This window comes from Actinomadura sp. 7K507 (genome assembly GCF_004348425.1).
Taxonomy (GTDB): Bacteria; Actinomycetota; Actinomycetes; order Streptosporangiales; family Streptosporangiaceae; genus Spirillospora.
In genome coordinates, this window is the sequence record NZ_SMKK01000028.1 from 1 (window position 1) to 50,540 (window position 50,540).

The following is a 50,540-nucleotide window of genomic DNA, read 5'->3' on the forward strand; positions in this document are numbered from 1 at the left end:
GGGTCGGGTAGTCCTCGACGGGCAGCGTGAGGAGGCCGAACTCGGCGGGGCCGCAGCGGACCACGACCTCCGAGCCCTTCGTGAAGATATCCACAGGCTGTGGAGGAAGGTTCCGGACGATGTCGGACAGGAGCCGTCCGGGGACGAGGACGCGGCCCGGCTCGGTGACGGTGGCCTCGTCCCGGGCGCGGGCCGACACCTCGTAGTCGAACCCGGCCAGGGTCAGCTCTCCCTGGTCGGTGACCTCGATGAGCATGCCTGCCAGGACGGGGAGCGCGGGGCGTGAGGGCAGCGTCCGCGCCGCCCACGCCACGGCGTCGGCGAGGGTCTGGCGGTCGACTCGGAACTCCACCTTGATCTGCCTTTCCGCGACTGCTTGACCGGCGGGAAGCGGCCATGACAGGCACGTTATCCCCAGGGTCGGACAGTCAGAAGAGGGCGGCTTGGGTGGCGTGGGTCTCGCGTTCGAAGTCGAGGAGGTAGCGCTTGCGGTCGAGGCCGCCGCCGTAGCCGGTGAGGTCGCCTGTGGAGCCGATGACGCGGTGGCAGGGGACGATGATGCCGACGGGGTTCCGTCCGTTGGCGAGGCCGACGGCTCGGGACGCGGACGGCTTGCCCATCTCGACGGCGAGCTGGCCGTAGGTGGCGGTGTCTCCGTACGGAATCTCTTGGAGCAGTGCCCAGACGCGCTTCTGGAAGGGCGTTCCGTGGAGGGTGAGCGGCAGGTCGAACTCTGTCAGTTCGCCGGCGAAGTATGCGGAGAGCTGTTCGGCGACGGTCGCGAAGGGTTCGGTGTCAGGGTCGCCGGGTGCGCCGAAGGTCTCCTCGGCTGGACGGTGTCGCTGCACCTCCATGTAGAGGGCGGACAGGGCGCCGTCCAGGGCCACCAGTGTCAGTGGGCCTACGGGACTGTCCACGACGACGTGCGTCGGGTTCATGAGGGCGATCCTCTCTTGGTCAGGTTGCGGGGAGCAGGTTGATGGGGTGGTCGCCTGTGGCCCACAGGTATTGCACGGCATAGGCGCGCCAGGGACGCCATTGGGCGGCACGGCGAGTGAGGGCGGCAGGCGTCGAGGGGAGGTCGAGCGACTTGGCGGCGGCACGGATTCCCAGGTCGCCTGGGATGAACGCGTCGGGGTCACCGAGGGCGCGCATCGCGATCGTCTCGATGGTCCAGGGACCGAAGCCGGGGAGGGCGGACAAGCGCGCGCGGGCCTCCTCCCAATCGCTCCCTACACCGAGGTCGATCTCACCACTCGCGAGCGCGTCTACGAGCGTCATGAGCGTTGTGCGGCGGGTTTTCGGGAACGCGAGTGCTTCGGGGTCGAGCACCGCCAGGGCGGACGGGGTCGGGAACAGGTGGGTCAGTCCGCCGCCTGGGTCGTCGATGGGGTCGCCGTAGGCGGTGACCAGTCGTCCTGCATGGGTCCGGGCCGCCGCTGTCGACACCTGCTGGCCCAGGACCGCGCGCACGGCGAACTCGGGGGCGTCCACGGTGCGGGGGACGCGGCGTCCGGGTGCCTTGTCGACCAGCGGGGCGAGGGTGGCGTCGGTGCGGAGCAGGTCGTCCACGGCGACGGGGTCCGCGTCGAGGTCGAGCATCCAGCGGCAGCGGCTGATCGCGATGGCGAGGTCGCGCAGGTCGCTGAGGGTGAGCGTGCAGGCGACATGGTCGGGCCGGGGCCGGAGCGTGGCGATGCCGTGCCCGTGGGGGAGGCGCATCGTGCGGCGGAACGCGCCGTCCCGCCACTCCTCCACACCGGGGACGGCGGTTGCGGTGAGGTGGCCGAACAGGTTGTCGGGGCAGAGCGGCACCCGGAAAGGCAGGCGGAGCGAGAGTGCCCCTGACCCGGCGGGCGGGTGGCCCTTGGCGACACGGTCGCGCAGCGCGCTCGGGGTCAGCGCGAACACCTCGCGGACGGTGTCGTTGAAGGCGCGGATGCTGGCGAAGCCTGCCGCGAACGCGACATCGCCAATCGGGAGGGCCGTCGTTTCGATGAGGAGCCTCGCCGTCTGTGCACGCTGGGCTCGCGCTAGGGCGAGTGGGCCGGCGCCCAGTTCGGCGTTGAGCTGGCGTTCGATCTGGCGTGTGCTGTATCCGAGCCGCCCTGCGAGCCCGGGGACGCCCTCACGGTCGACGACACCGTCGGCGATGAGCCGCATCGCGCGGGCGACGACGTCCGCGCGGTGGTTCCATTCCGGTGATCCGGGGGTGGTGTCGGGCCGGCAGCGCTTGCAGGCACGGAAGCCGGCTTGCTGCGCAGCGGCGGCACTCGGATAGAAGCGCATGTTCTCAGGCTTGGGCGGCACTACAGGGCAGCTGGGGCGGCAGTAGATGCCGGTGGTGACGACCCCGGTGAAGAACCATCCGTCGAAGCGGGCGTCCTTCGCCTGGACGGCCCGCACGCACCTTTCCGCGTCTTCGTGCATGCCCTCCAGCATCACCGATGGTCACGCGATCCCACTGGCGAAAATCCGACATCATCCTCGCGCTGCATTTGCCGCTTGCCTGAACGTGTGTTTAGTATGCTGAACATGTGTTCAATGCTCGATGACCGGACGACCCGCGCCGTCATCCGCGACGAGGCGCTGCGGCTGTTCGCGGCGCGGGGCCCGGACGCGGTGACGGTACGGCAGGTCGCCGAGGCCGCCGGTGTCTCGGCGGCCCTGGTCATGCACCATTTCGGTTCGAAGGACGTGCTGCGCGAGAGTGTCGACCAGCACGTCCTGCAGATGTTCGACGGAATGCTCGGCGAACTGGCCGACGAGACCAATGCCGACCCCGGGTCACTGGCCAAGGCGGTGCTCCGGCACCTGCCGCCCGGCTCCCCCGTACCCGCGTATCTGCGGCGGCTCCTGCTCGGCGACGGCGAGCCTGGCCGGCGCCTGTTCCGGCGCTTGTACGACGTTGGCCGGGCCCAACTGGACACTATGGTCACCGCAGGCGAGGCGGATTCCGGCGACGATCCGGCCGTCCGCGCTGCGTTCCTGTTGGTCAACGACCTGTCCGTCTTCCTGCTGCGGGACCGTCTGACCGACGTGCTGGGTTCCGACCCCTTGTCGACCGAAGGCATGACCAGGTGGGCGGACGAGGCGATGACCATTTACGACAAGGGGCTAGGCGGAACGAGGTCAACACCATGACCGGCGGCCGAATCGACTGGGAAAGCACGTCGACGAAGCCGAGCTGGTTCCTCGGCAGTGGCGCCACCGGACCTGAACGCACCCTCGCTTACCTGGCCGGTGTGTTCGGCGCGGCCGTTCTGCTGTGGGCCGCCCGGGATCTGCCATGGCCCTGGTGGAAGTATCTGATCGGCGCAATCGTGGCGTACGACCTCGCCGGAGGGGTCGTCGCCAACGGGCTGAACGCCGTCAAGCGCTTCTACCATGGGCCGCTGCCGCTGCCGCCGACGCGCCTGAACCGGCTCCTGCACAACGAGATCGGGTTCGCCGCGTGCCACGTCCAGCCGATCGTGGTCGGCCTGCTGTTCGGCGGGCCGTGGTGGTGGGGACCCCTGTGGTACGCGTGGGCTCTGACCGGTGTCGTCCTCGTGGCACGCGCACCGCTCTACCTGGCCCGCCCGGTCGGGCTGTTCGCGGTCCTCGGCGGGGTGATGATCGCACCGTCGCTCTCCCATCCCGACGGCTTCGCCTGGCTGCCCGCCGCCCTGCTGATCAAGCTCGTCATCTCCCATGCCGTGCCCGAGGAGCCGTACGGACGATCCGCGCAGCGGCCATGACCTCCCAGGTAATCGATCTCCTGGCGCGGCGCTGGCAGCGTAGGGGCCACCGGGACGAACCCGGCCGATCAAATGGGAGTCACGACATGAGCGACATTCAGCAGCGGGTCGAGCGGTACCTGGCCATCTGGAACGAGACCGCCCCGGCCGCCCGGCGCGCCGCGATCGACGAAATGTGGACGGAGCAGCCCGTGTACGTCGACCCACTCGGCGTGGCCGAGGGACGGGACGCGATCGACGCCTTCGTCGGCGCGGCGCAGCAGCAGTTCCCCGGCATGGTCTTCCGCCCCGCGGGCACCGTGGACGCCCACCACAACATCGCCCGCTTCACCTGGGAGCTCGGCCCCGAGGGCGGCGAGGCGATCGTGGTCGGCTTCGATGTGGCGGTGTTCTCCGACGACGGCCGCTTCGACCGCGTCCACGGCTTCCTCGACAAGGTCCCCGCCTGACCCCACGGAGCGACCGGCGAGGACAGCGGGCAGGCGCGGCCCTTCAGGAACGGCGCAGGAACGTGCCGACGAGGGCCGCGCCCGCGAGGACGATCGCGGCGTTCACCGCCGTCGCGGTGTGGACGCCGCCGAGGACGGACGTGTTCGCGGTGGCCACGGCGCTCATCACGGGGATTCCGAGCGTGATCGCGACCTGCTGCGCCATGGTGGCGACGCCGGTCGCGAGGCCCTGGTCACCGTCCGGCAGCCCGGACGTCACGGTCCCCATGAACGCGACGATCGCGACGAGGTTCCCGAATCCGCCGATCGCGGTCGCGGCGAGCATCAGGGCGAGTCCGTCGCCCGACTCCCCGAGCCCCAGCAGCGCCGCCGTCGCCACCGCCTGCAGGACCAGTCCGGCGACCAGGGTGGCCCGGCCGCCGAACCGGCCCATGATCCGGGGGGCGGCCACGCCGCCGGCGAACGTCCCGGCGCCGAGGACGCCGAGCGCTAGCCCGGTGGTCAGCGGCGAGTACCCCAGCACTTTCTGCAGGTAGAGCGTCATGAGGAACACGAGCGACGTCTCAGTGGCGAACGCCACGAAACCGCCCACGCTGCCCCAGGAGACGGTCCGCCGCGTCAGGATCCTCAGCGGGGCGAGCGGGGCCGGCGACCGCCGCTCCACCAGGACGAACGCGACCAGCAGGACGGCCGCGGCGGCCAGCGCGCCGAGCGCGAGGGGGTCGCTCCAGCCCCGGGACCCGGCGGACGTGATCCCGTACACGAGGACGAGGAGGCCGCCGGTCACGGTCACGGCGCCGGGAATGTCGAGCTTCGCCCCGTCCCGCGAGCGGCTCTCGCCGACGACCACGGGCGTGACCGCGAGGATCAGCACCGCGACCGGCACATTGATCAGGAAGGCCCAGCGCCAGCTCAGCAGGTCCGTGAGCACCCCGCCGAGGATCGCGCCCACGGTGAACCCGGCGGACATCAGCGCGCCGCTGAGGCCGAGCGCCCGCGTCCGCAGCGGCCCTTCCGGGAAGGACGTGGTGATCAGCGACAGGGCGGCCGGTGTGGCGATCGCCGTGGCCAGGCCCTGGAGAACCCGTCCGGTCAGCAGCATCGCCGGTGACGCGGCGAATCCGCCGATCAGGGAGCCGACGGCCAGGAGGGCCATGCCCGCGAGCAGCATCCGGCGCCGTCCGAAAAGGTCGGCTACACGGCCGAACAGCAACGTGAATCCGGCGGCCGGAAGGGCGAACGCGGTCGCGATCCATTGCAGGTCGTCCAGGCCGAAGCCCAGTCCCCTGCCGACGACAGGGAGCGCCACGTTGAGGATGGAGAAGTCGATGGCGAGCATGAACTGCGCGCCGAGCAGAAGGGTCAATACCAGCTTGTGCCGGGAAGACATCCGCTCAGGAGGAGCGGAGACGTCCGTAGCGAGTGCGGTCATGGCAGAGACCCTCGCGCCGTAGAGCGCTGCTACCCAGCCCCCGCCCGTTCGTACCATCCGCAGTAGCAGGCTCCGCGACCGATTCGCCGCCGGATAGCCTCGGCGGCATGGCCCGCAACGTCGGACTCGGCGAATTCCTCAGGTCGCGGCGGGCGCGGCTGCGGCCCGAGGACGTCGGCGTCCCCTCCTACGGGGGCCGCCGCCGCGTGCCGGGGCTGCGGCGGGAGGAGCTGGCGCAGCTCGCCGGCGTCAGCGTCGCCTACTACATCCGGCTCGAACAGGGGACGGCCGACGGCGTGTCCACCGAGGTCCTGGACGCGATCTCGCGGGCGTTGCGGCTGGACGGCGACGAGCACACCCACCTTCACCGGCTCGCGCACCCGCCGCGCCGGACCCCGGCCACCGCGCCGCCACGCCTGCGGGCCCCGCTGCGGCATCTCCTCGACTCGATCACCCACGCGCCCGCGTACGTGGTCGGGCACCACACGAACGTGGTCGCGTGGAACCGTCTCACCGCCGCCGTTTTCGTCGACCTCGCGAACGTCCCGGCGGACGAGCGGACGTGGTCGCACCAGATCCACCTGAACGACGACTACAGGGCGCGCCTCGGGGACAACTGGCCCGCGGTCGCCCGGCGCAACGTCGCCTACCTGCGCTTCCGCGCGGGGGAGGACCCGGACGACCCGCGGCTCCGCGCCCTGGTCGACCGCCTGCGGGAGCGAAGCCCCGAATTCGGGCGGATGTGGTCGGCGCATCACGTGACGGACCTGACGCACGGCGAGGCCCGCATCGACCACCCGGAGGCCGGGCGGCTCGTCCTGCCGTTCGAGACCCTGCACCTGCCCGGCGATCCCGACCTCAGCCGCCTGATGCTCTACGCGGCCGAGCCGGGCTCCCCCTCGGAGAAGGCGCTTCGAAGGCTGGCGGAGACGTCGGCCCTCCGCTCCAGCGCCGACCTGGACGGCGGGACGTCGCCGACCGGTTCCACCGGCTGATCCGGTGGCATCTCCAGGACCCGGGCGTGCGCGGCGGCCACGTTCACGAGATGTGGGCGGTCAGGCTCCGCACGGCGTCGCCGCCGTTCTGGAAGTACGGCTCATCCGGTGCGCAGGCGCACCTCGCGATCCATGGTCAGCAAGACCGTGTTGACCAGGGCGACCGCGGCGAACGTGATCGCGAGCGCCGGTCGCGAAGCCCCACCATGCCAGGGCCGCGAAGGCCCCGATCTCCAGCAGGAAGGCCGTGCCCTCGTTCAGCACACGTAGGGCCGTTGGTAGTCGCACCAGCTGATTGTCCCCTCCGGAGCGCGGCGCCGCTACGGTACATCCTGTGGACCAGCTCACCTGGCAGGAGGACGGCCAGGCGCAGCACGTCCGCTGGCGGTCGGAGACCGGAGCGCCGCCGCCCCGCCGCGTCGTGGTCGCCGACGACGAGACGCGCGCGGACGACGCCTACCGGCTGGCCTGCGAGGGCACGGCTCTGCTGTGGCGTGGCGACTTCCAGAACGCGCGGCAACTCCTCACGGCGATGGCACGCCGGATCGACCGTCCTCCACGGCGACGCAGACGCAAGGCGGCGGAACCGTCCCAGGTACAGGCGTTCCACCTTCACCGCCAGGCACGTGCCCAGCGCGCGCGGACTCTCGCCATGCTCCTCATACCGTTCGATCCGGGCCACGTGATTCCGTTACGCCGCGCACCGGACGTGCAGGCGGCCTGCACCGAGGTGTACGGATCGGACGACCAGCCCTACGTGACGTCCCTACGTGAACTGCTCGGGCTGATCGGCGCCCACGAGTGGCGTGTGAAGGGCGTCCCGATCCGCGCGCTCGGCGGCGACCGGATCCACCCGCACTACGGCGTCTTCTCACCGGTCAGAGGGGAGTACGTCGACATGGTCGGCGCATCGCCACTGCCATCGACGACATCAGCCTTCGACATCGGCACCGGGACAGGTGTCCTCGCGGCTGTACTGGCGCGTCGCGGCATCCAACGCGTCATCGCCACAGACCACGACCCGCGCGCACTTGCATGCGCCCAGGAGAACCTCGACCGACTGGCCGTGTCGAAGCAGGTCGACCTCGTCCAGGCCGACCTCTTCCCAGAGGGCCGGGCCGGGCTCGTCGTCTGCAACCCGCCCTGGGTGCCCGCCAAACCCAGCTCGTCCCTCGAACGCGCCGTCTACGACCCTGGCGCCCAGATGCTCCGCGGCTTCCTCGACGGCCTCACCGGACACCTGGAGCCGGCGGGTGAAGGCTGGCTGATCATGTCCGATCTGGCCGAGCACCTGGGCCTGCGCCCCCGGGGCGGCCTCCTCGCGATGTTCGAGTCGTCCGGACTGACGGTCGCGGGCCGCCTCGACACCCGGCCTGCCCACCCGCGCGCCACCGACCCCGACGACCCCCTCCACGCCGCCCGCGCCGCCGAAACGACCACCCTCTGGCGGCTCAGGCGTGGCTTCGATGGGCGGTCTCCGGGCCGATGACGCGGAGGAGCTCCAGGGCGTCGACGCCGGCGGTCCCGGGCGGCGGGGTGAAGACGGTCAGCCGCTGATCCTCGGCGGGGGTCAGCAGGACCTCCGCGTCGAACTCGATGGCGCCGATCTCCGGATGCAGGACCTTCATGCGGCTGGTGCGGCGCACGGCGACCTCGTGCCGCCGCCAGCGCCGCGCGAACTCCTCGCTGGCGTCGCGCAGGCGTCCGACCAGGGCGGACGCGGCGGCGTCGTTGCCCCGGCGGGCGACGGCGGCGCGCAGGTCGGCGACGTGCAGGCGGCTGTAGCGGTCATAATCGTCCTCCGGGTACGCCTCGCGGACGAGCGGATCGGTGAACCACCGCCACACGATGTTGCGGTCCCCCTCCTCGACCGTGCAGACGCAGCCGAACAGGAACTCGGCCATCGCGTTCATCGCGAGGACGTCTCCCAGGTCGCCGATGATCTGCGCGGGCGTCTCATGGAGCCGGTCCAGCAGATACAGCAGGCCGGGCCGGACGTGCTCGCCCGCGAACGGCCCGGCGGGCGGCCGGTGCCCGGCGAGGACGTACAGATGGTCGCGTTCGTCGCCGGTCAGCCGGAGCGCGCGGGCGAGCGCACCGAGCAGCTGTGTGGACGGCTGCGGGCTCCGCGCCTGCTCGAGACGCATGTAGTAGTCGGCGGACATGCCCGCGAGCTGCGAAACCTCCTCCCGGCGCAGCCCCGGCGTGCGGCGGCGCGGCCCCGCCGCCAGGCCGACCTCCCGGGGACGGAGCCGCTCCCTCGATCGGCGCAGGAAATCGGCGAGCTGGCGGCGGTCCATGTCCATGACGTCAATGATCCGTCATCGCCGGGCACCGAGCCTGGGATCGCTTGTCCTAGCCAGAGCGGTCCGCTCCTCATCGACCGGCCGCGCTGGCAGCGTCGGAGCCATGACGAAACTCACCGTCGGAAACACACACATCACCTACCGGACCACGGGTTCCGGTCCAGCTCTGGTCCTCGTCCACGGCGTGGGGCCCGGATCGGCCATGTGGGACGAGCCCGCCGGCCGCCTCTCCGGCCGCAACACCGTGGTCCTGCCCGACCTCGCGAACTCGACACCGGCCACGTGGCGATGGCGGAACGACCTGACGAGTTCGAGAAGCTCGTGCGGGGCTTCCTCGACAGGCCATAGGCGGCCCGGGGTTACTCGGCGCGCGCGCAGAGCACGATGGAGGGCATGCGTCCCATCGATCAGCAGACCATCCTCATCACCGGCGCGACCGACGGCCTAGGGCGGGCACTGGCGGTGCGGCTGGCCGCCGAGGGCGCGACCATCCTGGTCCACGGCCGCGACGACCAGCGCGGCAGAGCGGTGCTGCGGGAACTCGGCGGCCGCGCGTCCTGGTACCGGGCCGACCTGTCGTCGCTCGCCGAGACCCGCGCGTTCGCCGAGGCGGTCTGCGCCGACCATTCACGCCTGGACGTGCTGGTCAACAACGCCGGCATCGGCGGCCCCGGGTCGCGCCGGAAGAGCGCGGACGACCACGAGCTGACACTCCAGGTGAACTACCTCTCCGGATACCTGCTCACCCGGCTGCTGCTGCCCACCCTCATCTCCTCGGCGCCGTCGCGGATCGTCAACGTCAGCAGCCTCGGCCAGCAACCGATCGACTTCGACGACGTCATGATCAGCGATGGTTACGGCGCGACCCGGGCCTACAGCCAGAGCAAACTCGCCCAGATCCTGTTCACCTTCGACCTCGCCGACGAACTGGCCGGGACCGACGTCACCGCGAACGCACTGCACCCGGCCACCTACATGCCGACCAAGATGGTCCCCTCGCCGATCAGCACCCTGGAGGAAGGCGTCCACGCGACGTACCGTCTCGTCACGGACGCGGCCTTGGGCGATGTCTCCGGCCGCTTCTACAACGGCCTCGAAGAGGCCCGTGCGGACGCCCAGGCATACGACCCCGAGGCCCGCGCCCGCCTCCGCACCGTCTCCGACGAACTCACCGCACCCTGACGCCGTCGGCCGGCGCCATGGCATGAGTGTGGGGCGCGGCCTGGAATCCGGCCACGCCCCACGGAGATGGCCGCTAGTTCTGGCGGGGCGGGCCCAGCGGGGCCTCAGTGCTGTCGGCCAGGGCGCAGTCCGCGACCGGGGCGGCGGAGACACGTCCCCAGATACCGGCGACCTTCGTCCCCTTGGCGTCGCCGATGCTGAACTCCAGGACGGCCGTCTGGCCGGGCTTGACGGCCCGCGGGTCGATCCTGAACGAGCCGGCCGATGTCGAGGGCGCGACCAAGGGCGCCTGCTCCCTGGGCAGGAAGTTCAGGCTGCGCGGCTGCGGGTGGCACCGCTTGCCCATGGGGATGTAGTCGACGACGGCGTTGAGACCGCGGTCCCTCAGATCGGCCTGAAGCTTCTTGGGGTCCTTGGCCTCGTTGATGGTGATCTGGATCGTGCCGTCGCCCTTCTCGGTGATGGCGTACGCCTGTCCGCCCCCGCCGAGGAGCAGCGGGGCGGCCATGGCTGCGGCGGCGGCCACCGGAACGAGCGCGGCGCGGCGCGCCACCCGCCGGCGCCGGCCGGCGCGGGCATCGCGGTTGATCTCACTCATCACGAACTCCTTGAGGTGCCGGGCCCGGTCCTCGGGGAGCCCGGGCTCCACCGGGAACGGCAGCAGCCGTTCCAGTTCCTCGCGTTCGCCCGCGTTCATCGGTTCCCCTCCCTTGTCGACCGGACGGATATGCGGTCACCTCTTTCCTGTCGTTGCGGTGGCGGTAGTTCCCCCTTGGCCACGAGGTCCTCCAGCCTCCGCCGCGCCCTGGACAGGCGTGAACGGACCGTGCCCACGGGCACGCCGAGCGCCTCGGCCGCCTCGGCGTACTCCAGGCCCGACCAGACGACCAGGGCGAAGACCTCCCGCTCGCGGCGGTGCAGCAGCCCGAGGGCGTGCCGTACCGCCGCCAGCCGCGCGGCGTCGTCGATGCGGGCGGCGACCTCGTCGGCGAAGTCGGGCACGGCGCCGCTCCCGGGCGACCGGGCGGGGAGCCGCTCGTGCTTGCGGTCGGCGCGCCGGACGTTGCGCGCCACGTTGGTGGCGATGCCCAGCAGCCAGGGGCGCAGCGATCCGCCGTCGGGATCGATGCGGTGGCGGAGCCGCCACGCCTCCAGGAAGGTGAGGGACAGGACGTCCTCGGCGGCCGAGCGGTCTCCCGTCAGCCGGAAGGCGTGAGCGTGGACGCTGCGCGCGAACTCGGTGAAGAGCCGTTCGAACGCCTCGGCGTCACCGTCACGTACTCGGGCCCGTATTGACATATCCACACACAGGTACTGTCGCGAGGGCCGCCCGGGTTCCCGGAAAGCGGGCGCCGTGAACGTGGCGGCCCAAGGACGCGATGCGTGCTGCTGACTATGGTCGGCGCCCCAGGTAGGCGGCCAGGCGGGTATAGACGTCGGCGTCGTCAGGCACCGGTACGACCGGGCTGAACGGGCCCTGCTCACTGCGGGCCTCTGGCGGGGCGAATTTCGAGAATGCCTCGAGTGCCTGCGCGGCAAGGTCGGGGTCGAGTTCGGCGAGCCGCCGGGTGGCATGCGCGAGGTCCCAGGAATGAACCGTGAACTCGTGGGTGTAGGCCTCGAGAGCAGCCCGGCCGGGCATCGTGGCCCACGGCAGCTCGACCATCCGGTCTAGCTTCTCGTCGTCGGCCCACACCTGCTCGACCTCGCTTCGGGCCCGGGTGAATGCGCTTGCCCAGCCGTCGTCGGCGATGCCGTCGAGCACATCGGGGAGGTCGCGCGCATCGCCTCCGGTGCCGATGCGGGCGAGCTTGTGCAGCACCGCGACCACATGCCCGAGCAGCGCGCGAACGTCGTAATCGGCACAGGGAGTCCGGTTACTGAGTTCCTCGGGGCTTACCGCCGCGACCTGCTGCCCGGCTTGATCAAGTGCCCGGGTGAAGATCGGCCGCGGGTCATGGGCCGGCTCTGTTGTCATGACCAGGAGCCTAGGAGGACCCACCGACAGGGCAGCGACCAGCGGTGAGTGATCGCGGCGCGCCTGCGCGAGCGAGATGGCCAGAACACCCGGCGAGGTGATGTCGAGACGGCCGGGTCGGCTCCGACCTCCTGGTAACGGCGCCCGAGGGCGGCGCCGATGAATCGAAGGAGCACTCAGATGTCCAAGGTTCGTGTCCACAACTTCGCGATCTCGCTGGATGGCTTCGCCACCGGCGCCGATCAGGGCCCGAACGCCCCGTTCGGTCACGCCGGCGAACGCCTGCACGAGTGGATGTTCGCCACCCGGTTCTGGTACGAGATGGGCGGCGCCCAAGGCGGCAGCGCCGGCGCCGACCACGCGTTCGCCGCGATGCACGAGCCCGGCATCGGCGCCGAGATCATGGGAGCCGGCAAGTTCGGCCCGCCCGGCTGGCAGGACGACCCCGACCACAAGGGCCCGTGGGGCGACAACCCGCCGTTCCACACGCCGGTCTTCGTCCTCACCCACCGGCCGCGCCCCTCGATCGAGATGGAGGGCGGCACCACGTTCCACTTCCTGGACGCGTCCCCCGCCGAGGCACTCCAGACGGCCCGCGAGGCGGCCGGCGGCCAGGACGTGCGCCTGGGCGGCGGCCCCACAGTGGTACGCGACTTCCTCACCGAAGGCCTGGTCGACCACATGCACCTGGTCCAGGTCCCGATCCTGCTAGGCCGAGGCGTCCGCCTCTGGGACGGCCTGGAATCACTGGAAGAGGCCTACGACATCGAGACGGTCTCCACCCCCAGCCGCGTCACCCACCTGACCTTCACCGCCAAGACCCGCTGACCACAAAGGCAGCCGACCCGCAGGGGACCAGCCAGGCCCCCTGCGGTCACCGGCCCTCCGCAAGCACGGATAGATCCGGGTCCGCCGGGCGATGATCATCCAGGCGTCGGCGGCCGGAACACCGGCCCCGGCCATCGCCCGCCTGGTCGCCGCTCACGAAGACACCGTCCGCGACGTGATCCACGACTTCAACCAGCGGGGACTGGCCTGCCTGGACCCTGACTGGGCGGGAGGCCGTCCCCGCCGCATCACCGATGATGACATCGCGTTCATCATCCAGACGGCCACCACGCGTCCGGCCAAGCTCGGTCGGCCGTTCACCTGCTGGAGCGTCCGCAAACTCGCCGATCACCTCGCAGGCCACAGCGACCGGAAGATCCGGCTCGGGCGGGAGCGGCTGCGGCAACTCCTGCACGAGCATGGGGTCACCTTCAGCGCACCCGCACCTGGAAGACCTCCAACGATTTCGACTTCGACGCCAAGCTGGACCGTATCGAGGAGGTCACGACCCGGTTCCCGGGCCGGTGTTTCGCCTTCGACCAGTTCGGGCCGCTGTCCATCCGTCCCTGTCACGGTTCGGGCTGGGCTGAGCGAGGCCGCCCCGACCGGTTGCCGGCGACCTACCGCCGCACCCATAGGGTCCGCTACTTCCACGGCTGCTATTCGCTCGGCGATGACACCCTGTGGGGCCTCACCCGCCGCCGCAAGAGCGGCGCCAACACCTTGGCGGTGCTGAAGTCCATCCGCGCCGCCCGCCCGGACGGCGCCCCGATCTACGTGGTCCTGGACAACCTGTCGGCGAACAAGACCCCGCAAATCAGGGACTGGGCGGCCCGCAACAAGGTCGAACTGTGCCTCACTCCCACCTATGCCTCGTGGGCCAACCCGATCGAGGCGCAGTTCGGGCCGCTGCGCACCTTCGTGATGGGCAACTCCAACCATCCCAACCACACCGTGCTGGCGTGGGAGATCCAGGGCTACCTGCGCTGGCGCAACGCCAACGCCCGTCACCCCGACGTGCTGGCCGCCCAGCGCCGCGAACGCGCCAGAGTCCGCAGCGAACGCAGGCAGCGCTGGGGACGTCCCCGCTCCAAGGCCGCATGACCAGACCCGGCAAACGTTCGTGGTCACCGCACTAGGTGATCCGCAGTCCATCGGGTGAAGGTACTAGCCAAATTTGGTTAATGCCCACCCTGCCGGTTACCCTTTCGAGGAAGCTAGCCAAATTTGGTCAGCTACCCCGTCGAGAGGATCTGATGAATCCCGTACGGCTGCTGGTACTGGGAGCCCTGCGCAGGCGTGGGCGAGCGCACGGCTACCGGGTCCGTGCGGACCTGGAGTCGTGGGGCGCGCACGAGTGGTCCACCGCCACGTCCGGCTCGGTGTACCACGCGCTCAAGAGCATGGCCGGTCAGGGCCTGCTCAGTTCGTACGCGACCGTGCCCTCGGAGGCCGGTGGGCCGCCGCGAATCGAGTACGAGCTGACCGGCGAGGGCGAGAGCGAGTACTTCGTCCTGCTGCGCCGGGCCCTGGCCGACCGCGAGCCGTCCCTCGACGTGCTGGGCGCCGCCGTCGGCCTGATCGAGGACCTCCCCCGCGAGGAGGCCCTGCGGATCCTGCGGGAGCGGGCCATGGCGATGGACGAGTGGCGCGCGAGCATCACCGAGCATCTGCCCGCCGGCACCGACCTGGAGACCTGGGGACCGGTGGGCGAGGTGCTGTCCCTGTGGCTGAGCACCGCCGACGCCGGCGCCCGATGGACCCGCCGCCTGATCGGGCGCCTGGAGGAGGGTGCGTTCACCATGGCCGGCGAGAACCCCGCTCCCGCGACGGAAGGTAAGTGACGATGGCAGGCGAGATCACCGTGCCGCTGCTGCCCTGCCGGGACATCGACGAGATCGCCGAGTTCTACACCATGCTCGGCTTCACCCGCACGTACCGCCAGGTCCGCCCCAACCCGTACGCCGCGTTCGAACGGGACGACCTCCAGTTGCACTTCTTCGGCATGCCGGACTTCGTTCCCGAGGACTCCTACGGGACCTGCCTGGTCCGCGTCCCTGACACCCGGGAGCTGTTCGATGCGTTCGCGGCCGGGATGCGCGAGGTCCACGGCAGGCTGCTGGTCTCCGGGATTCCCCGGATGACCAGGCCGCGCAAGCGGCGGAACTCCGGGAACCACTCCGGCTTCACCGTCATCGACCCGGGCGGGAACTGGATCCGGATCATGGCCGCCCGCCCGGCCGCCGGGGACGCGGACTCGGCCGCCCCCGGCAGGCTCGCCACGTCCCTGAGCAGGGCGGTCGTCATGGGCGACTCCCACGGCAAGCACGTCCGGGCAGCCCAGATCCTGGACGACGCGCTCGAACGCGACAAGGACACCGCCCCACCGGCCGAGGTCGTCGAAGCGCTCGCCTACCGTGCCGAACTCGCGCTCCGCGCCGAGGATCGCGCCGCGGCCGGGGACGCGCTCGTCCGGGCCCGCGCGATCATCCTCTCCGGAGCCGAACGCGACCGGGTCACCGACGCCCTGGCATCCCTCACCGACGTGGAGAGGGTGCTCGACTCGGGCGGCTAGCGCGGTGGCAACAACCGCCCGGAGCCGGTGAACGTATGTGGTCACCGCACTGGCTCCCAGACGACGAGCCGCCCTACGTAGTCATCGGTGATCCCCCACTCGGCGAACCGGTCGGCGAGAAATCGCCGCGCCAGCCGCGGAGCCTCCTCCGTGGGATCGAGAACGAGTTCGGGTACCTCGGAGACGAGTGCAGTACGCATCGCCACACCTCGACAAAGCTTGGGAGACGGGCGGCGTCTTCGCTCTCCTGGTCTGGTATGCCAGCATCGGCCACGATCCGCAATGGCTGGCCCAGCTCTCGACCTTCGAACAGCGAGCGCGCATCGTCCGAATCTTCGAGCCACTGATCTCGGGTCTACTTCAGACCGAAGAGTACGCCCGAGCGCTCCTGACCGGCGGAGGCGTGCCCGACCCCGAACCATCCGTCGCTGAGCGGATGGAAAGAAAGGACGTCATCGACCGGGCGTTCGTCATGGTCCTGCTCAGCGAGGCCACATTGCGGTGGCCGGTCGGGAGTCCCCGGATCATGCGGGAGCAGCTCGCCCACCTTCTCGAGGTCGCCGAACGGCCGAACGTCGTCGTACACGTGATCCCGCAGACCCTCCAGACCGGCGCGTATCCGGGGCTGGACGGCGGCGTGAAGCTCGTCACCGGGGATGATTTCGGCGAAGTGGTCTACACCGAGTCACTTGGTGGCGGACGGCTTATATCGTCTCCAGTAGAGGTCGCGGAGTACGGGATCCTGTTCGCGCGGATCAGCGCGAAGGCTCTCCCCGAACACCAGTCAAAGGACCTGATCACGAAGGCTATGGAGGCGTTCAGTGACGACAACGTGGCGCAAGAGCACGCACAGCGGAACGCAAGCCGGAAGTGACTGCGTGGAGATCGGCCGCCTCCCCGAGACGATCGCCTTCCGTGACTCCAAGGACCCGGACGGGCCGAAGCTGGTCATGGGACGCGGCGAGTTCACGGCCCTTGTGGAGGCGCTGAAGCGCTCATCCTTCGAACTACGTTGAAACCGAGGGGCCTGCCATGACATCCATGCCGCCGAATCCGGTGTTGGAGTCGCTTGAGCCGCTCATCGGTGAGTGGAGAGTCGAGGTACCCCAGTTCGGGGGCGGGTCCGCGCCGGTGAGCATCGAGTGGGTTGAAGGGCGGGCCTTCGTGCGCATCCAGTCCGAACCGCCGGATCCCGCACCGAACTCCGTGCAGCTCGTCAGCGGGGACGACCCGTCCGACGTCTACACCGTCCTCTACTACGACTCGCGTGGCGTGTCCCGGGTCTACCAGATGACCTTCGAGGGCGGTGTCTGGAAGATGTGGCGGGACGCGCCGGGCTTCGACCAGCGCTTCACCGGGACGCTCAGCGACGACGACCGCACCATCCGGGCCGCCTGGGAGAAGTCCCTGGACAACGCCGCCTGGGAGCACGACTTCGACCTGACCTACACCAAGGTCGGCTGATCAGGCACCGGCCACCATGCCCGGGACCGGCATTCTGCGGCAGCGGCACCATTAGTCGAGGACGAGGATTCCCTCCGTGCTTCCCCTCAGGTGCACGGCCACGCCACCAGGGATCTCCACCAACTCCAGGGGCCGCACAAGGCACCACTCCCTGTCCGGAACGGTGGCCGGCTGGAACGGGCCCTGCCGTTCGCCGGTGGCGATGTCGAGGGTGGCCATCGCGCAGCTCTCGAATCGGCCCGCGGCGGTCAGTTCGCGGTACGCGACGAGCAGCCGCCCGTCGCCGAGCAGCGCGTCCGGACCGGGAGAATCGTTCAGGTCGCGGACCTCGATGCCGGGGATGTCGAGAGACCAGGACTTCTTACCGTTCCGGACGTCGAAGGCGCGCAGGGCCGTCGAGTAGCGTGCGCCATCGCCCGTCCCGGTGCGGCGGTTCTCAGCGAAGACCGCCGTACCGGCCGCGGCGTGCAACGGCCCGCGCTCGCCCGGGTCGTCCGATCTCAATCGGCTGCCGCTTCCGCCCGGCCGCCACCACACCGGCCGGCCGTCGGTGACCCGGACCCCGACCAGGTTGTGCGACACGGTCGTCTCGCCGGTCTCGCCGACCTCGCTCCGGTAGATCTCGCGAGCGTCGACGACCGCCATTCCATCGGTGACCCCCACCGACACCTGCTCGAACCGCTCCACGTCACCGGGCTCGGCGCCCTCCCGGCTGACCCGCCACGACCAGAGCGGCCGACCGTCGCCGCCGACCCGCACCAGCCGATGACGGGGATCGACATGCTCCTTGTCGCTGTAGCAGGAGACGACCGTCAGCACATCGCCGCCGACCGGAGCGACTTCGGTGGGGCGGCATCCCTCGTCCAGGACGAACCGCCACGCCGTGTCGCCATCGGAGGTGAGCATGCTCAGCGCACCCCGCTCCGCGGAGTCGGTCTCCTCCCGGGACGGCGCCATGTCGACGACCACGCGGCCTTCGCCGACCCCGACGACGCTCGCGGTGTCCGGCACCGCGAAATCCGCGTTCTGCCGCCCGGAGACCGTGTCGAACACCCACACCCGGGTGTCGGCGCGCAACCCGTCGATGAACAACGCCCGCGGCGCGTCCACGAAGACCGTCATCGCGAGAAACCGCCCATCCGGGCTGACCGCCGTGCTGCCGGTGTCCACTCGGTTGCGCCGGTGCCGCGGGCCGAACACGCGGACGTCCCACCGGTGGAACGCCCAGCGCTGGGCCCCGCTCGCCGGATCCAGCATCCGCAGGCCTCGTGCGTCCAGGACCGCCAAGCCGCCGGCCGTGCCGATCACAGAGGTGGGGGCAGAACCGGACGCCCCCTTCCCGCGCTGCGGCCTGGACCACGCCACCGAGCCGGTCAACGCCGGGGCACCGGCATCGGGGGCCGGACGGTCTGTCGTCACCCCGTCGGTGTTCACCGCGGCCACCCACCACGGCACCGCGCCGACCGCCAGGGCCGCGCTGAGCAGCAGCACCACGGCGGCGGCCCCCGCTCCGACGGCCGATCGCAGGCGACCCGGCGGATCAGCCCGCGCGGCGTCTCCACCCAGCGGCGGCAGGCTGCCCACCACCAGCGTCAGGGCGCCGGTACCCGCCAAGGCCAAGGCCAGGATCATCAGCGGCGAACTCAACCCCACGCCACCGGACAGGCCCGGCGTCGGCATGCGCGACACCACCAGGACCAACGCGGCCACGCATCCGGCCGCCATGACCGAACTCGCCAGGGTCCGGATCCGGCGACCGCGCCGTCCAGGCTGCCGGCCCGGCGGAGACGAACGGGTGGCCCAGACGATCCAGACCCACGCCAGGCACGCCGCCATCAGCCCCACGGCCAACCCGGCAAGCCAGCCTTCCGGGTCGTCCAGCCGCCCGGTGCGTTGGTATTCATTGACACCATCACCGGGAAGGTTCGCCACACCGGCCACGACCGCCCCGGAGAGTGACGCCGTCACGCCCGCGGTCGCCAGGGGAGCCCTCGACATCGTCTTCAGGCGTGACATCGCATACCTCTAAGGGGGCGAGTGGGTCACCGCAAGGCCTTAGGCGTACCACGGACACCGGCCGAGCGCCATTGCCCGCCGGACGCGCTGGCATGCCTGCACCAATGGGGGCGACCGGCCGCCATCGCCAGGGGGTCGTTGGTTGGGCCAACGAGCTCTAGGCTGAGCCGTATGACGACGGCTGATGCCCCGACGCCCGCGCGCCTCCTGAACGCCCCGAGTTGGCTGATCAGCCTGGCGTCCGCGCACAGCCACCGCCTGGTCAGCGACGGTTTCGCCGCCGCGGGCGCCCGCGGCTACCACTACCGGCTGCTCGCCGCCCTCGACGAGTACGGCCCGTCCAGCCAGGCCACGCTCGGCCGCCACACCGGCATCGACCGCAGCGATGTCGTCGCCGCCCTGAACGAACTCGCCGCCAAGGGCCTGATCGAACGCACGCCCGACCCGTCCGACCGGCGCCGCAACATCATCACGCTCACCCCGGACGGCTCCCGCCACCTGGAAGAACTCGATGCGGTGTTGGGCGGCATCCAGAACGACCTCCTGGCCCCCCTCAGTCCCTCCGAACGTGACCAGCTCACCGGCCTGCTGACCCGGATCATCGACCACCACGCCGCGAGCCTGCCGTGACCCGTGTCGGCCAGGCCCGCGGTGCCGCCTAGGCGAGGGCGGCGACGCCTTCGTACTCGCCTTGGCCGGCCTCGCCGGTCACCTCGTATTCGAGGAGGAGCAGGCCGTTCGGGGTGGCCTCGTGGTGGCGTAGGCGGAGGCCGGACGGGGCACCCGGCCCAGCCATCAGCCGCCGGCCGGTGCGGAGGACGGTCGGTGCGACCACCAGGCGAAGCGTGTCGATCAGGCCCGCCGACAGCAGTGAGTCGCCGAGGCGGGCGCTGCCGTGGATCTGGATCTCCCGGCCCGGCCGCGCCTTGAGGTCGGCGACCGTGCGGGCGGGGTCGCCCTTGAGGACGGTCGTGGGGTTCCAGGTCCCTTCGGTGAGGGTGTTCGTCACGACGTACTTCGGCAGGGTGTTCATCCGCTCGGCGAACGGGTCGGCCGGGTCGGTGATCTGCGGCCAGTCGCGGGCGAACGCCTCGTAGGTCCGCCGTCCGAACAGCAGGCCGTCGGCGAGGTCGAGCCAGCCGGAGGCGCGCTGGACGAACGTCCCGTCCATGTGGGGGACGAGCCAGCCGCCGCGGGTGAAGCCGCCGCTGGTGTCCTCGTCCGGCGAGCCGGGGCCCTGGCTGACCCCGTCGAGCGTCACGAACTCAGTGAGAGCGATCTTCATCGGACGCCCTCCGCGAACGCGGCCAGCTGGGCGGCGACCGTGCCCCAGCCGTCGGTGAAGCCGAGCTTCTCGTGATGGGCGCGGGCGTCGGGCGTTCCGTGGCGGACGACGATCCGGTAGTCCGTGCCGTCCGGGTGGTCGTCCAGCGTGATCGTGGCGGTCATCGCGACCGGGGCGGGGCTCGCCGGACGCCACGTGCTGTCGACCGCGTTGGTGAACACGAGCCGTTCGAGTTCGTCGACGGCGACGAAGCACGCGTCCGTGTGCGGGACGAACTCGGCGCCGTCGTCGCTCATCCGCGTCACGAACGCGCCGCCGGGCCGCGGGTCCAGGCGGTCGACGCGGCAGCGGGCCGGGGCGGGGATCCACCAGCGCTCAAGCTGGGACGGGTCCGTCCAGGCGTTCCACACCGTCGTGCGCGGGGCGCGGATGATCCGCTCCAGGGCGAGGTCGAGGTCTCGGTCAAAGGTCATTGCCGGTTCTCCTCCGGGTCGGTGACGAACTGTTCGAGGCGGTCGGTGCGCGCCTCCCAGATCCGGCGCTGCTCCGCGAGCCAGCCGTCGACCAGGTCGAGCCGCTCGCGGTTGAGTTCGCAGGTGCGCACCCGGCCGGACTTGACCGTGCGGATGAGCCCGTTCGATTCGAGCGTCCGCACGTGCTTCATGAACGAGGGGAGGGTCATCGGGAACTCGCGGGCGAGGTCGCCGACGCTGGTGGGGCCGTGGCCGAGGCGCCGGACGACGGCGCGCCGGGTCGGGTCGGCGAGGGCGACGAACACCCCGTCGAGCTGCGCCGAATACTGTGCCATGCGGCTAACTATCGCACGCCCCAATAGTTAGTGCAAGGGCTAAGTATCTCGGCCGCCGGCCGATCAGGCGCCGGCGACCATCACCGGGATGGTCAGGGCTATCAGGACGGTCAGGATCCACAGGGCGGGCGCCGAGCCGAGGACCTGCTCGCGGCGGGCGGCGGCGCGTGCGGCCTCCAGGTCGTTCCGCGCCAGCCACCACGGGTTCTCACGGTGCTCCAGCCAGGCATGGACGGCACCCAGCGCGCCGCCGTACGCCAGGTGGCCGATGAGGCTCGCGAAGTCCGCGGCGATCGTCGGCGGCGTCCACCACAGCGGGACGCCCAGCACCGCGGGCATCAGGGTCAAGCCGCCGAACACCCACCAGAAGAACCCGTACGACAGCCCCCAGCCGACCCCGGACACCAGGTCGTAGCCGCGCCCGCGGAACAGCAGCGCGTACGACACGCCGATGCCCTGGGCGATGAGGAGATGCACGATCCACCCGGCCACGCTGCCGCCCGCGCCGACGAGCTTCGCCACGCTGTCCAGCACGTCGACGACGCCCCACACGAAACCGAACAGGACGCCGCCGACGAGCCCGGACAGCGCGCCGTAGCCGACGACCCGCAGCCCGCGTGAGCCGATCGTGCGGGTGCGGAGCCGCACGTCGTCCACGAACAGGCCGCGGGCGACCGAACCGAGCCAGCCGAAGACGACCGCGATCCCGGCGCCGGCCAGCAGGTACGGCGGAAGCCGGGTCGTGGCCTCCGCCACCGCGGGCTGCGACCAGTCGAGCGTGCCGTCGTCCAGCAGCGGCGCGATCGTGAGACCGGCCACGATCCACCACAGGAAGCCGTACGCGGTGCCGCGGACGACCGCCGGCCCGGTGCCCTCCGCGCGGCCGGTGAACACCAGGGGGTAGGCGACCCCCATGCAGACGGCGACGGCGGGCAGCCACCCGAGACGCGCCCCGGCGCCGAAGGCGAGAACGAGGAGCCCCCCGACGACCAAGGCGGCCAGCAGACCGCGCAGCAGCGTCCCCGGCCGCAGGCGGTCCCCGGACTCGGAACGGCCGTCCCGCTGGAGGACGGCGAAGACGACCGCGGTGACCGCGCCGTAGTAGAGGTGGCCGAACAGGCTCGGCATGGCCTCCTGCGCGGCCGCCAGACTCCACGCCATCGGCGTCCCCGACAGCAGCGGCAGCAGCGTCAAGGTCCCCAGGAACCACCAGAACACCCCGTAGGCGAGGCCCCAGAACAGCAGCTCCCTCGACCGGACCCGCTGATGCACCGCCAGCAGCCCGAACCCGCCGCCGATCACGACCGCGATCGCCATGTTCAGGACGAAGCCGAGCCACGGCGACCCGGACCCCGCGAGCACCGCGACGTCCGGGAGCGTGCCGAGCGACAGCATCGCCGCCCCCCAGACCAGGCCCCCGGCCGCGCCGGCGAACGCGCCGGCCGGTGCGCCCCGCCCGGGGAACACCGGCTCGCGGACCGCCTCCGCCGTCATCGCGCGGCCTGCTCGGGCAGCGGCACCGGCGCGTCCGCCGGCGGGCCGGTGACGACGATGTCGCGCGGGAACGCCACGTCCAGGACCCAGTCGAGGAGGACGCGGACACGGCGCTCGACACCGGGCAGCTTGGCGAGGTAGATGCCGCGCCAGAGCAGCCAGGCGCTCAGGCCGGAGAAGGGACGGCCGCGGATCTCCCCGGCGGCCGTGCGATGGCCCAGCGCCACGAAGGTCCCGATCGACTTGAAGCGGAACGGGCTGGGCCGCTGCCCCTTCAGGACGGCGGCGACGTTGTCGGCGACCGCCCTGCCCTCCCGCGTCGCGTGCTGGGCGGTCGGCGGGTACAGGGCGCCGTCCTCGGCGGGGATCTGGGCGCAGTCGCCGACCGCCCAGACACGGTCCATCTCGAACGCGCGGAGCGTCCGGTCGACGACGACCGCGCCGCGACGGCCGCTCTCACCCGGAAGGGTCCGCAGCAGCGGGCTCGGCCGGTTGCCCGCCGTCCACACGAAGGTCGCCGTCTCGACCGCCTCGCCGTCGTCGAGCCGCACGGCCCGGCTGGTCGCGCCGGTCACGCGGACACCGAGGCGGAACTCGATGCCGCGCGACCGCAGCTTGCCGAGCGCGTAGCCGCCGAGACGCTCCGACAGCTCGGGCAGGATGCGCTCATCCGCGTGGACGAGGACGAAACGCGGCTCGTCCGGGGAGATGGCGGGATAGAAGTGGAGCACGTCATGGGTCAGGTCGTACAGCTCGGCGACCGACTCGGTCCCGGCGAACCCTCCGCCCGCCACGACGAACGTCAGCAGCCGCCTCCGCTCCGCCGGATCGGCCTCCTGGTCGGCGCGCTCCAGCAGCGCCAGCACCCGTTCGCGCAACCGCACCGCGTCCCCGAGCGACTTCAGCGTCAGCGCGTGCTCCGCCACGCCCGGCAGGTCGAGGAAATCCGGGACGGACCCGACCGCCAGCACCAGATGCTCGTACCCGATGGGCTCGCCGCCCGTCTCCAGGACCACGCGCCGCCGGGCGACGTCGACCCCGGCGACCCGGCCATGGCGGAACCGCGTGTGCGGCGCGGCGGCGCGGACCGGTGAACCGATGTGCTGCCCCTCCAGGCCACCGGACGCGACCTCCGCGAGCATCGGCGTGAACAGCAAGTAGTTGGAGTCGCTGACCAGCGTCACGTCGACGCGGTGCCCCCGCAGGTTCAGCCGCTCGAACCGGCGCGCGGCGCTGATCCCGCCGAACCCTCCCCCGACGATCACCACGCGCGGCGCGGGCACCTCCGCCTTGGCGGGACGCCCGCGGAACCGCCGCACGGCGAGGTGGAACAGCAGCCCGGACAGGGTCCCCTGGAGCAGCGAGCCGACCAGTTCCGGATACACCGCCGCGGCCGCCTCGACCGACCACGTCGGCCTGGTCCCCCGGAGCATCGGGTTCAGCGTCAGCCACCACACCGTCCAGCCGAGCAGCCCGAGCAGCAGCCCGCCCGCCGCCGACACCGCCGGACCGGACGGCCGCCGCCCGACGAACCCGCCGAGCAGCACACCCATGACCATCGCGTACAGGGCGAACACCGCCCAGCCGTACGCGCCGTGGGACGCCAGCAGGCCCTGCCAGGCCATCAGCGCCCCGACCGCCAGCCCCGGCACCAGCCCACTGCCCATACCGGCGAGCACCCTGACGCCGCTCCCCGGCGCCGCAGGCCCAGGCTCCCGCAGCCGCACGTCACATCACCGTCCCCGCCACCATGGACGGGACCGCCCGCCCCACTCGCCCCAGGGCAGGGTGCCCCGGGTGAAGAACCGGCACGTGCCGCCCGAGGCACTCGCACTCCCGTACGGGCGAGCACGGCCGCCCGGTTCAGCCACCCCGCGACGGATCGGTCACGGCGGGCAGGGTCAGTCGGGCGGTAGGGCCCTGGCGTAGCGCTGCGACAGGTCGCGGACGTGCGCGACCAGTTCGGGCGGCGAGTCGACGTGGAAGTCGAGTCCCAGCATCCCCACCCACACGGCGACGACCTCCAGGCTGTCCGCCCCCGTGACGAGCACGGAATGCGCCTCGTCCACGGTCTCGACGACGCCGACGGTCGGGTTGATCCTCGCCAGCACCTCGTCCGCGGACGCGTCGACGAGGATCCGCGCATGGACCCGCCAGCCGGTCGAGGCCACCTCGCGCAGCACGAACGCCGAGTAGTCGCCGCCCTCCATCGGCCGCGCCTGGAAACGTCCGGCCCCGGGCGTCCGGAGCTCCATCCAGTCGGCGCGGAACGCCGCCCACTCGCCGCCCGGCCGGCGCCGCGCGACGGCGTACCAGCGCTGCTGCCAGCTCACCAGCCGGTACGGATCGGCTTCGACCCGCTCACCGTCGCGGTAGCGGAAGCGCAGGCCCTGCCGGTCCCGGACCGCCGCCGCCAGCTCGCCGAGCAGGACCGCGTCCACCGTGGGGTCGGCCACGTTCGTGCCGGTGTTCGCCGGGCCCGCCTCGGTCGTCTCGCGCAGGGCGCGGACGCGCCGGTGGAGCCGCCCGGGAAGGGAGCGCTCCAGCTTGGCCAGCGCCTCGCCTCCGACGTCGGCCAGCCCCGGCACGGCGGCGCCGACCACGCTCAGCGCGACCGCCACGGCCACCGCCTCGTCGTCGGCGAGCAGCAGCGGCGGCAGTCGGCCCTGGTCGCCGAGCCGGTACCCGCCGTCGCGCCCGCGGACGGCGTCGACCGGGTAACCCAGCTCGCGCAGCCGCTCGACATCCTTGCGCACGGTACGGACGTCGATGCCCAGCCGGTCGGCGAGCTGCGGCCCGGTCCAGGTCGGGCGGCCCTGCAGCAGGCCCAGCAGAGCCAGCAGCCTGGCCGACGTGCCGATCACGACGCCCCCGAAAGATCGCGTGCAATACAGGCCCAAACCTATCCTGTATGAGTTCTAGCGTGAACGTCATGAACCACACCGAAAGCACCGCGGACCTGACCATCACGCCGTTCACCGTCGCCGTCGACCAAGCCGACCTGGACGACCTCCGTCACCGGCTGGGCCGCACCCGGTACGCCGACCAGCTGCCGACGGACGGCTGGCCCCAGGGCACCCCCGTGGACCACCTGCGCGAGACCGTCGCCGCCTGGCGCGACTTCGACTGGCGCGCAGTGGAGGCGAGGCTCAACGCCCTGCCCCAGTTCCGCACCGAGATCGACGGGCAGACGATCCACTTCCTCCACGTACGCTCCCCCCACGCCGGCGCGACGCCGCTCCTGCTCACCCACACCTATCCCGGTTCCGTGCTCGACTTCCTCGACATGATCGAGCCGCTGACCGCCCCCGAGACGTCTGGCGGCTCGGCCCTGGACGCCTTCCATCTGGTGATCCCGAGCCTGCCCGGCATGGGTTTCAGCACCCCGCTGGCCGACGGCGCGTGGACGATGGCGCGCACCGCCAGGGCCTTCGACACCTTGATGCGCGCCCTCGGCTACGACTCGTACGGCGCGCACGGCTCGGACGGCGGCGCGATGGTGTCACGCGAACTCGCCAGGCAAGGCGTCCCCGGCTTCCTCGGCGCCCACGTCCTGCAGCTCTTCTCCTTCCCCTCCGGCGACCCGTCGGAGTTCGAGAAGATGACCCCTGCCGACTACGCCGCCCTTGAGTTCGCGGGCTGGTTCCAGACCGTCAACGGCTACGCCGACCTGAACGCCAAGCGCCCGCTGACGATCGCCGCCGCCCTGAGCGACTCACCTGTCGGGCAACTGGCCTACAACGAGCTCTTCTGGAACTTCGGCAACGGCACCAGCCTGGTGACCCAGGAGCAGGTGCTGGCCCAGGCGAGCCTGATGTGGCTGACCAACACCTCGGCCGGCGCCACCCGCTTCCATCACACCGAGAAGGACGCCGAGAACGGCGTCAACGACGGCCCGATCGGCGTCGCCGTCTTCGCCGACGACTTCCGCTCGATCCGCCCCTTCGCGGAGCGCGACAACACCGACATCGTGTCCTGGACCGAACACCCGCGCGGCGGCCACTTCGCGTCAATGGAGGTACCCGAGGAACTGACAAACGCCATCCGCACCTTCTACCGCGACCGCCGCCCGTAACCGCCTCGCCGCCTGCCTGGCCACCCCACGGTGCGCGCCGCGACCACCCCGTCGCGGCGCGCACCGGCCTGTGCGATGACAGGCAGGCGCTGCTCAGCCACGTGCGGATGCGCAGCCACGTCATCGACCGGAACGCCACCAGGGCGTGGTGCCGCTCAGATCGCGCTGGACGTTGGTGACGCAGTGGATGTCGCCGCCTGCCGTGCCGACGTAATGCGAGTAGTCCCAGTCCTCGATCCAGTGGACGCGCACACCGGCCTGGCGCAGCGCCCGCTCCGTGGCCTGCTGGAACACGTCCTGCCCGCCCTGCCTCGGCCCGTGCTGGGCCGGGGCGAGGTACCCGCCGGTTCCCGTGCTGATGCCGTTGGCGGCGTCCGGCAAGTACGTGACGGTCAGGTTCTCGCGCGGGTAGCCGTCGGGCAGGTCGAGCTTGGTGAACAGCGCGGGAACGCGGATGATGTCCCGTTCGGTGATCCCGGCCTTCTCGCGGAACTGCCGCAGCGCCCGGTCGACGCCCGCCGCCGCGATGCGGGTACCGTTCACCAGCTCCGGCTTGGCCAGGGCCTGCGCGACCGTCAGGTTCGGGAACTGCGTGTTGGACGGGGCGACGCCCTCGACCAGCCGCTGCCCGCCGCCACCGCTGCCGGCGACCTTCTCCAGAAGGCCCATGCCCATCCGCGGATCCGCGATGACCATGGCCCAGCCCTTGCCCCCGCGCCGGGGCACGAAGTGGAGGAACTCGTCGATGTGGCCCACGCCGAGCCAGCTGGTGTCGACGGCGATCGGGTCCTGGTAGCCCTGAGCCTCCAGCATGCGGGTGAACTTCGCGTCGGGCGCGAACTTGCCCTCGCCTCCGTACACGACCCGCCCGGTGCGATACCTCCCGTACGGCGGGATCGTCCCGAAGTTGCCACTGGAACTGGCCGACCCGTAGTACAGGTTGTCGTCGGGACGGTCGACCGCCTTCGGGTCGAACTCCTGAAGGCCCGCGACGCCCGGCCCGCGCATCATGGTGAACACCGGCCGGGACGCGTCCCGCAGCGGGCGGTCGCGGGCGGGGAAGTCGGGGGTCACGGCCGGCGACCTGAGGTTGACGACGATGTGGTGCTCCTTGCCACCCGGCCCCGGCATGGACGCGTACCCGGCCTTGAACATGTCGCCCATCCACTGGTCGCCGCCGGCCGGCGACTCGATGAACGGCTCGCGCAGCCCCTCGGCGTCCAGGCCGCGGCGCAGGTCGCGCCGGTACGCCTCCTGCCCCTTGACGGGCTTGTCCGGCGCGGTCCCCTTCTCCAGCGTCACCGGCGCCTTGGGGTTCGCCACGACCGCGCGCTCCAAAGGAAGCAGATCGTGCTGGAAGAGCACCGGCGCCACACGCAACCGGACACTGTCGGACCGGGTCCGGCCGCCGTCGTCGACCGTCAGCGTGAGATCACTGAACCCCGACCAGGCGGCCGGGTCGCGGACGGCGTCGCGCGCCTCGACGGCGAGCCGCACCCCCCGGCGCAACTCGTCCGCACGGATCTCGCCGCCGTCGCCGAGTGCCGTGAGGCGCCCGCCGCGCCGGACGAAGATCCGCACCTTGTCCCGGGACCGGGCGTCGGGCACCAGCGTCCCCCGGGCCGAACCGGACACGGCCTTCACCGCCGGAATCTCCAGCGGCGCCAGATCGGCGGCATCGGCCGCACCGTTCACCACCGTGTCCGCCGCGTCGTTGCACGCCGCCAGCGCCGCATCGGTGAGCCGCCCGCCGTTCCGGGCGGCCGTGGGGCAACGGGAGGCGTCGTCGTCCAGGTTCGGCAGCATGATCGCCCCGCGGGCCGCGGTCCACGCGCCGCGCCGCGCGTCGTCGGCGGGGGACAGCCGACCGTCGCGATCGGTGTCGGCGCGCAGCAGCGCCTTGGACGGCGTCGTCGCCGACGCACCCGCCCAGGCGCCGTCGGCCGTGAGACCGCACCCGGCGATGCAGGCGACCGCCGCCATGGCCAGCCCGGTTTGTACGATCCGCTTGTGTTCGTTCATGAGGACAAGCTTCGAGACGGGGGGCCCACCCGCACATCGACCGTCCGGCAGATCTTCCCGGCGGGCGCCTCTGCCGTTCGGCCGAGCCGCCCCCGCCTGCTCACCGCCGGAACGTCGATCGCCGCCCTCACGGCGGCCGCCGCCGCGGGCACCCCGGACGCCGGGCCGCTGATCACCGCCCCGGCCTGGCTGATCGGTACCGCCCTGGTCTGGCTGCTCGCCTTCCCCGGCGTCCGGCCGGCGGCGATCACGGGCCTGGCCGCGGCCGGCTCGCTGGTGGCGACCCTCGGCTACCAGGGACCCGCCGACAACGCCACGGGCGGCTGGTGGCTGGCCGAGACGGCCGCCGCGGCGCTGCTCCTCCACCTGGTGGTACGGCGGGCGAAGGCCCGTCCCGCCGCGGTCGCGGGCGCGCTCGGCGCCGCCGCGGTGACCGCGCTCCCGCTGCGGCTGACGCTGCACGCCGTCCCGCCCGCCGGTACGCGGGGCGCGCTGCTCGGCTGCCTGCTCTGCGGGCTCGGCGCGGCGGTCGCCGCCGGCACCGGGCTGTACCTGCGGTCCCTGGACTCTCGGCGGTCCCGGTCGGTCGCCGAGGCGCGCCGTGCGCAGCGCCTCGACCTGGCGCGCGACCTGCACGACTTCGTCGCCCACGAGGTCGGCGGGATGATCGTCCAGGCGCAGGCCGCCCGGATCGGCGGTGACGCCGCGGCGGCCCTCGAACGGATCGAGGCGGCGGGCGTGCGCGCGATGGCCTCACTGGACCGCACCGTCCACATGCTCCACGACGACGGACCCCGGGACGGGCCGCACGGCCTGGCCGAACTGCCCGCGCTGGTCGACCGCTTCAGCGAATCGGAAGCGCCCCGGGTCCGGCTGGCGATGGACGCCGGCACCCCGCCTCCCGAAGTGTCGGCGACGGCGTACCGGCTCGTCGTCGAAGCCCTGACGAACGTCCGCCGGCACGCCGCGGGGGCGTCCGCCGTCGACGTCGCCGTCACCTCGACCGGCCCCGCCCTGCGCGTCACCGTCACCGACGACGGCCGTCCCGGCCGCGCCGGCCCGTTGCGCGAGCGGCGCCGCGGCGGCCTCGGTCTCCCCGGCATCGCCGAACGCGTCGAGGCCCTCGGCGGCGACTTCGGCGCGGGTCCCGCGGGCGACCGGGGATGGCGGGTCACCGCCCTGATCCCGCTACGATCACGGCCATGACCACCCGGATCGTCATCGCCGACGACCAGGATGACGTCCGTGGGGGCTACCGCATCATCCTGGACGCCCAGCCCGACATGCAGGTGGTCGGGGAGGCCGCCGACGGCGTCACGGCCGTCGAACTGGCCCGGCGGCTGCGTCCCGACGTCGTCCTCGCCGACATCCGGATGCCCCGCATGGACGGCCTGGAGGTCACTCGTCTGCTCGCCGGCCCCGACGTGCCCGACCCGCTCCAGGTGGTCGTCGTCACCACCTTCGACCTCGACGAGTACGTGCACACCGCCCTGCGCGACGGCGCCTGCGGCTTCCTGCTGAAGCGCTCCGGCCCCGCGCTGCTGGTGGAGGGCGTCCGCGCGGCCGCGGCGGGGGACGCGCTCATCAGCCCGACGATCACCACCCGGCTGCTGCACCACTTCTGCGCGCCCCGCCCGCGCACCGACGACGGGCGTCTCACCGCCCGCGAGGCCGAGGTCGCGATCCACGTGGCGCGGGGCCGCACCAACGCGGAGATCGCCGCCGCGCTGTCCATCACGCCCGGCACCGCCAAGACCCACGTCGCGAGCATCCAGCACAAGCTGGGCGTCCGAAACCGGGTCGAGATCGCAGCCTGGGCCTGGCAGACCGGCCACGCCCGCCCCTGACGCCGACTCGCGATGACCGGCCGGTCGTCGAGCATGACGCGCAGGTCACCCGGATGGCATAGGTCCCGTGGCGGGCTTGCCGAACCAGCGGGAGAGGTGGCCGTCCAGATCCTGCTGGTCGTCGCCGACCCAGGCGACGTGGCCGTCGGGACGCAGCAGGACGCACGGAACATCCAGTACCGCAGTGGGATCCGCGAGGTGATCGACCCGATCCGACCAGGCACCGACGGTCAGGCGTTCGGTGCGGTCCAGCAGCAGGCCGCGGCCGCGGCCCAGTAGACCGTAGAGGTGGCCCTGCTTCACCTCGATGTCGCGCAGGCGGCGGCCGACCAGGTCGTGGCCTTCGCCGAAGTCGTAGCGGATACCGATCGCGGTGATCTTCTCGATCAGATAGCGGTTCACCTCGTCGAAGTCCATCAGCTCGGTGAGCAGCCTTCGCACGGCCTGCGGGCCCGGTTCGGTGGACGACAGCTCCATCTGGGCGCGGGTGTTGTCCAGCACGTCCTCGGCGACCGGACGACGTTCGGCCTGGTAGGTGTCCAGCAGCGTTTCCGGCGCCCAGCCGCGGATCTGTGCGGCCAGTTTCCAGCCGAGGTTGAACGCGTCCTGAACGCCCAGGTTCAGGCCCTGACCGCCGATCGGCGGATGGATGTGCGCCGCATCGCCGACCAGCAGCACCCGACCGACGCGATAGCGTTCGGCGAGCCGGGTGGCATCGCCGAACCGGGACAGCCAGCGCGGGGAGTGCACGCCGAAATCGGTTCCGGCGATGGCGTGCAACCGCTGTTTGAAATCCTCGAGAGTGGGCGGCTCCGCGCGATCGCCGACTCCCGCGGCGGGGACCACGACGCTATAAGCCCCTTCACCGAAGGGCCGGAGCCAGAATCGCTTCTGGGTCTCGCCGATTTCGGTCACCTTGGCGGCGATCTCCTCCTGGGGTACCCCCACTTCCATCTTGCCCATGAGCGTGTCGTTCCGTGAGGGCTCGCCGGGGAAGCCGACGCCCAGCAGTTTGCGCACCGTACTGCGCGCGCCGTCACAGCCGACGAGATAGCGCGAACGAAAGCGTCCCCCGTCGGACGACTCGACGGTCACACCCTCGTCGTCCTGCTCGAAACCGGCCACCGCACAACCGCGCCGGACCTGCGCGCCCAGCTCGACCACATGTTCTTCGAGCAAGCGAACGATGACCGGCTGCGGGATGCCCAGCAGATAGGCGTGCGCGGAATCCAGTCCCTCGGGCGCGGGTTTGGGGATGGCGGCGAAGAAGCCGCCGGCCGGACGCCGTCTTCCGTGTTCGAGAACGCGCTCCAGCAGTCCGCGCATCGCCATCAGTTCGAGACTGCGAATATGCAGACCGACGATGCGGACGAACGACACGGGCTCGGTTTCCTTCTCCAGAACGAGTACCCGCACATCGTGCAGCCGCAGTTCGGCGGCCAGCATCGCACCGGTCGGCCCGCACCCGGCAATGATCACGTCGAACATGAGGGGCGCGCGATCGGCTCCGGAGGCCGGCGACCGGAGTCCGGAGTCGCCGCCCCCGGTGAGGTCGCGCTCGACCATTTCGCTCGACGACGGCTCGGCATTGAACGGAGAGTGCATGGGTGTTGCCTTTCGGGAGTGCCTTGGCGAGGCGCTCCCGGCGACACCTAGATCAATCGCCCGGCCGTGACGGGAAGGGGGAGCACCCACATCGATACAGCGTTCATGGGTCTCACCCCCTCGGGCAGTGTCACGGACAACCGCAAGCTACAGCCCGAGCATCATCCCGTCCACTTCTTTCCCGGCCACGCGATCACGACCCCGAACAGGCCCGTGCGGTCGCCTGCGTTCACCGAGCCCGCGGAACCCGCAGTGCGCGGGGGCTACTGGGCCATGTCGACGAAGCGGCTGTAGTGGCCTTGGAAGGCGACGGTGACGGTGGCGGTGGGGCCGTTACGGTGCTTAGCAACAATCAGGTCGGCCTCACCGGCGCGCGGCGACTCCTTCTCGTAGGCGTCCTCGCGATGCAGCAGGATCACCATGTCCGCATCTTGCTCGATGCTGCCACTTTCGCGTAGATCGGACACCATGGGCTTTTTGTCTGTTCTCTGCTCGGGACCTCGGTTGAGCTGCGACAGCGCGATGACCGGGACGCCGAGTTCCTTGGCGAGGAGCTTCAGCGAACGGGAGAACTCCGACACCTCGACCTGGCGGCTCTCGACTCGCTTGCCCGACGTCATCAGCTGCAGGTAGTCGATGATGACCAGCCGCAGGTCATGCTGCTGCTTGAGCCGCCGGCACTTCGCCCTGATCTCCATCATCGACATGTTGGGCGAATCGTCGATGAACAGCGGCGCCTCGGCGACCTCGCTCATCCGGCGCGCGAGGCGCGTCCAGTCCTCGTCCTGCATCGTGCCCGACCGCATCGCATGCAGCGCCACCCGCGCCTCGGCCGAGAGCAGCCGCATCGTGATCTCGTTGCGCCCCATCTCCAAGCTGAAGAACGCCGACGTCAGCCCATGCTTGATGGACGCGGCACGCGCGAAGTCGAGCGCGAGCGTCGAGTTGTGCGTCGGGATGCACGACCGCCCCGCCAGATACATGTGGTCGGCATTGTCGACCTGGACGCACCGGACCGGCACGCTCTCCACCGGCCGCACGTCCACGATGTACCGCACCCGCGTCTTCGGGTGGACGTTCTGCCGCTGCTGAGCCGCCTTGCGCGGCAGCCGGAACACCGGTTCGGCCGGCGTGAAGTCGATCCGGTAGAGGATGGAAGTCTCCAGGGAGCGTCCCGCAACCGGTTTGGTCGTCATCGTCGCTCGGTAGCCGAGGCTGAGTATCAGCTCGTGCGCACCCTCTGCAAGGCGCTTGTTCACCAACGCGAGTTGCACCTGCCCGGTCTCCGACACGTACCCGCCGGTGTCGAGCAGCCCGGCCAACAGCGCCCGCCGCTGCTCCTCAGACGCCCGCAGGTACCGAGTCGGGATCTGCTTGTCACCCCATATGCGCAGCTCTTTGAGATGTCGCGCGAGGCCGGGAAGGCCGAACCGGCCCGGAGTGCTGCGCCGCCCCACTGGCTGCCCGGCCGCTTCGATCTGTTCCAGGATCTCCTCGTCGAAGCAGGTGATGGCACCAGACCGGCTGTGCCCGTCACCCAGCCACGCGCCTAGAACGTAGGGGTCAACGGGTAGTTCCGCCGCGGGGAACTGGAAGGGCGCGGCGACTTCGACGGCGTGATTGGGGCGGTTGCCGCCGTCGCAGCGCAGCGTCGCGGCGATCTCCTCGGTCGTCTTGATCGAGCGGTGCTGCGCAGTGGTCGCGAAGTACCTGGGACGGACCGCGCGCTCCAGCAGTCCTCGGTAGAGACTTGCGCGCTCATAGCGAAGGTGTCGCTTGGAGATGCTCGCGTCGACCTCGCCACGTTGTCCCGCCTCCTTGGTCATCGTGCGGAGCGCATGCGTGAACTCCTCACCGACGTCGGCCACCGCCTCACGGTGCGTGAGGAACCGACGGGATCCCTCGTTGGCATCCGCCGTCGCCCACCGGACCCGGTTGGCCGCCTCGTGGGACCATTCATACGCGGTCCTGCGTTGAGTCTGCTGACGGCGGTCGGCTCGGGTTGTCGTGCGCCACTGGTGCTCGGCGTCGGCGACCATCACCTCTCCGTCCGAGAACTCGATCTCGTAGCAGGGACGGCCGTGCATCACCTCGGTCGCGGCAACGACGCGCGTCGGTTTTCCGTCTGCTCCAATCAGATGGTCACCAACGGACACTTCCCTCATAGTTGTCCACCCAGAAGTGGTCGGAAGGGGAGTTTCCAGACAAAACGCCTTGCCCATTGCCGGTCTTGCGGCGACTACCACCATTTGTCCGGGGTGTAGGCCGTTGGTCAGGGCGTCCAGGTCGGCGAAGCCGGTGGGGCAGCCGACCATCTGGCCGCCCCGGCTGCCGATCGCCTCGATCTCGTCCAGGGCGCCCGGCATGATCTCGCTCAGGGGGACGTAGTCCTCGCCGGCGCGCTTCTCGGCGATGGCGAAGACCTCGGCCTGGGCGCGGTCGAGCACCTCGTCGGCGTCGGCCCCGTCCGCGGCGTAGCCCATCTGGACGATGCGGGTGCCGGTCTCGACCAGGCGGCGCAGGACCGAGCGCTCGTGGACGATCCTGGCGTAGTACCCGGCGTTGGCCGCCGTGGGCACCAGGGAGATCAGGGTGTGCAGGTAGGGCGCGCCGCCGATGCGGCCGATCTCGCCGTTCTTGGTCAGCTCGCCGGCGACGGTGACGGCGTCGGCGGGGTCGCCGCGGCCGTAGAGGTCGAGGATGGTGTCGTAGACGATCTGGTGCGCGGGGCGGTAGAAGTCCGGCGTGCGCAGGACCTCGATGACCTCGGCGATGGCGTCCGGGGACAGCAGCATGCCGCCGAGGACGCCCTGTTCGGCGGAGATGTCGTGCGGTGGGGTGCGCTCGAACTCGGGCTCGGGCGGCCCGATCTCGGCAACGCTCATGTCGCACCCCCTTCATCTCCGGTCGCGGCGGCCCCGTCCACCCCGTCGCGGACCGTCCACCCCACGTCTATCTGAAGCGTCCGACATTCTCCCGAGCCCACGCGGTGGCGAGCAAAGCGTCCTGTGGACGAGCCTGTGGAGTGCCTGTGCAGACACGCCGGGATGGTTGTGCACGACCTGTGGACAACTTTGTGGATTCACGGTGGACGATCGCGACAGCGACCCGTTGAACTGCGAAAACGCCGTCCACCGGGTGTGCGGGAAAGAAAGTTGACCGTCCCCCTCGATGTAAGGCGTGAAAATCCTTAGGGGAATTACACGGCTGGTACCCTCGGCGCGGTGACGACGACTCCCCGGCGGCCCGCGCGCACGCACGATCGCGAGATCCTGCGACTGGCCGTCCCGGCGTTCGGCGCCCTCGTCGCCGAGCCCCTGTTCCTGCTGACGGACTCGGTGATCGTCGGCCGGCTGGGCACCGAGCCCCTCGGCGGCCTGGGAGTCGCCGGGCAGGCCCTCAGCACGCTGGTCTACCTGTGCGTCTTCCTCGCCTACGGGACGACCGCCGGGGTGGCCCGGCGGCTCGGCGCCGGGGACATGCGGGGGGCGATCCGGCAGGGGATCGACGGCATGTGGCTCGCGGTCGGCATCGGGCTCGTGCTGATCGCGGCCGGCTGGCCGCTGGCACCCCTGATCGTGGAGGCGTTCGGCGCGTCCCCGGCCGTCACGCCATACGCCGAGACCTACCTCAGGGTGAGCCTGTTCGGGATCCCGTCGATGCTGGTCGTCCTGGCCGGGACGGGTGTACTGCGCGGCCTCCAGGACACCCGCACACCGCTTCTCGTGGCGATCGGCGGGTTCTCGCTGAACGCCGTGCTCAGCGCGCTGTTCGTGCTCGTCCTGGACTGGGGGATCGCCGGCTCGGCATGGGGGACCGTGATCGCCCAGACGGGAAGCGCCGCCGTCTACGTCCTCGTGGTGCTGCGGGCGGCGCGGCGGCACGGGGCCCCGGTGCATCCCGATCTGGACGGGCTGAAGACGTCGGCCACGGCGGGGTTCGGCCTGCTGGTCAGGACGGCGGCGCTGCGCGTCGTGCTGATCGTGGGGACGTCGATCGCGGCCCGCATGGGGGACGAGGAGATCGCCGCCTACCAGGTCGGCTTCCAGGTGTGGACGCTGCTGGCGTTCGCGCTCGACGCCATCGCGATCGCCGGGCAGGCGATCACGGGGCGCTACCTCGGCGCGTCCGACACCGCGGGCACGCGGGCCGTCACGCGCCGGATGGTGTTGTGGGGGATCTGGTGCGGCGTGCTCTTCGGCCTGGTGATACTGCTGGTCCGCCCGTGGCTGCCCGCCCTGTTCACCTCGGACGCCGGCGTCCACGACCTGCTGTTCGCCTCACTGCTCATCGTGGCAGTGCTGCAGCCCGTCGCGGGCGTGGTGTTCGTCCTGGACGGGATCCTGATCGGGGCGGGCGACGGCGCGTACCTCGCCGCGACGACGCTGATCGCGACGGTCGTGTTCCTGCCGGCCGCGATCGTCCTCTACCGTGCGGACGCCGGGCTGGTCGGGCTCTGGGCGGCGATCGGGCTGTGGATGCTGACCCGCCTGCTCACGCTGGGCCTGCGCGCCCGCGGCGACCGCTGGATGGTCACCGGCGCCGTCCGCTGAGAGCCGATTTCCGCGAACCGCACCCGCCACGGCCGTCACACTCGCTACTATTCGAACATGTGTTCCACGCATGGCGAGCGGATGACCCGGCTGACGCAGGCGATCGACGACCTGGCGGCGGAGGGCCTGGCCGGCCTGCCACCCGAGACCCTGGTGGAACGCGTCGCGGGCATCTGGTCCCTGGTCGAGGGCATCGACCCCGAGATAGCCCGCCGCCGCACCCGCTACACCACCCCCGAGACCTGATCCCGGGCGGGGCGGTCAGCCGAAGCCGTCGAAGGGCGGGAAGATCGGCGCCTCCTGGCCGCCGGTGGCGTTGTCCGAGCTTGACGGGCCGTCCATGCGGGCGGCCACTGACCTGCGGAGTTCGGGCAGCCGGGCGTAGAGCCGGTCGCCGGGGCACGCGGTGTTGTTGTAGTCGCGGTGGCCGACGATCGCCTCGGACGGGTCGAGGTCGTACGACCGGCAGAGCCACACGCACGTCTCCACCAGCGAGTCCCACAGCCGGCTCGGGACCTGCTTCTTCGTGTACGTGCCCTCGTTCTCGATCCCGATGGTGTGGTCGTTGTGGTGCAGGACGTGCGCGCCGACGGCGAGGTCGTTCGCCCGGATGGCCTTCAGGCTCTTGTTGCGGCCCTCCATCACGATGCCGCCGCGGCTGATGGTGAGCTGCTGGCCCGCGTCGTCCCAGCCGTTGCTGTCCATGTGCCACTTCTGGATCTTCCGGGACAGGGCGAAGGCGTGGCCGAGGGAACGGTCGCTGGAGTTCGCGGTGGCCGTGTGGTGGATGACGATGCGGTCGGGCGCCTTGCCGCGGACCTTGGCCGGACGCTTCGGTGAGCGCGCGTTCCACTGGGAACGCGTGTACACCTGTGGAGCGTCCGCCCTGAAAGCGGCGTGACCGCCGGACTTGAACTCCGGCCCGGCGGCGGAAAGCTCGTCCGCCATGGCCACATTCTGGACGGACGCCCCCACCGAGAGCAGGCCCGCCCCCACGACCCCGCCGATGAGCGCCCGGCGCGTCACCAGCATGCCGTCCCGGTCCCGGTCGTCCGCGCCGTCCTCCGAATGCGCGATCAACGCCGCCCCTTTCGTTCCGCGTCGGTGTGGTTACGGAACGTATTGGCCGCTGAGTTGATCACCCAAACACAGGGCGATTCGGGGACGTTTCACATGAAACCCAGGGCGCAGGCCCCGGCATTGAACCGCGCAACGCACGATCTTGCAGAAGAGATTGCCGCCACCAGAGCTCGACGCCGCGCAGATTGGGGTCGATTTCGCCTCGGCGAATGCGACCGGTCGCACCCCAGCCCGGGACCGCCACCCCGGGAAGCGCCGGGCATCGCACCCCGGCGTCGACCGCGCCAAGGACATGCTCATCCGCGGCGGCGAGAACATCTGGGCGAAACACGAAACGACCCCCGCGCTCCGTTGGCGGGGCGCGGGGGTCGTTCGGTTGAGTGCGTCAGGCTTCGACTACGTCCACGTCGATGGTGGCGTTGACGTCGCTGTGGAGGCGGACGCTGACCCGGTGGGTGCCGATCGTCTTGATCGGGTTGCCGATCTCGATGCGGCGGCGGTCCAGGTCGGGGCCGTCGGCGGCGCGGACCGCCTCGGCGATGTCGGCCGCGGTGACGGCGCCGAACAGGCGGCCGCCGCTGCCGGTGCGGGTGCGCAGCGTCACCCGCAGCGCCTTCAGCCGGCCGGCGACCTCCTGGGCGTGCTCGACGGTCGCGATCTCGCGAGCCGAACGCGCCTTCTTGATCGACTCGATCTCCTTCTCGGCACCCCGGGTCCACCTGATGGCGAAGCCGCGGGGGACGAGGTAGTTGCGACCGTAGCCGTCGCGGACCTCGATGATGTCACCGGGCTCACCGAGCCCGGAGACCTGCTGGGTCAGGATGAGCTTCATGATCTTCCCCCTGCCTCAGCGCGCGGTGCTGGTGTAGGGCAGCAGCGCCATCTCGCGGGCGTTCTTGATCGCCGTGGCGACGTCCCGCTGGTGCTGGGTGCAGTTGCCGGTCACGCGCCGGGCACGGATCTTGCCGCGGTCGGAGATGAACTTCCGCAGCAGACCGGTGTCCTTGTAGTCGACGTAGGAGATCTTCTCCTGGCAGAAAACGCAAACCTTCTTCTTTGGTTTGCGGGGAGGTGGCTTCGCCATCGTGGTGCTCCTTTGGGAGAGCCCCGCTCGCGCGGGAATGGACGTTTACTTGATCTTGCTGGGGTCGAGGCCGGTGTCAGAACGGCGGGTCGTCGGAGAATCCGCCCCCGCCGCCACCGCCGGTGGCCCAGGGGTCGTCGGCCGGGGCGCCGCCGCCCTGCTGGCCACCGCCGCCGAAACCGCCGCCCTGCTGGCCACCGCCGCCGCCGAAACCGCCGCCCTGGCCGCCGCCGCCACCACCGCCGAAGCCGCCGCCACCGCCGCCACCGCCCTGCCGCTGGGTCTTGTTGACCTTGGCAGTGGCGTTGCGCAGCGACGGACCGACCTCTTCGACCTCGATCTCGAAGACGGTGCGCTTCTCACCCTCGCGGGTCTCGTACGACCGCTGCTGGAGGCGGCCCTGCACGATCACCCGCATGCCGCGCTGCAGGGTTTCGGCCACGTTCTCGGCCGCCTGCCGCCAGACGTTGCAGGTCAGGAACAGCGCCTCGCGGTCCTTCCAGTCGCCCGACTGGCGGTCGAAATACCGCGGGGTCGAGGCGATGCGGAAGGACGCGACCGCCTGGCCGCTCGGGGTGAAGCGCAGATTCGGGTCCTCGACGAGGTTCCCGACGATCGTGATTACGGTGTCGCCTGCCATGGGGCTCGCTCCGGCTGGTGAGAGGGCTGAGCCTGGCTCAGTGGACCTCGGGGCGGATGACCTTCGTGCGGAGGATCGACTCGCTCAGGTTGAGCTGCCGGTCGAGCTCCTTGACCGTGGCAGGCTCAGCCGACAGGTCGACCACCGCGTAGATGCCTTCGGACTTCTTCTGGATCTCGTACGCCAGGCGCCGGCGGCCCCAGACGTCGACCTTCTCCACGCTGCCGCCGCCGTCCTTGACGACGTTCAGGAACGGGTCGAGCGCCGCACCCGCGGTGCGCTCGTCGATGGCGGGGTCGAGAATGGTCATGAGTTCGTAACGACGCATGCTGTGTCCCTACCTCCTCTGGACTGGTGCGGTCACGGTCTCTCCGTGACAGGAGGGCTGTTGCGTCCTCCGCGGCGGCGCGGGAACCCGGATCGCCGGGCGCACCTGCCGCGAGACCGATACAGGCTACCAACAGTTGGCAGCGTGTGAGCCGGTTCCGGGAGTGCGGCGCCTCAGCGCCGGGCGTGCCGGCGGACGTTGCCGGTACAGCGCCGCCGCTCCAGTTCGGCCATGATGTCGGCCATCCGGGCGCGCATGCGGGCGGTCTGGGTCGTCAGCAGCGACAGCTCCTCGACGAGCTCCGCGTCACCGATGAGCCCCAACTCCGCTTTCGTCACCATGGTGCACCTCCTGCTCTCCCCCGCTTCCCTCGGAGGGACGGCCCGAGCCGGTTTCTCGAATCCATGTTCGACACTACCGGGTGCCGCCGACGTTTTCTGTCCACCCGCGCCGATTGATCCCCGGCCTCGCTGGGCATCTCTACCGGCATGGTCCGTCCGGTCCCGCGTGCGACTCACGCCTGACGCGGGAGCCATCACCTGAGGAGGGTCCGATGCCGCAAGAGGCAGCAGGCACGAGGAGACAGGGCATCGGCCTCGACGGCAAGCCCGAGACGCACCGGCTCCAGGACGCGCTGGCGATCGCCTCGGTCACGATCGGTCTCGCCGCCCTCATCCTGGGCTGGATCGAGGCGACCCATTTCCCCGGTGCCATCGCCGGCCTGATCGGCCTGCCGCTCGCCCTGTACTCCCAGATGATCTCCGAGACGACGAACGAGCGATGGCTGAACGTCGTCGGCATGGTGGCCTCGTTCCTGGGCGTCGGCTTCGCCCTCAACAACGGCGGCCTGTCACTCTGAGCCCGTCCCCGCGCACATGCGCCGCTGCTGCTGGGGGCGCGGCTGTCGGAGGGCACGGCTAGGCTCGTCGGCATGCGCATCGGAGCCCATGTCGACCAGACCAACCCGCTCGACAACGCCCGCGCGATCGGGGCGGACGTCGTCCAGTTCTTCCTGGGGGACCCGCAGGGTTGGAAGAAGCCGGTCCTGCCGGAGGGTGTCGAGGCGCTGGCGGGCTCCGGCGTGGACGCCTACGTGCACGCCCCCTACACGATCAATGTGGCGACCTCCAACAACAGGATCCGCATCCCGAGCCGTAAGAACCTCACCCAGCAGCTGGAGGCGGCCGCGTCCATCGGCGCGAAGGCGCTGATCGTGCACGGTGGCCATGTGCTGAAGGACGACGACCCCGAGACGGGTTTCGAGAACTGGCGCAAGGTGTTCGAGCGGGTGGAGTGCCCCATCCCCGTCTATATCGAGAACACCGCGGGCGGCGGGAACGCCATGGCGCGCAAGTTCGACCGGATCTCGCGGCTGTGGGAGGTGCTGTCCGGGGTTCCGGGGCTGGAGTCCAAGCTCGGTTTCTGCCTCGACACCTGCCACGCGCACGCGGCGGGGGAGGAGCTCCTCGACGCCGTCGACCGCATCAAGGCCATTACCGGCCGCATCGATCTGGTGCACTGCAACGACAGCCGCGACGCGTTCGGGTCCGGGGCCGACCGGCACGCCAATCTGGGCAGCGGCAGCATCGAACCCGAACTGATCCTGGGCGTGGTACGCGCCGCGGGCGCGCCGGTGGTGGTGGAGACGCCGGCGGACGGCCAGGCGGAGGACATCTCCTGGTTGCGTTCGAAGCTCTGACGACGCAAAGTCAGGGATGTCCGCGGGGAGGCGGGAACCCGTGGGGCCGGCGCGACATCTAATCCCCCGTAAGACCAGCATGACGACAAAAACCGAAGGTCGCGTCACACTGGCATAATCCGGAACCCAGCCTCAGCGCACGCGCGTTCACTCCAGCGGCGGGCGCGCGAACCGATCGGGAATCACATGGCATACGACCCCTACGGGTACGGCTCACAGGACCCCTACGCCCAGTCCTACTCCCAGCAACCGGTGCAGCAGCACCACTACTACGGTCCCTCGGTCCCCGTCGCCGCGCCGACGAACGGGATGGCGACCGCGTCGATGATCTGCGGCATCATCGGCTTCTTCGCCTGCGGCCTGACGTCCATCCTCGCGATCATCTTCGGCCACGTCGCGCAGAGCCAGATCAAGCGGACGGGCGAGGGCGGCAACGGAATGGCCGTTACCGGCCTCATCCTCGGCTACCTCCTCACGGCGGGCTGGGTCGTCTTCTGGTTCCTCTACATCCTCGGGCTGGCGATGTTCGCCGCCGAGACGGGCAGCACGACCACCTACTAACCTCCGGTCAGGCGATGCGGGGGACGCCTGCGACTTCCACACCGACGCTCGACATCAGGACGGTCATGGGGGTGGAGGTGTCCCGCCAAGCCTTCACCGCGGCCGCGAACACGTCCAGGACGGCGCGGAACGACCGCTGGTCGGCGTCGGCGAGTTCGGCCCACGACTCGTACCGCACCAGGTAGCCGCTCTTCGCGGGCGCCCACGACAGGTCGGCGAGGCTCTCGCGGAGGGCGTCCCAGTCGTCGGCGGCCCCGGTGGGGAGTTCGAAGACGTCCGCGCACAGCCGCAGGAACGCGTCCTTGTCGCGGGCGCGGCGGCCGTCGAGGTGGAAGGCGCGCAGGCCGGCCTCCTCCGCGCGTTCGGTCCAGCTCGTGTCGCCGACCGCGCCCGGCACCGGGGGCGTCCGCCACTGGTAGAGGCCCGGTGCCAGCCGTCCGGCGAGCAGTTCGGTCAGTGCTTGGTTCGCGTCCACGTCATCTCCCGGAGGTTCGTGCTCCCCGCGCGTGCGCGCGGCCCGGGGGCGACCAGCCCCACCGGCCGCGATCATCCCCGTGCATCGCCCGCGAAATCCCCCAATATGGGCAGATTCCGGCCAGATCTTCCCGGTGGCTTCCCGGGGAAGGTCACCGGATGCGTCCGAGATCGTCGCACAGCCACCGCCGCCGGACGGTCACCGACGCGCTGACCTGCGCCGATGGCGACGGGCTTGAGTCTCTAGTCACTGGAGGCCCCATGGTGGACGGCATGGAAGGCGACACCCTGTACACGATCGGGGAACTGGCGCGCCGCACCGGCCTTCCGGTGCGGACGATCCGGTTCTACTCCGATGCCGGCGTGGTGCCGGCGACCTCCCGTACCGCCGCCGGATACCGGCTGTACGACGTGGAGGCCGTCGCGCGCCTCGATCTGGTGCGGACGCTGCGCGACCTCGGCGTCGATCTCGGCACGGTCCGGCGGGTGCTGGACCGCGAGATCGGCGTCGGGGAGGTCGCGACGACGCACGCCGAGGCGCTGGACGTGCAGATCCGGACGCTCCGGCTGCGCCGGGCCGTGCTGCGGGCGGTCGCCAAACGAGGATCCAGTCCCGAGGAGATCGAACTCATGCACAAACTCGCGAGGCTCTCGGACGAGGAGCGGCGGCGCATCATCACCGACTTCATCGACGAGTCGTTCGCCGGGCTCGACGTGGACCCGGGCTTCGAGGCGAAGATGCGGTCCGCGCTGCCGGAGCTGCCCGACGACCCCGAGCCCGAGCAGGTCGACGCCTGGGTCGAACTGGCCGAACTCGTCGGCGACCCCGGTTTCCGGACGTCGGTGCGGCGGATGGCCGAGGCCCAGGCCGCCGAGATCGGGAAGGGCGCCTACCCCGAGGACGCGGCAGGCATCGGCCAGGCGACGGGGGAGAAGATCGCGGCGGCGATGGCCGACGGGATCGAGCCGGGTTCGGACGCCGCCCGCCCCGTCGTCGACGAGCTGGTGGCCATGTACGCGGAGGCGTACGGCACCACGGACAGCGCCGAGTTCAGGCGCGAGCTGCTGCGGCGGACGGAGATCGGCACCGACCCGCGCGCGGAACGGTACTGGCAGCTGATCGCCACCATCAACGGCTGGCCCGTCTGGCCCGCGATGACACCGTCGTTCGAATGGTTCATCGAAGCCCTGCGCGACTGACGGCCCTGCGCGACTGACGGCCCTGCGCGACTGACGGGCCTGCGCGACTGACGGGCCTGCGTGACTGACGGGGCGCGCAGTTAGGAAGGCGCTGGGACGCCGGCGTGGTGACGGCCGCGCCAGCGTCCCAGCGAGATCACGTCGTTCGCGCCGTCGAGGAAACCTCCGGCCGGATCGTCCACCCCGTCCGACCTGACCACGTCCGCGGACGGTCGCAGGATCTCCCACACCACCAGGGCCGCCAGCGCCAGCACCGTGAGGAACCGCGCGAGCAGCGCGAGGTGGTAGACCTCCTGGCTGATGCCGCCCTCGGGCGCGTCGAAGGCCAGCACCGCCGACAGCGTGTCCGCGAGGTACGCGCCCTCGGTCTGCGCGGAGACCGACAGCAGGAACCACCAGATGCCGAAGAAGTAGATGATCTCGCCGATCTGCCAGACCACGAACGCCGGCAGCTTCGGACGCGCCAGGACGACGAGCGGCAGCAGCCACAGCACGTACTGCGGCGACCAGACCTTGTTCGGCAGCATGAACGCGACCAGTACGAGGAACATCAGCTGCGGCAGGCGCGGCCGGCGCGGCGCGGCCAGCGCGAGGACGGCGATCCCGGCGGCCAGGACGAGGAACGTGCCCGTGCCGAGGAGATTGAGCAGCCCGGTCTCGGACGACACGTTCTCCAGCCCGTGCTCCTGGAGGAAGAAGAAGATCGACCCCCAGTCGATCCCGCGTCCCTGGCTGAAGGAGTAGAACTCCTTCCACCCGTCCCACGCGAACAGCATCACGGGCAGGTTGACCGCCAGCCAGGCGCCCGCGGTGCCGGCGAGCATCCGTCCCAACGCGCGCCACTGCCCGGCGCGCACGCACAGCAGGACCAGCGGGCCGAGGAACAGCAGCGGGTAGAACTTCGCCGCGATCGCCAACCCGAGCAGCACGCCCGCGAGCGCCGGGCGGCGGGCCGACCAGGCGGCGAGGGCCAGCGCGGACAGCGCCACCGCGAGCAGGTCCCAGTTGATGTACGCGGTGAGCAGCAGGGACGGGGACAGCGCCACCATCAGGCCCGCGCGGAGCGAGCGCCGCCCGGCGACGTACGCGGTGGCGAGGACGGCCACGACAGCGAGGACGGCGAGCAGCAGCGCGGTGATGTTGAAGAACGCCATCCCGCGGGCGCTCTCGTCGAACGGCTGCGCCAGCCAGGCGACCACCTGCATGAAGGCACCGGAAAGGACCGGGTACTCCACGTACTGGATGTCGGAACCGGTGGCGGTCAGCGCGTCGAAGTACGGGGTCTTGCCTTCACTCAGACCGCGCACGTAGTAGAGCGGATAGATGTCGGTGTAGCAGGCGTTCGTCGTCGTCTGGATGAAATCGAACTTCGCCGATGCGCAGGGCTGCTTCTGCAGCCAGCCGAGCAGGCACACGAACGCGGTGAGGCCCGTCAGCACCGGCGCGAGCCGCCGGAGCCGGCCGGGGCCGTCCGCCTCGCCGCTGTCGCTGTCGCTGCCGGTGTCGGTGTCGGCGGCGGCCATTTCGAGCCTCTCGGATGACGACGACATGGACAGCAAGACTATTGGTCATCGCGCCCGCCCCGGGCCGCCCGTCCCGGAAATTGGGACGGCCCGGAACCACCATGGGCTCCGGGCCGCTCTATGGGCCGCTCTATCCGGACCGCTCCATCCGGGCGGATCGGGACGGTGTCCCGCCCGCCTTAGTTACGCGGGCGGTTCTGGTTGGGGTCGTCTGGTTCTTCCTGATCCCGGCAGGCGGGATCGTTCCTGTGCTGGGGTTGCGCGCACCACCAGTCCCGGTCCCCCTCGGGGGGGATGTTGGGATTGCAGCCGGCGGGCAGGCCCAGCTGATTGCAGGGCTCCCCCTGCCCGGGCGGAGTCGTCGGCGTGTTGGTCGGGCTCGGCGAGTCCGACGGGCAGCCCGGCCGCTGGTTCGGCTGGCCCGGCCGGCACGAGGGCGACGTGCTGGGGGTCGGCGACGTCGTGGGCTCCGGCGCCTGGGTCGGCTTCGCCCACGGGGCGATCTCGCCGCCGTTGACCGGCGGGGGGAACTGCGTGACCGGCCTGTTCTCCAGGGCCTTCGTCATGAACTTCTTGAACAGGTCGGCGGGGACCGTACCACCGTAGACCTGGCTGTAGTTGCCCACGCCGATCAGCGACTTGCGGTTCCCCTTCTTGTCCTGGCGCCACATCGCCGACGCGGTCACGAGCTCCGGCGTGTAACCGACGAACCAGGCCGACTTGTTCTCGTCCGTCGTACCGGTCTTGCCGGCGACCGGGCGGGCACCGAGGCTCGCGCGCTCACCGGTACCGGACGAGACGACCGCGCGCATCGCGGACGTGGCGTCCGCCGCGACACCCGCGGAGAACGCCTGCGTCGGCGTCTCGTACGGCAGCTTCTCCAGGACGTTCCCGTCCTCGTTCGTGATCGGGTTGCCCTGGTTGTCGGAGACCGACTTGATCACGTGGGCCTGCCGGTGCTTGCCCTCCGCGGCGAACGTCGAATAGACCGAGGCCATCGTGACCGATGTCGTGTCGATGACGCCGAGGGGCAGCGAGGTGTAGTTGGCGTTGAGGTTCTCGGTGTCCTTGGGGATGCCCATCTTCTTGGCCATCTCCACGACATTGGACAACTGGACCTTCTGCCCCAGCTCGACGTACGACGTGTTGATCGACATCGCCGTCATCTCTTTGATGGTGTAGACGCCGTTCTCCGCGCGGTTGTCGTTGGTGAACGTCGCACCGTTGATCGTCCGCTTGTAGCTGCCGTCCATCGTCGTGTTCAGGCTGATGCCCTGGTCGAGGGCCGTGGCCAGCACGATCGGCTTGAACGACGAACCGGGCTGCACGTTGCCCTGGAAGGAGTTGTCGAACTGCTGCTTGCGGAAGTCGGGGCCGCCGTAGGCGGCCACCACACCACCCGACTTCGGGTCGACCGCCGTCAGCGCGAACTGGATGTCGTTGCCGAGCCCGTTCTCTTTCCTGATCTGCTTGACGGCCTTGTTGGTGTAGTCCTGCAACCCCTTGTTGAACGTGGTCTTGATCTTCAGGCCGCCGGTCTCCAGCATCTGCTCGCTGACGCCCAGCGACTTCAGTTCCGCGATGACCCGGGCCTCCAGGTAGCCGGCGTTCGGGTCGTCCGGGACGTCGCTCCAGTTCTCCTGCGTCTGCGGGAACTTCATCCCCGCGCGCTTGCCCGAGTCGAGCCAGTCCTGCTCGACCATCCCGTCGAGGACGTAGTTCCAGCGGTCGATCAGCGCCTGCTTGGCCGGGTTGGACGCCGGGCCGAACGTGGCGAAGTAACCGGGACGCTGGATCATCGCGGCGAGCATCGCCGCCTCGGACTCGTTGATCTTGTCGACGGGCTTGTGGAAGTAGGCGCGGGAGGCCGCCTGGACGCCGTACGACCGGCGCCCGAACGGGACCGTGTTCAGGTACAGCTCAAGGATCTTCTCCTTCTCCATCTCCCTGCCGAGACGGATGGAGATCAGGATCTCCTTGAACTTGCGGCTGACCGTGCGGTCCCGGCTGAGGCTCGCGTAGTAGTTCCGGGCCATCTGCTGAGTGATCGTCGAAGCGCCCGCGATGTCACCGCCGGTCGCCGCCCGGAACATCGCGCCCGCGATGCCGGTCGGGGAGATGCCCGGCTCGGTCCAGAAGCCCCGGTCCTCGGCCGCGAGGATCGCGTTCTGGACGTGCTTCGGGACCTTGTCCAGCGGGACGTTCTCGCGGTGCGTGCCGATCCGCGCGAGCGGCGAACCGTCCGCGTAGGTGATCACCGACTCCTGCCGGATCGCGTCCTGCTGCTTCTCCGTCGGGATGGGGGTGTTGGCGTACGCGACGACGACGAGCACGGACGTGGCGAGGATCAGCACGCCGACGACGGCGACGATGATCTTCCAGGACGGTATGTAGCGCCGCCAGCCGCTCTGTTCCGGATCGTCCGGCTTCTTGGACCGCTTGCCGCGGCCCTCGTCTCCCCAGAAGCCGCCGTCCCCGGAACCCCCGGGACCGCCGCGCCCGCCCGGACCCCCGGGACCGCCAGGTCCGCCGGGTCCGCCGGGCCCGCCGGGCCCGCGTCCACCGGGACCGCCAGGTCCGCCGGGCCCGCGTCCACCGGGAACGCCCGGTCCGCCGGGACCGCCACGGCCTCCGGGACGTCCACCCGGGCCCGAACGCATGGCCGATGAGGAACCGCGGCGCTTGCCGCCGCCGCCGGGTGCGCCCACCCTCGCGGGGCCGCCGCCCCGGCCGCCCGGCCTGCCGCCGGGGCGCGGGCCCTTGCCGGGCGCGGGCGAGCCGGACGGTCCGCCACGCGGCCCACCGGCGGGCGCGCCCGGACCGCCGGGACGGGGGGCTCCCCTCCGGCCGGGGCCATCTCCGTGTTCCGGTCCGTATCGGCTTGGGTTACTCACGCGACCTCATCAAACTGGGGTACGGCTGTGCGTCGTCAGAGAGTACTGCGCACCCGGTGGCGCGGGGGCCGATGGGACAAGGCTTTCCGCTCCCCGGCCGTCCGGACGCGCTTGATCATGCCCGCTGGCGTGCGGCAATCCGCGAACATGCTTCATGTCACACCACCGCCTCCACCAGGAGGTTCGGACAGAGGACCCTCCGGGGTTCATTCCGGAGGCCTTGACAAGGGCAACAGCGGCACGATGCCCGCCGTGTTGGGCTGGTTGTTGGGCTCCACGCCCCGGCCGCCCCGCCTGCCGCGGCAGGCCTGGTCGCCCTGGTGAAGCTGGCACCACCACCGCGGCGGCGGGTTGCTCGGCGGCTTGTTCGGGTCGCAGTCGCCGTTCTCGAACGGCGACCGGCACGCCGGCTTGCCGCGGCCGTCACCGTCGTCGCCGTCGTCGCCGTCACCGTCGCCCTGGCAGCGCGGGTCGAACCGGCCGATCGGCTCGTCGCACCACGGCGGCCTGTCGTCCTTCTTCTTCGGCGGCTTCGCCCACTTCTGCACGATCCCGCCCCACGCCGGCGGCGGGAACTGCTGCACCTCGATGCCCTGCATGGCGTTCGTCATGTAGGAGTTCCAGATGCGGGCGGGGATCGTTCCGCCCTCCACCGTGCCGATCCCGGGCAGGACCACCGACTTCTTCTTCCCGTCCGGCCCGGTGTCGTCGTTGAAGAGCGTCACGGCCGTGGAGATCTGCGGGGTGTACCCGACGAACCATGCCGCGACGTTCCGGTCGGTGGTACCGGTCTTGCCGGCCGCCGGACGGTTCGGCAGCGCCGCCGCCGTCGCGGTCCCGCCCTTGACGACCTGTTGCATCGCGTACGTGGCGTCCGCGGCGACCTTCGCGTCGAAGACCCGGCGCTTCTCGTACTTCGGCTTCAGCCGGACCGTCTTGTTGTCGGACTCCTTGACCTGCCGGATCACGTGCGGCTGGTGGTACACGCCGCCGTTGGCGAACACCGCGTAGCCCGCCGCCTGCTCGATCGGCCGGATGTTGTTGACGCCCAGCGCGAGGTTCAGGCAGCAGTCGTGCGGGGCCAGCAGGTCCTTCGCGATACCGGCGTCGGTCTCGGTCTTGATCACCGCTTCGATGCCGACCTTGCCCATCAGCTGGATGAACGCGGTGTTGACCGAGTCCTGCGTCGCCTTGACCATGTCGACCGGTGTGCCCACGTCATGGGTGTTGGGGACGATCGAGGCATTCGGATCGTCCTTCGACACCACGCTGCCGTCCGGGCCGATCGGCGTCTTCGACCGTCCCTCAAGGGTGCTCTTCAGGCTGTAGTTCTGCTTCAGCGCCGTCGCCAGCACGTACGGCTTCATCGCCGACCCGCCCTGCGCCGAGCCCTGCCACACGTTGTTGAAGGACTGGTCGAGATAGTCTGGCCCGCCGTAGAAGGCCACGACCTCCCCGTTCGCGCTGTTCACCGACACCAGCCCGACACGGATCTTCTTCTTCGCGAGCTTCTTCGGGTTCACCTGCGGGACGGTCTTCTCGGCCGCCCTCCTGGCCATCGCCATCCGCTTGCGGTTGAAGGTGGTGTAGACGCGCAGGCCCCTGGTCGTCAGCTCCTTCTCGTCGATCCCCTGCCTGCGGAGCTCCTCCTGGGCGCGCATCAGCATGTAGCCGCGCTGGCCGCCGTACAGCTGGTCGCTGGTGCCGGCCCTATTGATCTTGGGCAGGCCCTTCTGGATGTGCTTGCTGGCATCGGCCTGGCTGAGCTTGCCCATCGAGACCATGCCGTTGAGCGTGTACTCGTACCTGCCGGTCGCCCACTTCTCGTTCGCCTTGGCGGCCGGGTCGCGGTTCGGGTTCTGGATGATGCCGCCGAGGACGGCCGCCTGGTCGGGGTTGAGCTTCCACACGTCCGTCCCGAAGTACTCGCGCGAAGCGGCCTGGATGCCGTAGGTGTTGCGGCCCATATAGATCGTGTTGAGGTACAGCTTGAGGATCTCGTCCTTGGTGTGCTTGTCCTCCAGCTTCATCGCGATGAACAGCTCCTTGAACTTCCGGCTCATCGTCCGGTTGTTCGGGTCGGAGTAGTAGTTCTTCGCCAGCTGCTGTGTGATCGTCGACCCGCCGCCCGACCCGCCGGTCAGGTTGTCCCACACCGCACGCGTGGTGCCCTTGACCGAGAAGCCCGGGTCGGTGCGGAAGCTGCGGTTCTCCGCCGCCAGCACCGCATTCCGGACGTGCGGCGGAATCTTCTCCAGCTCGACGCTCTGCCGCTTCTTGCCGACCCGGCCGATCTCCGTGCCGTCGGTGTAGTAGAAGATCGACGCCTGGTCCTCGACGCCCGCCACCGTGGGCTCCTCGGGCGTCGGCGTGTTCGCGTACGCGACCCAGATCAGCGTGACG

At 70.7% G+C, this 50,540-nt stretch carries 52 protein-coding genes and 1 pseudogene; 24 read left to right on the forward strand and 29 right to left on the reverse strand.

Annotation, left to right across the window (positions count from 1 at the left end):
- From E1285_RS09090 to E1285_RS09100, 3 genes are all read right to left on the reverse strand, one after another.
- The coding region (locus E1285_RS09090; RefSeq protein WP_279509991.1) for a DNA polymerase III subunit beta at positions 1 to 352 on the reverse strand (352 nt) is incomplete at its 3' end.
- Positions 353 to 428: 76 nt separating this feature from the next.
- Positions 429 to 938 carry a methylated-DNA--[protein]-cysteine S-methyltransferase gene (locus tag E1285_RS09095; RefSeq protein WP_132150077.1) on the reverse strand — a complete coding sequence of 170 codons (510 nt, stop codon included), beginning with the start codon at positions 936 to 938 and terminating at the stop codon, positions 429 to 431.
- A 19-nt stretch (positions 939 to 957) separates the two neighbouring features.
- Positions 958 to 2,430 (reverse strand): DNA-3-methyladenine glycosylase 2 family protein, encoded by a 1,473-nt coding sequence (locus E1285_RS09100; protein WP_132150079.1) that lies wholly within the window; start codon positions 2,428 to 2,430, stop codon positions 958 to 960.
- Positions 2,431 to 2,544: 114 nt separating this feature from the next.
- Between E1285_RS09100 and E1285_RS09105 the strand changes: the two genes are divergently transcribed.
- From E1285_RS09105 to E1285_RS09115, 3 genes are all read left to right on the forward strand, one after another.
- Positions 2,545 to 3,144 (forward strand): TetR/AcrR family transcriptional regulator, encoded by a 600-nt coding sequence (locus E1285_RS09105; protein ID WP_243722656.1) that lies wholly within the window; start codon positions 2,545 to 2,547, stop codon positions 3,142 to 3,144.
- The gene (locus E1285_RS09110) at positions 3,141 to 3,740 is read left to right on the forward strand and encodes a hypothetical protein (protein ID WP_132150083.1); all 600 of its coding nucleotides are present in this window, start codon (positions 3,141 to 3,143) and stop codon (positions 3,738 to 3,740) included. The genes E1285_RS09105 and E1285_RS09110 overlap by 4 nt, the downstream gene beginning before the upstream one ends.
- Before the next feature lie 86 nt (positions 3,741 to 3,826).
- Positions 3,827 to 4,189, forward strand: a complete 363-nt coding sequence (locus E1285_RS09115) for a nuclear transport factor 2 family protein (protein WP_132150085.1) — start codon at positions 3,827 to 3,829, stop codon at positions 4,187 to 4,189.
- Between the two features lie 43 nt (positions 4,190 to 4,232).
- Here E1285_RS09115 and E1285_RS09120 read toward each other — a convergent pair whose 3' ends face one another.
- Positions 4,233 to 5,621, reverse strand: a complete 1,389-nt coding sequence (locus tag E1285_RS09120) for an MFS transporter (protein WP_207946491.1) — start codon at positions 5,619 to 5,621, stop codon at positions 4,233 to 4,235.
- Between the two features lie 107 nt (positions 5,622 to 5,728).
- Here E1285_RS09120 and E1285_RS09125 point away from each other — a divergent pair, with 107 nt between their 5' ends.
- Positions 5,729 to 6,616 carry a helix-turn-helix domain-containing protein gene (locus tag E1285_RS09125; protein WP_132150087.1) on the forward strand — a complete coding sequence of 296 codons (888 nt, stop codon included), beginning with the start codon at positions 5,729 to 5,731 and terminating at the stop codon, positions 6,614 to 6,616.
- Positions 6,617 to 6,950: 334 nt separating this feature from the next.
- On the forward strand, positions 6,951 to 8,105 hold the full coding sequence (locus E1285_RS09130; RefSeq protein WP_132150089.1) for a class I SAM-dependent methyltransferase: 1,155 nt from the start codon (positions 6,951 to 6,953) through the stop codon (positions 8,103 to 8,105).
- Here the strand turns inward: E1285_RS09130 and E1285_RS09135 are convergent.
- Positions 8,068 to 8,922 carry a helix-turn-helix transcriptional regulator gene (locus E1285_RS09135; RefSeq protein WP_243722657.1) on the reverse strand — a complete coding sequence of 285 codons (855 nt, stop codon included), beginning with the start codon at positions 8,920 to 8,922 and terminating at the stop codon, positions 8,068 to 8,070. The genes E1285_RS09130 and E1285_RS09135 overlap by 38 nt on opposite strands.
- Before the next feature lie 393 nt (positions 8,923 to 9,315).
- Between E1285_RS09135 and E1285_RS09140 the strand changes: the two genes are divergently transcribed.
- Positions 9,316 to 10,104, forward strand: a complete 789-nt coding sequence (locus tag E1285_RS09140; RefSeq protein ID WP_132150091.1) for an SDR family NAD(P)-dependent oxidoreductase — start codon at positions 9,316 to 9,318, stop codon at positions 10,102 to 10,104.
- A 73-nt stretch (positions 10,105 to 10,177) separates the two neighbouring features.
- Here E1285_RS09140 and E1285_RS09145 read toward each other — a convergent pair whose 3' ends face one another.
- The 3 genes from E1285_RS09145 to E1285_RS09155 form a co-directional block, all read right to left on the reverse strand.
- A complete protein-coding gene (locus E1285_RS09145) occupies positions 10,178 to 10,801 on the reverse strand; it encodes a hypothetical protein (RefSeq protein ID WP_132150093.1) in 624 nt (207 codons plus the stop codon).
- On the reverse strand, positions 10,798 to 11,403 hold the full coding sequence (locus E1285_RS09150; protein ID WP_132150159.1) for an RNA polymerase sigma factor: 606 nt from the start codon (positions 11,401 to 11,403) through the stop codon (positions 10,798 to 10,800). Before E1285_RS09150 ends, E1285_RS09145 begins: the two co-directional genes overlap by 4 nt.
- 94 nt (positions 11,404 to 11,497) lie before the next feature.
- A complete protein-coding gene (locus E1285_RS09155) occupies positions 11,498 to 12,082 on the reverse strand; it encodes a TIGR03086 family metal-binding protein (RefSeq protein WP_132150095.1) in 585 nt (194 codons plus the stop codon).
- Between the two features lie 180 nt (positions 12,083 to 12,262).
- Here E1285_RS09155 and E1285_RS09160 point away from each other — a divergent pair, with 180 nt between their 5' ends.
- From E1285_RS09160 to E1285_RS09175, 5 genes and pseudogenes are all read left to right on the forward strand, one after another.
- Complete coding sequence (locus tag E1285_RS09160; RefSeq protein WP_132150097.1) at positions 12,263 to 12,910, forward strand: dihydrofolate reductase family protein; 648 nt, start codon at positions 12,263 to 12,265, stop codon at positions 12,908 to 12,910.
- Between the two features lie 91 nt (positions 12,911 to 13,001).
- Positions 13,002 to 13,259: pseudogene (locus tag E1285_RS47200) on the forward strand (helix-turn-helix domain-containing protein); the annotation flags it as partial.
- A 209-nt stretch (positions 13,260 to 13,468) separates the two neighbouring features.
- Positions 13,469 to 14,014, forward strand: coding sequence for a transposase (locus E1285_RS47205; protein ID WP_243722664.1), 546 nt, complete (start codon positions 13,469 to 13,471; stop codon positions 14,012 to 14,014).
- A 152-nt stretch (positions 14,015 to 14,166) separates the two neighbouring features.
- Entirely contained in the window at positions 14,167 to 14,754 is a 588-nt protein-coding gene (locus E1285_RS09170) for a PadR family transcriptional regulator (RefSeq protein WP_132150099.1), read from the forward strand.
- A gap of 2 nt (positions 14,755 to 14,756) precedes the next feature.
- Positions 14,757 to 15,485, forward strand: coding sequence for a VOC family protein (locus E1285_RS09175; RefSeq protein ID WP_132150101.1), 729 nt, complete (start codon positions 14,757 to 14,759; stop codon positions 15,483 to 15,485).
- Between the two features lie 41 nt (positions 15,486 to 15,526).
- On the opposite strand, the gene E1285_RS45435 is transcribed toward E1285_RS09175, so the two are convergent.
- Positions 15,527 to 15,685 (reverse strand): hypothetical protein, encoded by a 159-nt coding sequence (locus tag E1285_RS45435; protein WP_165966527.1) that lies wholly within the window; start codon positions 15,683 to 15,685, stop codon positions 15,527 to 15,529.
- Between E1285_RS45435 and E1285_RS09180 the strand changes: the two genes are divergently transcribed.
- Genes E1285_RS09180 through E1285_RS09190 form a run of 3 tightly spaced genes read left to right on the forward strand, consistent with a single transcriptional unit; the run spans position 15,673 to position 16,949 of the window.
- Entirely contained in the window at positions 15,673 to 16,359 is a 687-nt protein-coding gene (locus E1285_RS09180; protein ID WP_132150103.1) for a DUF5753 domain-containing protein, read from the forward strand. The two genes, E1285_RS45435 and E1285_RS09180, sit on opposite strands and share 13 nt — an antisense overlap.
- A gap of 4 nt (positions 16,360 to 16,363) precedes the next feature.
- Entirely contained in the window at positions 16,364 to 16,501 is a 138-nt protein-coding gene (locus tag E1285_RS09185; RefSeq protein ID WP_347814067.1) for a DUF397 domain-containing protein, read from the forward strand.
- Positions 16,502 to 16,517: 16 nt separating this feature from the next.
- Complete coding sequence (locus E1285_RS09190; RefSeq protein ID WP_132150107.1) at positions 16,518 to 16,949, forward strand: hypothetical protein; 432 nt, start codon at positions 16,518 to 16,520, stop codon at positions 16,947 to 16,949.
- Positions 16,950 to 17,000: 51 nt separating this feature from the next.
- Here E1285_RS09190 and E1285_RS09195 read toward each other — a convergent pair whose 3' ends face one another.
- The gene (locus tag E1285_RS09195; RefSeq protein WP_132150109.1) at positions 17,001 to 18,965 is read right to left on the reverse strand and encodes a hypothetical protein; all 1,965 of its coding nucleotides are present in this window, start codon (positions 18,963 to 18,965) and stop codon (positions 17,001 to 17,003) included.
- A 171-nt stretch (positions 18,966 to 19,136) separates the two neighbouring features.
- On the opposite strand from E1285_RS09195, the gene E1285_RS09200 reads away from it, so the two are divergent.
- Positions 19,137 to 19,595, forward strand: coding sequence for a MarR family winged helix-turn-helix transcriptional regulator (locus E1285_RS09200; RefSeq protein ID WP_132150111.1), 459 nt, complete (start codon positions 19,137 to 19,139; stop codon positions 19,593 to 19,595).
- A gap of 28 nt (positions 19,596 to 19,623) precedes the next feature.
- Here E1285_RS09200 and E1285_RS09205 read toward each other — a convergent pair whose 3' ends face one another.
- The 6 genes from E1285_RS09205 to E1285_RS09230 form a co-directional block, all read right to left on the reverse strand.
- The gene (locus tag E1285_RS09205; protein WP_132150113.1) at positions 19,624 to 20,250 is read right to left on the reverse strand and encodes a dihydrofolate reductase family protein; all 627 of its coding nucleotides are present in this window, start codon (positions 20,248 to 20,250) and stop codon (positions 19,624 to 19,626) included.
- The gene (locus E1285_RS09210) at positions 20,247 to 20,723 is read right to left on the reverse strand and encodes an SRPBCC domain-containing protein (protein WP_132150115.1); all 477 of its coding nucleotides are present in this window, start codon (positions 20,721 to 20,723) and stop codon (positions 20,247 to 20,249) included. Before E1285_RS09210 ends, E1285_RS09205 begins: the two co-directional genes overlap by 4 nt.
- Entirely contained in the window at positions 20,720 to 21,058 is a 339-nt protein-coding gene (locus tag E1285_RS09215) for a metalloregulator ArsR/SmtB family transcription factor (protein WP_132150117.1), read from the reverse strand. Before E1285_RS09215 ends, E1285_RS09210 begins: the two co-directional genes overlap by 4 nt.
- 63 nt (positions 21,059 to 21,121) lie before the next feature.
- Entirely contained in the window at positions 21,122 to 22,552 is a 1,431-nt protein-coding gene (locus E1285_RS09220) for a hypothetical protein (RefSeq protein ID WP_132150119.1), read from the reverse strand.
- Complete coding sequence (locus E1285_RS09225; RefSeq protein ID WP_132150121.1) at positions 22,549 to 24,219, reverse strand: NAD(P)/FAD-dependent oxidoreductase; 1,671 nt, start codon at positions 24,217 to 24,219, stop codon at positions 22,549 to 22,551. The genes E1285_RS09220 and E1285_RS09225 overlap by 4 nt, the downstream gene beginning before the upstream one ends.
- A 234-nt stretch (positions 24,220 to 24,453) precedes the next feature.
- Complete coding sequence (locus E1285_RS09230; RefSeq protein WP_132150123.1) at positions 24,454 to 25,416, reverse strand: WYL domain-containing protein; 963 nt, start codon at positions 25,414 to 25,416, stop codon at positions 24,454 to 24,456.
- 68 nt (positions 25,417 to 25,484) lie between these two features.
- On the opposite strand from E1285_RS09230, the gene E1285_RS09235 reads away from it, so the two are divergent.
- Entirely contained in the window at positions 25,485 to 26,627 is a 1,143-nt protein-coding gene (locus E1285_RS09235) for an epoxide hydrolase family protein (protein WP_132150125.1), read from the forward strand.
- Between the two features lie 120 nt (positions 26,628 to 26,747).
- Here the strand turns inward: E1285_RS09235 and E1285_RS09240 are convergent, their stop codons facing one another.
- On the reverse strand, positions 26,748 to 28,649 hold the full coding sequence (locus tag E1285_RS09240; protein ID WP_132150127.1) for a protein-arginine deiminase family protein: 1,902 nt from the start codon (positions 28,647 to 28,649) through the stop codon (positions 26,748 to 26,750).
- Between E1285_RS09240 and E1285_RS09245 the strand changes: the two genes are divergently transcribed.
- A complete protein-coding gene (locus E1285_RS09245; RefSeq protein ID WP_207946492.1) occupies positions 28,638 to 29,855 on the forward strand; it encodes an ATP-binding protein in 1,218 nt (405 codons plus the stop codon). The two genes, E1285_RS09240 and E1285_RS09245, sit on opposite strands and share 12 nt — an antisense overlap.
- Entirely contained in the window at positions 29,852 to 30,496 is a 645-nt protein-coding gene (locus E1285_RS09250) for a response regulator transcription factor (RefSeq protein WP_132150129.1), read from the forward strand. The genes E1285_RS09245 and E1285_RS09250 overlap by 4 nt, the downstream gene beginning before the upstream one ends.
- A 45-nt stretch (positions 30,497 to 30,541) precedes the next feature.
- Here E1285_RS09250 and rox read toward each other — a convergent pair whose 3' ends face one another.
- On the reverse strand, positions 30,542 to 31,984 hold the full coding sequence (gene rox, locus E1285_RS09255; RefSeq protein WP_207946493.1) for a rifampin monooxygenase: 1,443 nt from the start codon (positions 31,982 to 31,984) through the stop codon (positions 30,542 to 30,544).
- 380 nt (positions 31,985 to 32,364) lie between these two features.
- Positions 32,365 to 34,986: a replicative DNA helicase gene (gene dnaB, locus E1285_RS09260; protein ID WP_132150133.1), complete on the reverse strand. Its 2,622-nt coding sequence runs from the start codon at positions 34,984 to 34,986 to the stop codon at positions 32,365 to 32,367.
- Between the two features lie 339 nt (positions 34,987 to 35,325).
- Here dnaB and E1285_RS09265 point away from each other — a divergent pair, with 339 nt between their 5' ends.
- On the forward strand, positions 35,326 to 36,654 hold the full coding sequence (locus E1285_RS09265) for an MATE family efflux transporter (RefSeq protein ID WP_132150135.1): 1,329 nt from the start codon (positions 35,326 to 35,328) through the stop codon (positions 36,652 to 36,654).
- Positions 36,655 to 36,711: 57 nt separating this feature from the next.
- Positions 36,712 to 36,900 (forward strand): hypothetical protein, encoded by a 189-nt coding sequence (locus E1285_RS09270; protein ID WP_132150137.1) that lies wholly within the window; start codon positions 36,712 to 36,714, stop codon positions 36,898 to 36,900.
- Between the two features lie 15 nt (positions 36,901 to 36,915).
- Here the strand turns inward: E1285_RS09270 and E1285_RS09275 are convergent, their stop codons facing one another.
- The 6 genes from E1285_RS09275 to E1285_RS45440 form a co-directional block, all read right to left on the reverse strand.
- Positions 36,916 to 37,734 carry a peptidoglycan recognition family protein gene (locus E1285_RS09275; RefSeq protein ID WP_243722658.1) on the reverse strand — a complete coding sequence of 273 codons (819 nt, stop codon included), beginning with the start codon at positions 37,732 to 37,734 and terminating at the stop codon, positions 36,916 to 36,918.
- 385 nt (positions 37,735 to 38,119) lie between these two features.
- A complete protein-coding gene (gene rplI, locus E1285_RS09280; protein ID WP_132150139.1) occupies positions 38,120 to 38,566 on the reverse strand; it encodes a 50S ribosomal protein L9 in 447 nt (148 codons plus the stop codon).
- A 15-nt stretch (positions 38,567 to 38,581) separates the two neighbouring features.
- On the reverse strand, positions 38,582 to 38,818 hold the full coding sequence (rpsR, locus tag E1285_RS09285; RefSeq protein WP_019631633.1) for a 30S ribosomal protein S18: 237 nt from the start codon (positions 38,816 to 38,818) through the stop codon (positions 38,582 to 38,584).
- 76 nt (positions 38,819 to 38,894) lie between these two features.
- Positions 38,895 to 39,458 carry a single-stranded DNA-binding protein gene (locus tag E1285_RS09290; RefSeq protein WP_132150141.1) on the reverse strand — a complete coding sequence of 188 codons (564 nt, stop codon included), beginning with the start codon at positions 39,456 to 39,458 and terminating at the stop codon, positions 38,895 to 38,897.
- 37 nt (positions 39,459 to 39,495) lie between these two features.
- Positions 39,496 to 39,786 carry a 30S ribosomal protein S6 gene (gene rpsF / locus E1285_RS09295; protein ID WP_132150143.1) on the reverse strand — a complete coding sequence of 97 codons (291 nt, stop codon included), beginning with the start codon at positions 39,784 to 39,786 and terminating at the stop codon, positions 39,496 to 39,498.
- 173 nt (positions 39,787 to 39,959) lie between these two features.
- Positions 39,960 to 40,127, reverse strand: a complete 168-nt coding sequence (locus E1285_RS45440) for a hypothetical protein (protein WP_165966526.1) — start codon at positions 40,125 to 40,127, stop codon at positions 39,960 to 39,962.
- A 212-nt stretch (positions 40,128 to 40,339) separates the two neighbouring features.
- On the opposite strand from E1285_RS45440, the gene E1285_RS09300 reads away from it, so the two are divergent.
- The 3 genes from E1285_RS09300 (at position 40,340) to E1285_RS09310 (ending at position 42,046) form a co-directional block, all read left to right on the forward strand.
- Positions 40,340 to 40,645 (forward strand): hypothetical protein, encoded by a 306-nt coding sequence (locus tag E1285_RS09300; protein ID WP_243722659.1) that lies wholly within the window; start codon positions 40,340 to 40,342, stop codon positions 40,643 to 40,645.
- 72 nt (positions 40,646 to 40,717) lie between these two features.
- Positions 40,718 to 41,485 carry a deoxyribonuclease IV gene (locus E1285_RS09305; RefSeq protein WP_132150145.1) on the forward strand — a complete coding sequence of 256 codons (768 nt, stop codon included), beginning with the start codon at positions 40,718 to 40,720 and terminating at the stop codon, positions 41,483 to 41,485.
- A 186-nt stretch (positions 41,486 to 41,671) separates the two neighbouring features.
- A complete protein-coding gene (locus E1285_RS09310) occupies positions 41,672 to 42,046 on the forward strand; it encodes a DUF4190 domain-containing protein (protein WP_132150147.1) in 375 nt (124 codons plus the stop codon).
- A 7-nt stretch (positions 42,047 to 42,053) separates the two neighbouring features.
- Here E1285_RS09310 and E1285_RS09315 read toward each other — a convergent pair whose 3' ends face one another.
- Positions 42,054 to 42,521, reverse strand: coding sequence for a barstar family protein (locus E1285_RS09315; RefSeq protein WP_165966528.1), 468 nt, complete (start codon positions 42,519 to 42,521; stop codon positions 42,054 to 42,056).
- 158 nt (positions 42,522 to 42,679) lie between these two features.
- Between E1285_RS09315 and E1285_RS09320 the strand changes: the two genes are divergently transcribed.
- Entirely contained in the window at positions 42,680 to 43,720 is a 1,041-nt protein-coding gene (locus tag E1285_RS09320; protein WP_347814068.1) for a MerR family transcriptional regulator, read from the forward strand.
- Positions 43,721 to 43,800: 80 nt separating this feature from the next.
- Here E1285_RS09320 and E1285_RS09325 read toward each other — a convergent pair whose 3' ends face one another.
- From E1285_RS09325 to E1285_RS09340, 3 genes are all read right to left on the reverse strand, one after another.
- Positions 43,801 to 45,270, reverse strand: a complete 1,470-nt coding sequence (locus tag E1285_RS09325) for a glycosyltransferase 87 family protein (protein ID WP_243722661.1) — start codon at positions 45,268 to 45,270, stop codon at positions 43,801 to 43,803.
- Positions 45,271 to 45,422: 152 nt separating this feature from the next.
- The gene (locus tag E1285_RS09330) at positions 45,423 to 47,903 is read right to left on the reverse strand and encodes a transglycosylase domain-containing protein (RefSeq protein ID WP_243722663.1); all 2,481 of its coding nucleotides are present in this window, start codon (positions 47,901 to 47,903) and stop codon (positions 45,423 to 45,425) included.
- A gap of 440 nt (positions 47,904 to 48,343) precedes the next feature.
- A partial coding sequence (locus tag E1285_RS09340; protein ID WP_132150153.1) for a transglycosylase domain-containing protein occupies positions 48,344 to 50,540 on the reverse strand: 2,197 nt, incomplete at its 5' end.

Coding starts and splice junctions, on each gene's coding strand:
- E1285_RS09095 (WP_132150077.1), bottom strand. CDS start 938: ATGAACCCGACGCACGTCGTCGTGGACAGTCCCGTAGGCCCACTGACA.
- E1285_RS09100 (WP_132150079.1), bottom strand. CDS start 2,430: ATGCACGAAGACGCGGAAAGGTGCGTGCGGGCCGTCCAGGCGAAGGAC.
- E1285_RS09105 (WP_243722656.1), top strand. CDS start 2,545: ATGCTCGATGACCGGACGACCCGCGCCGTCATCCGCGACGAGGCGCTG.
- E1285_RS09110 (WP_132150083.1), top strand. CDS start 3,141: ATGACCGGCGGCCGAATCGACTGGGAAAGCACGTCGACGAAGCCGAGC.
- E1285_RS09115 (WP_132150085.1), top strand. CDS start 3,827: ATGAGCGACATTCAGCAGCGGGTCGAGCGGTACCTGGCCATCTGGAAC.
- E1285_RS09120 (WP_207946491.1), bottom strand. CDS start 5,621: ATGACCGCACTCGCTACGGACGTCTCCGCTCCTCCTGAGCGGATGTCT.
- E1285_RS09125 (WP_132150087.1), top strand. CDS start 5,729: ATGGCCCGCAACGTCGGACTCGGCGAATTCCTCAGGTCGCGGCGGGCG.
- E1285_RS09135 (WP_243722657.1), bottom strand. CDS start 8,922: ATGGACATGGACCGCCGCCAGCTCGCCGATTTCCTGCGCCGATCGAGG.
- E1285_RS09140 (WP_132150091.1), top strand. CDS start 9,316: ATGCGTCCCATCGATCAGCAGACCATCCTCATCACCGGCGCGACCGAC.
- E1285_RS09145 (WP_132150093.1), bottom strand. CDS start 10,801: ATGAACGCGGGCGAACGCGAGGAACTGGAACGGCTGCTGCCGTTCCCG.
- E1285_RS09150 (WP_132150159.1), bottom strand. CDS start 11,403: ATGTCAATACGGGCCCGAGTACGTGACGGTGACGCCGAGGCGTTCGAA.
- E1285_RS09155 (WP_132150095.1), bottom strand. CDS start 12,082: ATGACAACAGAGCCGGCCCATGACCCGCGGCCGATCTTCACCCGGGCA.
- E1285_RS09160 (WP_132150097.1), top strand. CDS start 12,263: ATGTCCAAGGTTCGTGTCCACAACTTCGCGATCTCGCTGGATGGCTTC.
- E1285_RS09170 (WP_132150099.1), top strand. CDS start 14,167: ATGAATCCCGTACGGCTGCTGGTACTGGGAGCCCTGCGCAGGCGTGGG.
- E1285_RS09175 (WP_132150101.1), top strand. CDS start 14,757: ATGGCAGGCGAGATCACCGTGCCGCTGCTGCCCTGCCGGGACATCGAC.
- E1285_RS45435 (WP_165966527.1), bottom strand. CDS start 15,685: ATGCGTACTGCACTCGTCTCCGAGGTACCCGAACTCGTTCTCGATCCC.
- E1285_RS09190 (WP_132150107.1), top strand. CDS start 16,518: ATGACATCCATGCCGCCGAATCCGGTGTTGGAGTCGCTTGAGCCGCTC.
- E1285_RS09195 (WP_132150109.1), bottom strand. CDS start 18,965: ATGTCACGCCTGAAGACGATGTCGAGGGCTCCCCTGGCGACCGCGGGC.
- E1285_RS09200 (WP_132150111.1), top strand. CDS start 19,137: ATGACGACGGCTGATGCCCCGACGCCCGCGCGCCTCCTGAACGCCCCG.
- E1285_RS09205 (WP_132150113.1), bottom strand. CDS start 20,250: ATGAAGATCGCTCTCACTGAGTTCGTGACGCTCGACGGGGTCAGCCAG.
- E1285_RS09210 (WP_132150115.1), bottom strand. CDS start 20,723: ATGACCTTTGACCGAGACCTCGACCTCGCCCTGGAGCGGATCATCCGC.
- E1285_RS09215 (WP_132150117.1), bottom strand. CDS start 21,058: ATGGCACAGTATTCGGCGCAGCTCGACGGGGTGTTCGTCGCCCTCGCC.
- E1285_RS09220 (WP_132150119.1), bottom strand. CDS start 22,552: ATGACGGCGGAGGCGGTCCGCGAGCCGGTGTTCCCCGGGCGGGGCGCA.
- E1285_RS09225 (WP_132150121.1), bottom strand. CDS start 24,219: ATGGGCAGTGGGCTGGTGCCGGGGCTGGCGGTCGGGGCGCTGATGGCC.
- E1285_RS09235 (WP_132150125.1), top strand. CDS start 25,485: ATGAACCACACCGAAAGCACCGCGGACCTGACCATCACGCCGTTCACC.
- E1285_RS09240 (WP_132150127.1), bottom strand. CDS start 28,649: ATGAACGAACACAAGCGGATCGTACAAACCGGGCTGGCCATGGCGGCG.
- E1285_RS09250 (WP_132150129.1), top strand. CDS start 29,852: ATGACCACCCGGATCGTCATCGCCGACGACCAGGATGACGTCCGTGGG.
- rox (WP_207946493.1), bottom strand. CDS start 31,984: ATGTTCGACGTGATCATTGCCGGGTGCGGGCCGACCGGTGCGATGCTG.
- dnaB (WP_132150133.1), bottom strand. CDS start 34,986: ATGAGCGTTGCCGAGATCGGGCCGCCCGAGCCCGAGTTCGAGCGCACC.
- E1285_RS09270 (WP_132150137.1), top strand. CDS start 36,712: ATGTGTTCCACGCATGGCGAGCGGATGACCCGGCTGACGCAGGCGATC.
- rplI (WP_132150139.1), bottom strand. CDS start 38,566: ATGAAGCTCATCCTGACCCAGCAGGTCTCCGGGCTCGGTGAGCCCGGT.
- rpsR (WP_019631633.1), bottom strand. CDS start 38,818: ATGGCGAAGCCACCTCCCCGCAAACCAAAGAAGAAGGTTTGCGTTTTC.
- E1285_RS09290 (WP_132150141.1), bottom strand. CDS start 39,458: ATGGCAGGCGACACCGTAATCACGATCGTCGGGAACCTCGTCGAGGAC.
- rpsF (WP_132150143.1), bottom strand. CDS start 39,786: ATGCGTCGTTACGAACTCATGACCATTCTCGACCCCGCCATCGACGAG.
- E1285_RS45440 (WP_165966526.1), bottom strand. CDS start 40,127: ATGGTGACGAAAGCGGAGTTGGGGCTCATCGGTGACGCGGAGCTCGTC.
- E1285_RS09300 (WP_243722659.1), top strand. CDS start 40,340: ATGCCGCAAGAGGCAGCAGGCACGAGGAGACAGGGCATCGGCCTCGAC.
- E1285_RS09305 (WP_132150145.1), top strand. CDS start 40,718: ATGCGCATCGGAGCCCATGTCGACCAGACCAACCCGCTCGACAACGCC.
- E1285_RS09310 (WP_132150147.1), top strand. CDS start 41,672: ATGGCATACGACCCCTACGGGTACGGCTCACAGGACCCCTACGCCCAG.
- E1285_RS09320 (WP_347814068.1), top strand. CDS start 42,680: ATGCGTCCGAGATCGTCGCACAGCCACCGCCGCCGGACGGTCACCGAC.
- E1285_RS09325 (WP_243722661.1), bottom strand. CDS start 45,270: ATGTCGTCGTCATCCGAGAGGCTCGAAATGGCCGCCGCCGACACCGAC.
- E1285_RS09330 (WP_243722663.1), bottom strand. CDS start 47,903: ATGCGTTCGGGCCCGGGTGGACGTCCCGGAGGCCGTGGCGGTCCCGGC.